This window comes from Bartonella sp. AD24XZML (assembly GCF_042196485.1).
Taxonomy (GTDB): domain Bacteria; phylum Pseudomonadota; class Alphaproteobacteria; order Rhizobiales; family Rhizobiaceae; genus Bartonella.
The window spans coordinates 1-57,671 of record NZ_JBHIQH010000045.1 but is presented as its reverse complement, the minus strand read 5'-3'; the positions used below and the strand labels follow the sequence as shown (position 1 = coordinate 57,671).

The 57,671-nt window shown below is 37.7% G+C and carries 38 protein-coding genes, 1 rRNA gene and 4 pseudogenes (1 of these 43 running past the window's edge); 12 read left to right on the top strand and 31 right to left on the bottom strand.

Translation table 11 applies throughout. The features are described from left to right. The 4 genes from ACFIMX_RS04140 to murJ form a co-directional block, all read right to left on the bottom strand. Positions 1-529, bottom strand: the 5' portion of a protein-coding gene (locus ACFIMX_RS04140) for a NifU family protein (protein ID WP_375618295.1). Its footprint begins 50 nt before the window's first position; the window shows 529 of its 579 coding nt (coding positions 1-529); it begins with the start codon at positions 527-529; its stop codon lies beyond the left edge, outside the window. A 59-nt stretch (positions 530-588) separates the two neighbouring features. Continuing rightward, a complete protein-coding gene (locus tag ACFIMX_RS04135) occupies positions 589-1,080 on the bottom strand; it encodes a universal stress protein (protein ID WP_375618294.1) in 492 nt (163 codons plus the stop codon). A gap of 62 nt (positions 1,081-1,142) precedes the next feature. After that, positions 1,143-2,213, bottom strand: coding sequence for a tryptophan--tRNA ligase (trpS, locus tag ACFIMX_RS04130; RefSeq protein ID WP_375618293.1), 1,071 nt, complete (start codon positions 2,211-2,213; stop codon positions 1,143-1,145). A 60-nt stretch (positions 2,214-2,273) separates the two neighbouring features. Beyond that, complete coding sequence (gene murJ, locus ACFIMX_RS04125) at positions 2,274-3,845, bottom strand: murein biosynthesis integral membrane protein MurJ (RefSeq protein WP_375655290.1); 1,572 nt, start codon at positions 3,843-3,845, stop codon at positions 2,274-2,276. 323 nt (positions 3,846-4,168) lie between these two features. On the opposite strand from murJ, the pseudogene ACFIMX_RS04120 reads away from it, so the two are divergent. Beyond that, a pseudogene (locus ACFIMX_RS04120) lies at positions 4,169-4,413 on the top strand (integrase); the annotation flags it as partial. 221 nt (positions 4,414-4,634) lie between these two features. Here the strand turns inward: ACFIMX_RS04120 and ACFIMX_RS04115 are convergent. The 21 genes and pseudogenes from ACFIMX_RS04115 to ACFIMX_RS04015 all read right to left on the bottom strand — a co-directional run bounded on the left by ACFIMX_RS04115 (position 4,635) and on the right by ACFIMX_RS04015 (position 31,845). Beyond that, positions 4,635-7,871 (bottom strand): BID domain-containing T4SS effector, encoded by a 3,237-nt coding sequence (locus ACFIMX_RS04115; RefSeq protein ID WP_375694063.1) that lies wholly within the window; start codon positions 7,869-7,871, stop codon positions 4,635-4,637. Positions 7,872-8,207: 336 nt separating this feature from the next. Then, on the bottom strand, positions 8,208-10,172 hold the full coding sequence (locus ACFIMX_RS04110; protein ID WP_375694062.1) for a BID domain-containing T4SS effector: 1,965 nt from the start codon (positions 10,170-10,172) through the stop codon (positions 8,208-8,210). Between the two features lie 304 nt (positions 10,173-10,476). Then, the gene (locus ACFIMX_RS04105; protein ID WP_375694061.1) at positions 10,477-11,757 is read right to left on the bottom strand and encodes a BID domain-containing T4SS effector; all 1,281 of its coding nucleotides are present in this window, start codon (positions 11,755-11,757) and stop codon (positions 10,477-10,479) included. 354 nt (positions 11,758-12,111) lie between these two features. After that, positions 12,112-12,945, bottom strand: coding sequence for a BID domain-containing T4SS effector (locus ACFIMX_RS04100; protein ID WP_375639556.1), 834 nt, complete (start codon positions 12,943-12,945; stop codon positions 12,112-12,114). Between the two features lie 343 nt (positions 12,946-13,288). Next, a complete protein-coding gene (locus tag ACFIMX_RS04095) occupies positions 13,289-14,419 on the bottom strand; it encodes a BID domain-containing T4SS effector (protein WP_375639557.1) in 1,131 nt (376 codons plus the stop codon). Positions 14,420-14,728: 309 nt separating this feature from the next. Beyond that, positions 14,729-16,327 carry a BID domain-containing T4SS effector gene (locus tag ACFIMX_RS04090; protein WP_375639559.1) on the bottom strand — a complete coding sequence of 533 codons (1,599 nt, stop codon included), beginning with the start codon at positions 16,325-16,327 and terminating at the stop codon, positions 14,729-14,731. 1,194 nt (positions 16,328-17,521) lie between these two features. Next, positions 17,522-17,704 (bottom strand): annotated as a pseudogene (locus tag ACFIMX_RS04085) (type IV secretory system conjugative DNA transfer family protein); the annotation flags it as partial. Positions 17,705-17,952: 248 nt separating this feature from the next. Further along, complete coding sequence (locus ACFIMX_RS04080; RefSeq protein WP_375639560.1) at positions 17,953-19,581, bottom strand: BID domain-containing T4SS effector; 1,629 nt, start codon at positions 19,579-19,581, stop codon at positions 17,953-17,955. A gap of 516 nt (positions 19,582-20,097) precedes the next feature. Further along, on the bottom strand, positions 20,098-22,017 hold the full coding sequence (gene traG / locus ACFIMX_RS04075) for a Ti-type conjugative transfer system protein TraG (RefSeq protein WP_375639561.1): 1,920 nt from the start codon (positions 22,015-22,017) through the stop codon (positions 20,098-20,100). Between the two features lie 188 nt (positions 22,018-22,205). Further along, positions 22,206-22,835, bottom strand: a pseudogene (locus ACFIMX_RS04070) (Fic/DOC family protein); the annotation flags it as partial. A gap of 10 nt (positions 22,836-22,845) precedes the next feature. Continuing rightward, positions 22,846-23,061, bottom strand: coding sequence for an antitoxin VbhA family protein (locus tag ACFIMX_RS04065; protein ID WP_375610603.1), 216 nt, complete (start codon positions 23,059-23,061; stop codon positions 22,846-22,848). Positions 23,062-23,126: 65 nt separating this feature from the next. Further along, positions 23,127-24,197, bottom strand: a complete 1,071-nt coding sequence (gene virB11 / locus ACFIMX_RS04060; RefSeq protein ID WP_375618281.1) for a P-type DNA transfer ATPase VirB11 — start codon at positions 24,195-24,197, stop codon at positions 23,127-23,129. Beyond that, on the bottom strand, positions 24,194-25,354 hold the full coding sequence (virB10, locus tag ACFIMX_RS04055; protein WP_375612191.1) for a type IV secretion system protein VirB10: 1,161 nt from the start codon (positions 25,352-25,354) through the stop codon (positions 24,194-24,196). The genes virB11 and virB10 overlap by 4 nt, the downstream gene beginning before the upstream one ends. Beyond that, a complete protein-coding gene (gene virB9, locus ACFIMX_RS04050) occupies positions 25,347-26,213 on the bottom strand; it encodes a P-type conjugative transfer protein VirB9 (RefSeq protein ID WP_375618280.1) in 867 nt (288 codons plus the stop codon). The genes virB10 and virB9 overlap by 8 nt, the downstream gene beginning before the upstream one ends. Beyond that, the gene (locus ACFIMX_RS04045) at positions 26,210-26,914 is read right to left on the bottom strand and encodes a virB8 family protein (RefSeq protein WP_375618279.1); all 705 of its coding nucleotides are present in this window, start codon (positions 26,912-26,914) and stop codon (positions 26,210-26,212) included. Before ACFIMX_RS04045 ends, virB9 begins: the two co-directional genes overlap by 4 nt. Continuing rightward, positions 26,868-27,170: a type IV secretion system protein VirB7 gene (locus ACFIMX_RS04040; protein WP_375618278.1), complete on the bottom strand. Its 303-nt coding sequence runs from the start codon at positions 27,168-27,170 to the stop codon at positions 26,868-26,870. Before ACFIMX_RS04040 ends, ACFIMX_RS04045 begins: the two co-directional genes overlap by 47 nt. Positions 27,171-27,380: 210 nt before the next feature. Further along, complete coding sequence (locus ACFIMX_RS04035) at positions 27,381-28,367, bottom strand: type IV secretion system protein (protein WP_375618277.1); 987 nt, start codon at positions 28,365-28,367, stop codon at positions 27,381-27,383. Continuing rightward, positions 28,354-28,839, bottom strand: coding sequence for a type IV secretion system protein VirB5 (locus ACFIMX_RS04030; protein ID WP_375618276.1), 486 nt, complete (start codon positions 28,837-28,839; stop codon positions 28,354-28,356). The genes ACFIMX_RS04035 and ACFIMX_RS04030 overlap by 14 nt, the downstream gene beginning before the upstream one ends. Then, positions 28,836-31,190 carry a VirB4 family type IV secretion/conjugal transfer ATPase gene (locus tag ACFIMX_RS04025; RefSeq protein ID WP_375618275.1) on the bottom strand — a complete coding sequence of 785 codons (2,355 nt, stop codon included), beginning with the start codon at positions 31,188-31,190 and terminating at the stop codon, positions 28,836-28,838. Before ACFIMX_RS04025 ends, ACFIMX_RS04030 begins: the two co-directional genes overlap by 4 nt. 22 nt (positions 31,191-31,212) lie before the next feature. After that, on the bottom strand, positions 31,213-31,521 hold the full coding sequence (locus ACFIMX_RS04020; protein ID WP_273723684.1) for a type IV secretion system protein VirB3: 309 nt from the start codon (positions 31,519-31,521) through the stop codon (positions 31,213-31,215). After that, entirely contained in the window at positions 31,522-31,845 is a 324-nt protein-coding gene (locus tag ACFIMX_RS04015; protein WP_375618274.1) for a TrbC/VirB2 family protein, read from the bottom strand. A 398-nt stretch (positions 31,846-32,243) separates the two neighbouring features. Between ACFIMX_RS04015 and ACFIMX_RS04010 the strand changes: the two genes are divergently transcribed. Next, positions 32,244-32,969, top strand: coding sequence for a hypothetical protein (locus ACFIMX_RS04010; protein ID WP_375618273.1), 726 nt, complete (start codon positions 32,244-32,246; stop codon positions 32,967-32,969). Positions 32,970-34,028: 1,059 nt separating this feature from the next. Next, positions 34,029-34,136 (top strand): EexN family lipoprotein, encoded by a 108-nt coding sequence (locus ACFIMX_RS04005; protein WP_375639563.1) that lies wholly within the window; start codon positions 34,029-34,031, stop codon positions 34,134-34,136. Here ACFIMX_RS04005 and ACFIMX_RS04000 read toward each other — a convergent pair. Further along, a pseudogene (locus tag ACFIMX_RS04000) lies at positions 34,114-34,359 on the bottom strand (helix-turn-helix domain-containing protein); the annotation flags it as partial. The gene ACFIMX_RS04005 and the pseudogene ACFIMX_RS04000 sit on opposite strands and share 23 nt — an antisense overlap. 1,193 nt (positions 34,360-35,552) lie before the next feature. On the opposite strand from ACFIMX_RS04000, the gene ACFIMX_RS03995 reads away from it, so the two are divergent. Together ACFIMX_RS03995 and ACFIMX_RS03990 are read left to right on the top strand one after the other, a co-directional pair. Beyond that, a complete protein-coding gene (locus tag ACFIMX_RS03995; protein WP_375618271.1) occupies positions 35,553-36,398 on the top strand; it encodes a TIGR01459 family HAD-type hydrolase in 846 nt (281 codons plus the stop codon). Continuing rightward, complete coding sequence (locus ACFIMX_RS03990) at positions 36,398-37,399, top strand: bifunctional riboflavin kinase/FAD synthetase (RefSeq protein ID WP_375618270.1); 1,002 nt, start codon at positions 36,398-36,400, stop codon at positions 37,397-37,399. Before ACFIMX_RS03995 ends, ACFIMX_RS03990 begins: the two co-directional genes overlap by 1 nt. 2,125 nt (positions 37,400-39,524) lie before the next feature. Here the strand turns inward: ACFIMX_RS03990 and ACFIMX_RS03985 are convergent. After that, the gene (locus ACFIMX_RS03985; RefSeq protein ID WP_375613563.1) at positions 39,525-39,854 is read right to left on the bottom strand and encodes a TIGR01244 family sulfur transferase; all 330 of its coding nucleotides are present in this window, start codon (positions 39,852-39,854) and stop codon (positions 39,525-39,527) included. A 998-nt stretch (positions 39,855-40,852) separates the two neighbouring features. Here ACFIMX_RS03985 and parA point away from each other — a divergent pair. From parA to ACFIMX_RS03950, 7 genes are all read left to right on the top strand, one after another. Then, positions 40,853-41,482, top strand: coding sequence for a ParA family partition ATPase (gene parA / locus ACFIMX_RS03980; protein WP_375618269.1), 630 nt, complete (start codon positions 40,853-40,855; stop codon positions 41,480-41,482). Beyond that, the gene (locus tag ACFIMX_RS03975) at positions 41,479-41,709 is read left to right on the top strand and encodes a plasmid partition protein ParG (protein WP_375618268.1); all 231 of its coding nucleotides are present in this window, start codon (positions 41,479-41,481) and stop codon (positions 41,707-41,709) included. The genes parA and ACFIMX_RS03975 overlap by 4 nt, the downstream gene beginning before the upstream one ends. 1,088 nt (positions 41,710-42,797) lie before the next feature. After that, positions 42,798-43,085, top strand: a complete 288-nt coding sequence (locus ACFIMX_RS03970) for an EexN family lipoprotein (RefSeq protein ID WP_375639566.1) — start codon at positions 42,798-42,800, stop codon at positions 43,083-43,085. A 188-nt stretch (positions 43,086-43,273) separates the two neighbouring features. Continuing rightward, the gene (locus tag ACFIMX_RS03965) at positions 43,274-43,543 is read left to right on the top strand and encodes an EexN family lipoprotein (protein ID WP_375694060.1); all 270 of its coding nucleotides are present in this window, start codon (positions 43,274-43,276) and stop codon (positions 43,541-43,543) included. Between the two features lie 3 nt (positions 43,544-43,546). Beyond that, entirely contained in the window at positions 43,547-43,765 is a 219-nt protein-coding gene (locus tag ACFIMX_RS03960) for an EexN family lipoprotein (RefSeq protein ID WP_375614687.1), read from the top strand. A 942-nt stretch (positions 43,766-44,707) separates the two neighbouring features. Further along, on the top strand, positions 44,708-44,941 hold the full coding sequence (locus tag ACFIMX_RS03955) for a hypothetical protein (protein WP_375618266.1): 234 nt from the start codon (positions 44,708-44,710) through the stop codon (positions 44,939-44,941). Between the two features lie 2,681 nt (positions 44,942-47,622). Continuing rightward, positions 47,623-48,027 (top strand): flagellar protein FlgN, encoded by a 405-nt coding sequence (locus ACFIMX_RS03950; RefSeq protein ID WP_375618265.1) that lies wholly within the window; start codon positions 47,623-47,625, stop codon positions 48,025-48,027. A 406-nt stretch (positions 48,028-48,433) separates the two neighbouring features. Here the strand turns inward: ACFIMX_RS03950 and rrf are convergent. The 4 genes from rrf to ACFIMX_RS03930 form a co-directional block, all read right to left on the bottom strand. Next, positions 48,434-48,548: ribosomal RNA gene (gene rrf / locus ACFIMX_RS03945) — 5S ribosomal RNA — on the bottom strand. A 1,349-nt stretch (positions 48,549-49,897) separates the two neighbouring features. Next, a complete protein-coding gene (locus ACFIMX_RS03940) occupies positions 49,898-53,032 on the bottom strand; it encodes an autotransporter outer membrane beta-barrel domain-containing protein (protein ID WP_375639568.1) in 3,135 nt (1,044 codons plus the stop codon). A gap of 136 nt (positions 53,033-53,168) precedes the next feature. Next, the gene (locus ACFIMX_RS03935; protein ID WP_375639570.1) at positions 53,169-55,199 is read right to left on the bottom strand and encodes an autotransporter outer membrane beta-barrel domain-containing protein; all 2,031 of its coding nucleotides are present in this window, start codon (positions 55,197-55,199) and stop codon (positions 53,169-53,171) included. Between the two features lie 140 nt (positions 55,200-55,339). Then, positions 55,340-57,671 (bottom strand): autotransporter outer membrane beta-barrel domain-containing protein (locus ACFIMX_RS03930; protein ID WP_375639571.1); only part of this gene is annotated, 2,332 nt, incomplete at its 5' end.

The following is a 57,671-nucleotide window of genomic DNA, read 5'->3' as shown; positions in this document are numbered from 1 at the left end:
AAAGATTTTCAATACCATGTTTGAGAGTTGCCGTTGAAGAGGGACATCCAGCGCAGGAGCCGCGCATATTGAGATAAACAATACCATTTTCAAATCCGCGAAAAGTAATATCTCCACCATCATTGGCAACTGCGGGGCGGATACGCGTTTCAAGGAGCTCTTTAATGGTTAAGACAATATCAGCATCTTTTTCGTCATAAAATTCTTCGTTAAGGGCATGGGTTTGTGCTTGTCTTGTAGCGTTGGTAGTGATCACTGGCTCATTGGATAGAAAATGTTCCATAATTGTGCCTAAAATGACGGGCTTGAGATGTTGCCATTCTCCTTCTTTTTTGCTTACGGTGATAAAATCATAGCCTAAAAAAACACCATTGATATTGGGAATATTAAACAGTTTAGCCGCCAAAGGTGAGTTTTTAGCTGCTTCTTCACGGTCACGAAATTCTAATACGCCCTCAGAAAGAACCACGCGTCCTGGCAAGAATTTAAGAGTTGCAGGGTTTGGGGTGGTTTCAGTTTGAATAAACATAGATTCTCCTTTTATAATGAAGGCTTGGGAAGATCTTACATTGTAGAATATTATATTTTTTAGGCAATAGATCTAATATCTTCATCGGCAAGATTGCTAGGAATAACAATGACAGGGATTGAAAAAGCTGTTCCTTTATTCCCGATTAATTGAACAAGGGGTCCTGGTCCTTCTGTATGTCCACTGGCTGCTAAAACAATTAGTGCAATCCTTTTATCTTCGTCGACCAGTTTGGAAATCTCATCAATTTTTTTTCCTTCACGCACCACTATTTCTGTTTCAAGCGCATGGGTGGTGCGGACTTCACTGGCAATGTCTCCTAATATTTTATGAGCACTTTGCTTTGATTCTGTACGCATAACGTTGTTTACACCCAGAAAATGTTGAAATTCTACACTATCAACGACACAAAGTAATACCAATGTTCTACTGGTATTTTGGGCATGCTGTGCGGCAAACGCAACGGCACGCCGACACTCTGGTGTTTCATCGATAATAACTAAGTTTTTTTTCTTTGGTTCTTTTTTCGGATTTTGGGGTTTGGAAATCATGCACTTTCTCTATTTTGTACAAACGATTTTTTTGCTCTCTACAGTTTTTAGTTTTATTATTTTTATGTATTGTGCAAAAATCCAATAATTTCACGAATTTTTTTCATATTTTCTTCTGCGAGCATACTAGCACGTTTAGCGCCATCATGCAAAACAGAGTCGATATAACCGCTTTCTTGATGAAGGCGACGTAATTCTTCTGTTATAGGGGCAAGCTTATGGACAACAAGGTCGGCTAGAGCTGTTTTAAAATGGGAAAATTGTTGACCAGAAAATTCTAAAAGAATCTTTTCTTTGCTAACTTTGGCAAAGGCGGCATAAATACCAAGCAGGTTATCTACTTCTGGTCGTTCTTTTAAAGCGGCAAGGGTATCGGGAAGTGGGGCCGAATCCGTTTTGGCTTTGCGTATTTTTTTTGCGATAAGATCAGCGTCATCGGTCAAATTAATGCGTGAAAAATCTGAAGGATCTGATTTTGACATTTTTTTTGTCCCATCGCGCAAAGACATAACGCGTGTGGCTGTTGTTCCAATAAGCGCCTCTGGGAGGGGAAAAAAGCCTTGTCTTTTTTCTTCATCTGTTTGCATAGAGATACCAAAATTTAATTCGGCAATACGCTGTGCATAGTCGTTGTTAAATTTTTGTGCAATATCGCGTGTGAGTTCAACATGCTGTTTTTGATCTTCGCCTACTGGAACATGCGTTGCACGATAGACTAAAATATCAGCAGCCATCAAAGTGGGATAGGCAAAAAGCCCGATGGATGCTTTTTCGCGATCTTTTCCCGCTTTATCTTTAAATTGTGTCATGCGTTGAAGCCAGCCGATACGGGCAACACAATTAAAAATCCAGGCGAGTTCAGCATGTTGAAAAACACGTGATTGGTTAAAAATAATGTGTTTTTGAGGATCGATACCGGCGGCTAAAAAAGCTGCTGTCACTGTTCTGGTGGATTCGCGTAAAGTAAGGGGATCTGGGTTGACTGTGAGCGCATGCATATCCACAACACAATAGAGGCAGTGATGAGAGTTTTGCAGTTCAACCCAACGCTGAATGGCTCCAAGATAATTGCCAAGATGTAAATGACCACTCGGTTGTACGCCGGAAAAGACAAGTGGTGTGAAGGTATCCATAGGAGTGCTCTTTCTTCAATTAAGGTTATTCATTTTATTGTTTTTGACAAAGTATAGATATTATGAGCGTTTTTTCAAATTTTTAAGCGTGTGAAAAAAGGAACGGGTGTTGAATAAAAAATAGGCACTAAAATAGATCAAAAATATGCCAATCATGATCCCAGCTAAGGTGATCGCGCGCAAGAAAAATGATGCTTGTGAGGATAAAGGAAAAGACAAAAAAACAAACACATTCAATCCGTAATAGAGGGCTAGTGCACTCAAAAGAGTTGCCATCATGAGACATAATATTCGCTTTATCAGTTGGAAGTCGTATTTCCAATAACCGCGTTTGATAAGGACACTCCACAGCAAAAGGGTGTTGGCCCATCCAGAGGTAATTTCAGCAATAACAATGCCTCGTGCAGATAGAATAGGAAATAATGTTAAGGCGAGACTGATATTGATGAAAACGCAAATACCTGTAAAAATCATCGGTGTTTTGGTATCTTCATGGGCAAAAAAATTAGGAATAAAGACCTTAATAAGAACAAAAGCTGGAAGTCCTAGTCCATAAAGCTCCAATAATTGTGCAACATGGTGTGTTGATTGACTGGTAAATTGTCCTCGTTCAAAGAGCAAACTGACAATGGGAGTGGAGAGCAGCAAAAAAGCGATGGATGCTGGAAGTGTTAACAACAATGTTAATTCAATAGAGCGATTTTGTAAATGGTGGGTTTCTTTATGCTTTTTGCTCCGCAAAGCGCGTGTTAACTCTGGTAAAAGAACGGTTGCAACGGCAATGGCGATTACGCCTAAAGGCAATTGATAAAGACGATCAGCATACATCAAAGAAGAGACAGCACCCGATTGACTAGAAGCAATGTTGGTATTAATAAGCAAATTAATTTGCGTGATGCCACCTGTGATGGCTGCTGGGAATGCTAAAGTTAATAGCTTACGAACATTAGGACTTAAATGGGGCTGGCGGAAGGAAATTTTCATTCCACTTTGACGCAAAGCAAGGGCAATTAAGGTGAGCTGAAGAAGCCCTGCTGCCAATACACCCCAAGAGAGATTTAAGCCAATATGCCAAGCGTCAAGTTTATAGATCCAAGCATAGGCAAGCACACCAATCAAAATAATGTTTAAAAAGAGTGGGGCAATGGCGGCAATAAAATAGCGTCGCAGCGCATTAAGCATGCCCCCCATCATGGCAGCAAGCGACATGCAGGTTAAATAGGGAAACATGATTGCAGTAAAGTGAATTGTAGCGTTAAATTTTGTTGCATCTTCGGTAAAACCTGGGGCAATAATGGTTCGTACCAAAAAAGGCATACTCAGTTCCATCGCAATCGTTAACAGTAAGAGCAGCGAAAAGAGAACGCCAAAGACTTCTTCTGCAAATTTGCATGCCGTTTCGTGACCTTCTTCAGTGATTTTTTTTGCAAAAAGAGGAATGAAAGCAGCGTTAAAGGCACCTTCAGCAAAAAAACGACGAAATGTGTTGGGAAAACGAAAAGCAGCGTTAAAGGCATCAGAAACAGGACCTGTCCCTAGGGCCGCGGCCATAAGCATTTCGCGTACGAAGCCAAAAATACGGCTCATGAGGGTTCCGGAAGCAACTGTTGCAATTTTTTTAATCAATGTCATAAAGATATATCAGCTTTGTTGTAAAAGAGAAGCGATGACAGGAGAAATAAAGCGTTTTAAATCGTAAAAATCTGATCTCTATCCTAATCAAGGATACTTTTTGAAAGCGTTTTACGACGGCGTTTATCTTTCTGTCAACAATGGTGCTTGAAGACTTTTTTATGCTCCTTGTTTACTGTTGCATTAAAATTTTTATTGTTACCATAAAATAATTAAAATTTCTTTTTCAAACTGAAATATGCGAGTGATATTATAACAGTTTGAAGGGATATGTAGGGATATATAATGATAATTTCTCTTTATGGTGTGATGTCGTGAATAGTGCAACCCAATACCGTCCTGTTTTATGTGAGGGGTGTGACCCTATTAAAGAACGCAAATAAAATAAAAGCGTGGAGCAATACGCAATTTCCATTATTTATTCATTATTAAAAAAAACAGCGCTTTAGATGTTTTAAAAAGTCGTAAGGCTGAGCTAAAAGGTGATGGTAAAGCTGGTGATTTATTTTTATCTTTACGGCTTTATATTCTCCCCAAATTTGGCTGCCTTTTCATTTTAGAGATTACATAAACAAGAGGATAGGAAGACATGATCTTTCAACAGCATTTTTCCTGTTCAGGTTTCTTTTCACAGTTGATGAGGATAAAATCTGAGGAAATAAGATCAATTTGTTCTTTCATGGTTTCCATTCTCGTTGAGGTGCAATTGATTTGCCGATGAAGGCAGAGGGGGGGTAAAGGCTATCATTTTTACCAGAGGGGGCAAAAAAGTTAAAGTTTATAAACCTTTTAGATATTCATTGCCATTTCTTTTGTGTGCTCCGTTTTGTGAGGTTGAATATTTTCTTGTCTTTTGGGACTCTGATTGACGATTTCTGTCATTTTTTGCACTTTAATTGCTTCTTTATCAAGGGTGTTGGAACATTTTTTTTCATTATTTTTCTTTATAGATTGATGCTGGATAGATTGATACTGGTTTGGTGCTAAGCGCTCATCGAATTTATGGTTATAAAAATACATGGGTTGTATATGCGGTTCTATCTCTTTTATCTGCTTGACTATTTCCATAATCTCTTTTGCTTTGATGGTTGATGTGCCAAGACTCTTCGCAAGTCTTTCAGGATTATTTTCTTTTATAACTTCATGCTCGTTTGAAGATAAGCGCTCATTGATTTTTTTGATATAAGTCCTTATCTCTCCCCTTAATTCAGGAGAGTTTGATAAAGTTTCTTGCTGTTGTGCTTTTGACAAGGAAAGGAGATTTTTCATCCAAGCCTTAGGCATTTCTACCAACTGTTCACACCGCCTTTGTTTTACATGATGGGTATGGAGAATGTCTCTTTCTGTTTGTTTAGAAATATTGATATAACGATCAATGGCTCTACAGAGGGGCAAAATATTTTCTTCAGCATGGGCGCGCGCGTTGTTTTTTATGCCAAATACATTGCTACCAGAAAGCTTAGAAATTGATTGGGGAGAGGTGGTAATTTGATAGGTGAGTTGTTCTCCTTCAGTATGATTTTCATGGATCATCTCAATTCTTTCCCGCAAAATATGACGATTACCATAAATGATTTGGCACAAAGTTTCTATTTCTTTTCTTCTTGCTTGAATGGATGCGTTGTTTTTTATCCTTGTGGCAATTTCATTGTTGGTAAGGGGGGCTATTGTTTGTGCGGGGATAAGCACTTCTTGCTGGTTTTGAATTTTTGGTGCTGTAAAGGAGAGGGCGTCACCGATTTTTAATGTCTGTATTTGCTCTGGGGTGAGATCTTTTTTATTTCCCAAGATGAAAATTCCGTTAGCATCAAGCATAAAGCCATTGGGTCCACTGCCTCTGTAAAAGCCTTTATAGGTATGACCTTCTTTTGCTGTTATAATAAGATAATGATGAATACTCTCAAGCCCGATATGTTTCATACTGTCCATGAATTCTTTTAAAATAAGTGTTTTTTCTGGATTTGAAATATCTTCAAGCAGATGTTTCATTTCTTCTTTATCGTTATGTTTTAGCGATGCAATACTGGCAAGATTCATACGTTTTTCTGTTACAAGAGAAAAGTCGAGTGTGTGGCCAGCAACTTGCCCAAGTTTTTCAAAAAACATTCGTTGCGTGCGTCCATTGCCTTCTCTGAAAGGATGTGTATAGTTGAGCTGTATCAACATTTCAGTGACATGTTCAACAAATGTTTCGCGGGTTAAGCCTTTTAAACTATTCGTTTCAGCAAGTATTTTATCTAAATTTTCTAGACCCTCCTGTATCTGTTTTGCTGAGGCAAAAGAAATACCAGCTTTTTTCATCATTGGCATATAAGCAACGGTACCATCTTCAAATGTAAATGGTTTTTCGCGTGTTTGTCCGGCCCATTCAAAAGTATTTTTAAATAGGGTGTGATGAATATATTGGAGATATGTGGAGGTTAGTTTTTGTGGTGGCGCTTCTTGGCGCAGATGAATGATTGCTTTTGTTGTATCATGGGCACATTGCACTTTTAATTTTCCATAGTCTTTTATTCCATATTTATTCTTTAAGGTGATACTATTGGGATAAAAGAAATTACGATGTATTGTCTTATTTTCTTCGGTTTCAGGCGGTGATGATAATTTCTCCTGTAAGGTGAGAGGGACGGTGTTCGTTTTTCTTGTACCAGTATCCCAGTATGCCATTGCTTTTTTTGGGGGCTGTTTTGTTCTTTCTTGATGATCAGAGCGTGTTTCCTTTGTCATTTTGACAGATATTGGATTATTTGTCGCTGTATTACTGCTCTGTAAAATGTTTTTTTGAAAATCTTTTTGCATTTGCCTCATAGCGGAAACCGATTGAGCAATTGGTTGTGCCATTTGTTCTTTTTCTTGTTCTTGCAAACTTTGGGGCATAACTTCAACGCTGTCATGTAAAGCATGAGGAACAATCCACGGTGAAAAATGGGCTTGTTCTTTTTTCTTTGTTTGAATGGATGCGTTGTCTTTGCTCTTTTCAGTTATTTCATCGTTTTTAAGAGTGGCTCTTTTTTCTTCTGGAAGCAATGTTTTTTGCTGGGTTTTTTCTGGGTTTTGAACTTTTTGTGCTGTAAAGGAGAGGGCATCACCGATTTTTAATGTCTGTATTTGCTCTGGGGTGAGATCTTTTTTATTTCCCAAGATGAAAATCCCGTTGGCATCAAGCATGAAGCCATTGGGTCCACTGCCTCTATAGGTACCATGATAGGTTTCTCCTTCTTTTGCAACGACAGCGAGATGATAATTTTTTTCATCCAATCCAAGCTCTCTCATAGAGTTGGTGAATTCTCGTAAGAGGAGCAATTTTTCTGGATTTGAGATATCTTCAAGCAGATGCTTCATAGGCTCTGGGTTGCCATGTTCCATGGCAGCGGCGCGGACAAAGTCTTTACGTTTTTTGCTCACAAGAGAAAAATCTAGCTCATGTCCTGCTGCTTGAGAGAGTTTTTCAACAAACAGTCTCTTTGTGCGCCTATTGCCCTCTCTGAAAGGATGCAAGTGGTGCAAATCTATCATTATACTAGCTGCTTGTTCAACAAATTCTTCGCGCGTTAAGCCTTGTAAATTATTCTTTTCAGCAAGCGTTTTATCTAACTTTTCTAGTCCCTCCTGTATTTTTCTGCCAATCGCAAAAGGTTTTGTAAATTCTTTTCTTTTCAAAATGGGCATAGAAGCAACAGTGCCATCTTCAAATGTAAAAGGCTCTTCGCGTGTTTGTCCGGCCCATTCAAATGCACGGGAAAAGAGGCCTTGATGAAGGTATTTTAGATAAGAGGCATTAAACTGCTCTGGTAGAGGTTCTTGGTGCAGTTTTATCATTTCTTTTTTTACATCATTAGAACAGCATTCTTTTAATATTTCTTTATCTTTGATGCGGTATTTATTTTTAAGCACTTTGCTATTGGGGTAGAAAAAATTTTGCGCTTCTTCATTGATTTGCTTTGAAATGGCTGCATTAATTACAGAGTGTTGTTCTTGCAATTCTTCCTGTGTAGAGGAGGCACAATGTTCTGTGTTTTCTTTCATGCATATTTCCTTTCAAATGGTAACATTATTTTTTGAATTTTTTTTTGTTTACATTTTTTGCCTTATGTTATTTTCATAGTGTTTTCTTCAAAGAAGAATGCCTATTTGAATGATTGAAAAAATTGACCTTATTCGCATGGAACCAAGTTAATCATGGAACAAAGTTAAAGTTTGTAATTTTTATAAAGTATTATCGTGAAATTTTATCAATGAATTCTGTAAAATAATGGGGTGTCTTATTCAAAAATTTCTGTATTTCATACACCGTCTTTGGTGCAATCTTGGCAAGATAATTGCACCAAAGTTTTGTATGAAAAGTCAACGATGATTAGACTATCACGACAAAGCCATTGCTTTTGATGTTTCGGTTCTGTGCGGTCGAACATGCGGTTGATGTTCTTGCCTAGATGTTTCTGCAACTTCTTGATGCCGCTTTGCTGTTGAGCATTCAGGTAGCTTCGGGGACTGCGATAAGCTTTGCTGCTGTTGCAATTTTTTATCGAGATCGTTAAGCGGTTGATGACGTTTTTGTTGTTCTGCCTGATGGTTTTGCACAATGGTTTCTCTTAACTGTTTTATCGTATCAGCATAATCCTTAATGGCGGTACAAAGAGTAGGAAGATTTTCTTCAGCAGCTTTTCGTGCTCCGTTTTTTAAGCCAAGGACTTGCTTACCAGCAAGAGGAGCAAAAGATGTACAATCCTTTTCAATTTGAAATACAAGCTCTTCTCCCATCTCTGGAATTTTTTGCATATCTTCTATTCTATATTGCAAAATAAATGGATCCTTATAAACAATTTGGCACCAATATTGGATCTCTCTTTGACCATATTGAACCGATGGATCTTTTTGAACTCTGCGGGCAATTTCCTCATTTGAGAGAGGCTTTATTTTCTTTTCTGAATTGAGCGGATTTTGTAAATGTTGATTTGTTAGCTCTTCCTCTTGTACTTGTCGCTGATGTTGTTGTTCCGTGTGAGGACCTTGAGAAATATTTTCACTTTTTGTATATTTTGAAGTATACACATAACCGTTAATAGCAGCACATAGGGTAGGAAGAGTTTCTTCAGCTTGTTTGCGCGCATGATTTTTTATGCCAAGAACTTTTCTACCAGCAAGCTTAGAAATAGACTTAGGCCGTTCTGTAACATCCCATAAGAGCTGTTCTCCCATATCGGGGTTTTCTTTGATTGCTTCTATTCTTTCACTTAAAATAAGCCGTTCGCCATAAACCTTTTCGCACAAAAATCGTATCTCTTCTTGATATGCTACGAGCAATAGCTCTCTTTCCATTGTATTAATAGATGGTTTTTGTTCGTGAGACGGTTTTGGTTGTTCAATTGCTGTGTGTGGAGAGGCAGGCTTTTGGACGACAGTATCGCTTTGTTTTCTGTTTTCCATACGGTGCGGTTTTCTTGAAGGCGGGACGGCATATGTTCCACTGTCTTGTGATGATGAACTGCTTTGCTGCCTGACTTTCATATGTGATAGTGTTTTGGGTCTAACACTTGGTTCGTGTGTTTCAGGATTTTGGATTTTTGTGCCATTTTGTACTCTTTCTCTCATGCGTGGGGGAAGGGGCGGAGCAGGCGTTGCATAGAGATGTTCTCCCTCTTGAGCTGTTGTTTTGTTTTGTTGCTTATCTTTTGCGCGTGGAGGTCTTTGTGGAGCTGCTTTTGTGTGCGGAGAGGAGTGTTCTTGGATTTTTGAGTTGAGGATTTTTGCGTCGGCTTGTGTTTTTTCTCTCATGCGTGGAGGAGGGGGCGGAGCCACTTTTGTCTGTAGGGGGGCGGACTCTTGAACTGTCGGTTTATGTTGTTGTCTCTCTTTTGCACGTGGAGGTCTTTGTGGAGCTGCTTTTGTGTGCGGAGAGGAGTTTTCTTGGATTTTTGAGTTGTAGATTGTTGTGCCGGTTTGTGTTTTTTCTCTCATGCGTGGAGGAGGGGGTGGAGCCACTTTTGTCTGTAGGAAGGGGGACTCTTGAACTGTTTGTTTATGTTGTTGCCTCTCTTTTGCACGCGGAGGTTTTGGTGGAGCTGCTTTTTTTTGTGGGGGAGGCGTCTCTTGGTTTTTGGCGTTAGGAGACATTGTGTTGGTTTGCACTGAGCTTTTCATACGAGGGGGTGGTGGTGGAGCAACTTTTGGGTGGGGGGATAAATTTTCTGGGCGTTTTTCTACAGTTGCTTTTGGCAAACTTTGAGAAACTTGGGAAGGAGGGGTTCTGGTAGGGGATTGTTCAGCCTGTTGTTGAAATTTTTCCATCATTTCGGTGATAAAAGGGGAGGGATTTCTTTTTTTCATACATGTTCCTTTCAAACTCTTCCAATATTGTTTTTAAATACTATTTAAAAATATACGTTGGTTTTTATTCTGTTTTATGCTTTTTCATTTGCTTTTATGAGAGAGGATATGAAACTGAATGGTCTCGCACAATTTGACTCTTATGGTTCAGATCATAATCATTCTCTAAAGATTATTTTCTCAGTGTTTGGGTTAAGGGACAGAAAAATAAATTTTGTTTCAATTTTTCTCTCTTTCTTGGCGCAAACACCTCTTTCCTGTGTTGCGCCAAGACGTTAGATTCAACGTGAAAACTTATGTCTGTTTAGCTGGCAAAAGCCATCGCTTTTGGGGCGGCAGTTTTGCGAGGACGAACATCTGTTTCTCTTTGTTGTCCAAGGGGTGTTGCTCCTTCATGCGTTACTATTGAAGGCTCAGGGCGTTGAGCAGACTGTGAGACGCTTTGTTGTTGATGCAAATTTTGCGCTCTGTCAGAAGGTGCTTCATTGTGTTCTTGTTTTGCCTGCTGAGTTTTTGAAAGGCTCTCTCTTACTTGTGTTACAGCTGTTGCATAATTGTCAGCGGCGTCAATGAGGTGAGAAAGACCCGCTTCAGCATGTCTGCGTGCTTTATTTTTAAAGCCACAAAAGTTATGACCAGCGTACTTGTGAAAAGATTGAGGATTTCCGACAAGTTGCTGTGCGAGTGCTTCTATTGTTTCAGGGTTTTGGAAAAGCTCTTCTGTTTGTGATTGCAAAATGTTTTCGTTCCCAAAAACAACTTTACACCAATATTGGATTTGGGCGAGGTGTCTTTTGACTTTTGAATGTTGTTGAATTTGGGTAGAAATTTCTGTCTCTGAAAGAGTTTCTTTTTCACGATGATCTGGTTTTTGCAGAAGTTTAGCGACGGCTTCCTTCCCCATGAAGCGTTCATAGTTTTTGAGTTCTTGCTCTGGAGATTGTACGAGGCTCTCTCTTGCCTGTTTTACAGCTTCTGTATAACAATCAACGGTGACACTGAGAGCGGAATAACTCTCTTCCGCGTGTCTACGTACTCGACTTTTAAAGCCCAACGCGCTGGTGCCGGAAAGTTTAACAAAACTTTCAGGATATGCTGCCATGCGCCATGAGAGCTCTTCTCCTGCAGCGGGATTTCTTTGAATTTCCTGCATTTTTTCTTGCAAAATGTTTGGGTTACCATAGGCACTTGCGGATAAACGTTGGATTTCCTCTTGATAGGTTCGAACCAATGAATGGTGTGGAAGCAATAGAATGATTTCTTCCTCTGAGAGAACTCTTGTTGTTCTTTGGGTAACTTGTGAAGTAACTGTTGAGTGTGTCGTTTCAGGTTTTTGCTGCCTTTTGGTAGAGCTGCCTCTTGTTAACGAAGCTGTTGGATTTGTTGATGCATGTACAGTTTCTTCGCTTAAAAGAGATTGTCTTTCCTCATCTTCTTCCGGTATGGATGACAGTCTTTTGCTTTTTGAAGGTGTTTCTTTAGGAAGGGGGGCTGCGCCTGAGACCTCTGCCGCCGCTTGTTCATAGAGCTTTATAAGTTCTTGTATTGAAGAGGATGGAAAAGGATGAGGGTGTTTTTTTTTCATGCATGTTTCCTTTCAAAAATTGTTTTAGAAAACCTCTTTGGTGCATTCTTGCCTTTTATGCTTGGATCGCTTTGAGACAAAAAAAATATCGAGCTGAATGAGCTTCCAAAGATCTGCGCTATTTGCAATCAGCTTAATGGACATTTGTGTCTTTTATACAGTTTTTTTGTGAAATATTATCAATAAGTTATCAATAGTTATCGTGAATTACAGGCGCCATTTTTAGGACTATTTTTTGTAACATTCTAAAACAATTCTTGGTGCAATCGCGATGAAACAATTTGCACCAAGAAACTCACTGAAAAAAAGATTACATGAAAAACAAAAACTATCTGTTTTTATGTTTATGCCCCTTTACATGGCATAAGAAAATCCTTTTTCTCCTTGTCTTTGTCTTTGAGGGCTGTGCTCTGAACTATTTTGTTCTTGTCCTCTTGCGTGATGACGATGATGATGATGGTGTCTCTCAACTTGCTGAGAATTTTCTTGATGGCGTCTTTGTTCCGCTAGAGGGGTTTGCGATAGTCTTGTTGCTGCGTCTTGTACAGCCTTTGTATAACCATCAACGGCATCAACGAGCGATTTAAAACCGTCTTCAGCTTCTTTGCGTGCTTGACTTTTTATGCCAAGTGTGGAGCGGCCAGCGAGCTTATGCATAGATTCAGGATTTTCAGCAAGTTGATTTGAAAGGTCTTTTCCTTTAGTGGGATCTGTAAGTATTCCTTGCAAGTGCTGCTGGAAAATCGTATCATCGCCATAAACAATTTTACTCCAGTGTATGACTTCTTCTGCATGTGCTTGGACGTGTGGATTTTTTAAAAGCATGACACTTATTTGATCAGCTGTGAGGGAAGATGAAGGCTTTCCTCTTTGGTACGGAGCAACCGTTGTATAGTCGGTTTCAGGATCTTCTGTCCTTTGATGTTTACCTCTTGAAGAAGCGGTAACGCTGCTAACTGATGCGTATAGAACATCAGTTTCATGTTTTGCAGAAGCAACCGTTGTATAGTCAGTTTCAGGATCTTCTGTCTTTTGATGTTTACCTCTTGAAGGAGAAACACTGCTAACAGTTGCGTATAGAACTTCCTCTTCTGGGGTTGGACCGCGCTGGTTTCCTCTGGTTGGTTTATTAATTTTTGCATAGAGTGCTTCTGGATTTGCAGAAGGATGTGGATGATGTTTTTTCATACATATTTCCTTTCAATATTTTTAGAAAACCTCTTTGGTGCATTCCCCACTTTTAGTTTTGATAACTTTGATATAAAGGAAGATATCCAACCGAATGACCTCCAAAGATTCTGCGCTATTCAATATTGATATGTAATGAACATTTATGTCTTTTATACAGTTTTTTTATGAAATTTTATCAATAAGTTACAATAAATTACAGGATCCACTTTTAGAACTATTTTTTGTAATATTTTAAAACAACTCTTGGCGCAATCGCTATGAAACGATTTGCGCCAAGAAACTCACTGAAAAAAAGATTACATGAAAAACAAAAACTATCTGTTTTTATGTTTATGTCCACTTACATGGCAAAAGCCATTCCTTTTTCTCCATGTCTTTGTTGTTGTGGGCTGTACTCTGGACTACTTTGTTCTTGTCCTCTTGCGTGATGATGATGGTGGTGTCTGTGTTCTGCTTCTCTTTCTGGATTTTCTTGTTTTTGATCTCTTTCTCTTTCCTGTTCACGTGTAAACTGTTTATGGAGCTTTTGTGTATTATGTATATGCCTCTCAAGAGCTGAGCAAAGGTGGATAAACTCATCTTCAGCTTCTCTGCGGCTTGGAGATTTTACACCAAGTATTTTGTGACCTGCAAGCTTACCAGCGCTTTGAGGGTTTTCTGCAAGGTCCCATAAGATTTGTTCTGCATTTTGAGGATCGTCAAGGATCTTCGCAAGTGGTCCATTCAAAGCATGTTCTTTTCCATAAACAACTTTGCATCGCTCTTGGATTTCTCTTACACCATATTGAAAGGTTGTGTTTTGTAAAAGCCTTGTTGTAACCACATCTTTTGGGGTTCTGGGAGGGGAGATTCTATTTCCGCCAACGCCTAGATAGATGGGATTTTCTAGTTGTTCAGACTCTTGCCCGCCTTCAGCCCCCATGCCAACCGTTGTATAGACAGCTTCGAGTGGTCTTTGGGGAGAGCGTCCACCATTTGCACCAAAATCAAGCTCTGCATAGAGATGTTCTGGTTCTTGGGGATGTCGTCCACCCTGTGCACCTCCACCAACTGTGTCGTAGGGTGTTTGCCAACCTTGCGCCGCCAGATCCGTTATTGAATAGGGGTTTACGAGTCTGTCGGTGCGTCGCTCATCACTTGATCTCCCACCAAGTCTGTCATAGGGATTTCCTAGTGGCTTTTGGGGAGCAAAGACCGTTTCTGGTGGTTGTTGAAGTGTATATTGTTGTGGGTTGCGCTGTTCTTTGGGTGGTTTGTTAACCTTTGCGTAGAGGTCTCCTACATTAGAAGCTCCTAGATTTTGTTGTTCAAGTGGCTTTTGGGGAGCATAGATCGTTTCTGGTGGTTGTTGAAGTGTATATTGTTGTGGGTTGCGCTGTTCTTTGGGTGGTTTATTAACTTTTGCGTAGAGGGGGGCTTGACTCTGGGGTTGTGGGTTCTGGGGGGCTGGTTGTGGGTGATTTTTTTTCATGGCTGTTTCCTTTCAATATTTTTAGAAAACCTCTTTGGCGCATTTCCCACTTTTTGATATTTTTTAAGACAAAAGAAGAATATCAAACTGAATGGTCTCCAAAGACTTCGCGCTATTCATATTGATATGTAATGGACATTTATGTCTTTTATACAGTTTTTTTATGAAATATTATCAATAAGTTATAGTAAATTATAGGATTCATTTTTAGGACTATCTTTTGTAACATTTTAAAACAATTGGTGGGCGCAATGGAGATAAAATGATTGGTATAAAGAGTTCTGTTGGAAGGCAAAAGTTCACGCGTTTTTAGCCGGTAAGAGCCAGCGATGAGGAACGACTAACTTTCAAGCTGCGAGCTTGACATTGTGCTTCTTGGGTGTTCTTTACAGTATTCGCAATTTCTTTTGCTTTGCTTTCCGATGTCCCAAGGAGGCAAGCTAGTCTGGTATAATCTTTTTCTTGTATGGCTTTACGATCTTCTGAGGATAGACGATTGTGTAGTTGTCGTGAAAAGGTATGGAGTTCTTGTCGCAGTGAACGAGAATGCAATAAAGCTTCCCTTTGTTGTTCTTCTGGTAAGGAAAAAAGGTTTTGTAAATTTTTTCCAGGTTTTTCGACAGTGTGGTTCAGGCGATTTTGTTCTCTTTGGTGTTGCTCTAGAATTGCATCTTTTGTTTGTTGTGTTATTGCGCCATAATTTTTAAGGGCTTGGCTGAGTTGTGGAACAGCCTGTTCGGCTTGTCTGCGATTTGAACTTTTCATGCCAAGTATTTTACTCCCAGCAAATTTAGAAATTGATTGAGGGTTTTGTAAAGTTTCATCGGCAAACTGATTTCCTAAGTTTGGAGCTACCGTTATGATATCTAATGTTGTCTTTAAGGTGTGGGTTTTACCATAAACAGTCTTTGATAAATTTTCGATTTCTTTTCGGCTCCCTTCAACATAAGCGTCATTTGAAATCCTTTCAAATAACTCTTCATGGGTAAGAGGGGCTAATGTTTCTTTTGGGATCAGTGTTTCTTTTAAGCTTTGAACGTTGGTTTTTTGAAAGCAGAGGCGGGCACCGTTTTGTAATGTTTTGACGAGTTCTGGGGTGAGATCATCTTTGTGTCCGACGACGAAAGCCCCTTCTATTTCCATGACAAAACCTTCTGCTGAAAAACCTCTAAAGACGCCTTCATAGGTTACATCTTCCTTTTCTGCAACAACAACACGATCGTTAATTTCATCCAGTCCAGCGTTTCTCATTTGGGAGATGAATTCTTTTAAAACAAGGGATTTTTGCGGATGGGTGATATCTTCAAAAAGATCTTTCATCGGTTGGGGATTGCCATATTGCATGGCTTCAATACAAGCTACTGTCATGCGTTCTTTTGTGATGAAAGAAAAGTCAATGGTATGCCCTGCTGCTTGTCCAAGTTTTTCCATAAACATTCGATTGACGCGCCCATTCCCTTTTCTAAAAGGATGTGCGTGCTCTAGCGCCATAAAAACTTCAGCGGCACTTTCAGCAAATTCTTGGCGCGATAAACCTTTTAAATTGTTCTTCTGGTTCAGTATTTTTTCGAGTTGTGTGAGTTTTTTTTTAATCTGTGGACCGATAGCAAAAGGAACTTCATAACCTTTGGGACGCATCGCTGGCATATGGGCAGTGGTGCCATCTTCAAATGTAAAGGATGTATCGCGGGTGTGGCCCGCCCATTCAAAAGTTTCGTGGAAGAGGCTCCAGTGGATTAGTTTTAGATAGGAAGCATCAAATTTTTGTGGGGGTGGTTCATGGCGAAAATTGATGGCTGCTTTAGTGACGTCATGGGTACTGCGTTGATACAGTTTTTTAGGGTCTTTGATGCCATATTTATTTTTGAGTGTTTTGGTTCCTTTATATAGATAATTTTGCTCTAACATGTAATCTCTCCTAAGTAGGTAGGGTGGTGGTTGATGAGCGTCTTAAACACTGCATGTGAAAAATTCCCCTTCGCGTATTCTTTTGAGATTTTGGGTGTTATGAGAGGGAGTGCTTTTCCCTTCAGTGTATGGATGTTGTATCAATCGTTTTGTGATGCTTTTGAAAAGCTTTTCTGATGTTTCCTTTGTTTATTATCTTGTACTGTAAAATGCTGGTATTTAGGGCGCTGATATGAAGCCCATGAGTGGTCAGAAAATGGATTTTCTCTAAATTGACTCTGGGTAAAATCTTCGTTTTTTGAGGTGTAAGGAAGAGGTCAAAAAGAAAAATGTTGCTTAAAATTGTTGTTTTTTCCTTTAACAAAGTTGTTTGCAAGAGCGCTTTGATGAGGGGCGTGGATATAGCGGGTGTAATCGCTCTTGGTTAGTGGATGGTGCTGGTACTTTTCATACACAGCTCTCAGATTGCTGAATCTATGGGCAAAAGCTGTCATCAAAAATTTTTCTCCATTATGTTTTTTTTATTGCTCCATATGAATATCTTGCCATACGAACATCTTTTTTGTGTATTTTTGCAACAAAATGTTTTTTATTTTGTATTGTTGCTCTTATTATATTGCGCTGCTTTAAGATCCATAAGAGAGGAAACCCTTTCTTTGGTTGGGGAGAAAAACCTTTTTCAGCGCTTTATCATAAAAATAGAACACTTTATGATATCGTAAAGGGGGAAAAGCTTGTATAAGAATGATTTATTCATTTTGATGTATATCTTAAATATTTTTTGGGAAAAATCGATGTTCTTGAGTGTAGGTGTTTTGAGAGTTGTTGTCTCAAAGATCAACCGTTTTTTTCTTAAGTCTTGATATTGGTGATTAGCGTTGTGAAATGTTTTTGCTTGTTTGTAGGGGATAAATTATAAACAAAAAGCTTTGTAGGAATGTATTTGCAGGACGTTCTCAAGTGGAAATGTTGGTTTGGTTATAGGTGATTTGAGGGGGGCTTTCTTGTAAAGACGATGGGTACTGGTAAAACGATACACAAAATACAAAAAGGAAAAAACACGGATTTTTTATCATGTTTTCCTTATGTGTGAAGAAGCGGTCAAAAACTTTTTGTTAACGGGTTTTTAAAAAATAGAAATGTATGTTGTTTTTGTGGTTGGTCTTTTCATAGTCAAGATCTCATAATAGGAAGTTAGTTTTTCTTTTGTGGAGCAAAGCGGTTTTTTGCAGCTGCGGCTAATATTTCTTTCCTTCTGAAATAGATGGCGCAACCACATTGCGAAGGGGAGCCTTGCATCAGAATAATTTGTTCATCTTGACGCATTTCTCGAATAACTTCGTGGGGTAAAATGAGTGCTCTTTTTAAAATATTCATATAACCACGAAAATCGACTCCATCTAAGACAAATAAAATAGGCTTTTGTAGCTTTCGTCAGTAGTAATCATGACGTTTAAAAGGAATTAACAATTATCCTGTCCAATTGCTTTGGATATGGTGTATATGCTATGTGCAAAATTGGTGGTAGGGCGCTTAAGTAGTCTGTTTTTTGCATGTATGATAAGAATATTAAAATATCTCTTCCACATAGGTGTTTAAATCAAAAAAACAAAGTTTCATATTTTTTAGTTGGCCATAGCAAGTGTATTTGAACGATTTTGTGTGCGTGTGTAGAATTGGCTATGAGCGTTCCTTGCTTTTTGAACAATGTCGGTAATTTCTCGTGCTTTCTGTTCTGATATACCAATACTTTGTGCAAGTGTTTCATAATCTTTGTTTGTGATCGCACTACATTCGTTTGATGAGAGACGATGTTCTAAACTGTTTATAAAAGTACGGAGCTCTTGGTGTAATTGAGGAGATTGAGACAAGATTTCTCTTTGTTTTTCCGGTGATAAAGCAAAAATATTTTTCAAGTTTTGACTGGGATTCTCTACCGCTTTTCCAAGGCGTTCTTGTTTAATTTTATGGTCTCGAGTGACTATATTATAGGTAGCTTCTACAGTATACACATAATTCTCAATTGCAAGAGAGAGCACATCAAGATAATTTCGAGCGTGTACACGTGCCGGATTTTGTAGACCGCATATACTAAAACCTGCAAGAGGAGAAACAGAGTGCGGTGCCTGTTTAATCTGATTAGCAAACTGTCTGCCTAATTCTGGATTTTTAATAATTTCTTCTATCTGTTCGTTTAATACGTTTGCGTCACCATAAACAGTTTTTGTGTAAGCTCGGACTTGCTTTTGAGCTTTGAGAACGTAACTATCTAGCGCAACTGTTTTGGCACATTCACTTTTTGTGAGAGGCGCTAATGTTTCTTTTGGAATAAGCGTGTTTTCAAGCTCTTTGCTGTTGGGGGCGGTAAAGGTAATGATATCACCAGGTTTTAGTGTTTTTAATCGTTCTGGTGTGAGATCATCTTTGCTACCAATGATGTAAGTTCCTTGCACATCGAGTATAAAACCTTCTGAATAACAACCTTTATAAGTTCCTATATAGGTTTCTCCTGCCTTTGTTGCTATAACAAGGCGATCATCCACGTTGCGTCCCGTATTGTTTATATGGTCCATAAATTCTTTTAAAAGACGTATTTTGGGGGGATTGGAGATATCCTCAAAAAGATCTTTCAACAGTTGTGTATTGCTATATTGCATTGCTTCGCTACAGGCAGCCATCATACGTTTTTGTGTGACAAGCGAAAAGTCAAGCTGATGTCCTGCAGCTTTGGCAAGATTTTCAAAAAAGACTTGTTCTGTGTGCTCATTGCCATCTATGAATGGGTGGATTTTGTGAAGAGAGTAAAATAGACTCGTTGCTTCCTTGACAAATTCTTCGCGTGTTAAGCCTTGCAAATTGTCTTTTTCGGCAAGCGTTTGATCTAATTTTTGTAAGAGTTCAGGGATTTCTTCACCGGTTGCAAAATTATTGCCCCATTCCATTCTTTTCATTTCTGGCATGGCGGCAATGCTATCGTCTGTAAATGCGAAGGGGATATGGCGCAGATGTCCAGCCCATACAAAGGTATTTTTAAACAATTGTTGGTGGATATGGCATAGATAAGTTGAATTAAAATATTCTGGCAGGGGTTCTGCACGCAGATTGATCATGGCTTTTTGCCTATCATGTGAGCATTTTTCCAGAAAGCGTTTTAAATCTGTTTCTCCATATCTATTTTTGAGAATTTGGGTACCAAGATAGATATAATTATGGGGTGAGGGAATTCCTTTTGTTTTTTCTTTTGCTTTTGGCATTGTTACATTCCTTATAATGTTACATTGTCCATGAGAGTGTGTTAAACTTTTTGTTTGAAAATCCCCCACGCATATTGTTTTGAGATGTTGAGACTTGGGTGAGGAAAAAATCCCTCAAATTCGTAGGTGTTTTTGAGTGTATCAATCTTTATCTTGGCACTTTTTTCTTTTACTGAGAGAGAATGGTTCATTTGGGTTGTTTTCATGCATATTGTCTTTTAATTTTTTTGTAGAAAAATTTCCCTATAAAAGCGGTGCCTTCAAAAGTTTCTTGATAGGATTCTCAAGGCATAGATATGATTGGTATTTATTATTTGGAGATGAGGAGAGTGCTTTATAAAGAAAATTGGCATTGGTAAGCACAGGCATAATACCATCATTCAAAGACTTTTCTCCATACTTTTCTTGTTGTATCAAGCGGGAATTCCTTCTTTATAGGCTTTTATGAGATAGAATCTCTGCTTTTATCCTTTGATGTTTTTGTTTTGATGCATGGCCTCCATTAGAGGGTGTTTTTTAGTTTTTCTGTGCTTTTGGGGCAAAACGGTTTTTTGCAGCTGCGGCTAACATTTCTTTTCTTCTAAAATAGATCGCTCGACCACAACGTAAAGGGGGTTGTCCTTGCATCAGAATAATTTGTTCATCTTGACGCATTTCTTGAATAACTTCGTGGGGTAAAATGAGAGCTCTTTGTTGGTAATTGATATTGTAAGAGCTCTTTCCTAAAGATAAACCTCTTGATTTGCTCGTTCCGGTGACTTCAACAGTCATTTGACCACAGCGTTCTGAAATATCTTTAGCCGTTTGGAGGTCTTTAATGGCAGCATAGCTGACAAAGGAGCAGCTTTCAAACCATGAACGTGCTCCTGATTCTCCAAAGTGATTGACCAACTGACCAGAAGATTGATAAAAGAGCATTAGGGATGTTCCGTATTTACGTCCACGATCACGCGCTTCTTCTAAAATATTCATATAGCCTAGAAGGTCAACTTCATCTAAGACAAATAAAACTCGCTTTTTATAGTTACCATCCGCTATAACCATGGCATTGAGAAAGGCCCCAATAATTACACGTCCTATTGCTGGATAACTGTTTAAAATGCTGGCAGGGAGATTGAGAAAAACATCTGTATTGCCATTGGCAATATCTGAAGAGGAAAAATCATCGCCGCAGACAAGATCTGCGTAATTCGACAAAGAAAGCCATTGGGTGTCTTTTGAGGCGGTTGTATAGACGCCTGAAAAGGTTTGTTCTGCCATTTCTGTAAAAATACCAACCATTTCGCGAATAAAAGGAGAAGGGGTTGTTTCTTGAATCATGCGTAATTGATTGACAATAGCTGTTTCTGATTGAGAAAGAATTGAGCGCAATGTTTTTAAATTGCGCTCATGGTCTTCATATTCATCAGAAAATATGACATGAGCAAGAAGAGCCGTTAAAAGATTATGGGCTTGTGTTGAGAAATATTCTGCTGAAGAATTGTCTGATTTTTTATCTGTGAGAAGCAGTTTGGAAAAGCTTACAATATTTGCTTCACGTTGTGTGCGTGGTACGCTGTCATCTAAAAGCCAATCGATGACATTAAAACTTTTTGTTAAAAGTGAATTGGGATCGAGAACAATAACATTTCTATTCCCCATCTTTTGACGGGCAAATTTGACTATTGGGGCAACTTCTGTTGAAGGATCAAGACAAATAATAGACCCTGGATAGGTTAAACACGTAGGAACTACTGTACTTGTTGTTTTATAGCCACCAGAACCAGCAAAAAAGATCATATGAGTTGAACCAAAATCAAGATTAAAGGTTAGCAAAGGGGCTGTTCCACCCTTTCCCCATGTTGTTTTATTGCCAGGTGCAAAGGGAATGTTGCACACATTATCTTGATCGACACGGTATCTTTCACCCACAACAATTTGCCCATTGGCAGGAAAGATTTTTGCTGCCTCTCTTAAATTCATCCAAGCGGCCTCACCAAAAATACCTTTTTTTGCGCGCTTGACCTTACTTTTAGGGGGAAGGGTTGTTACGAATTGAATGATGGAAAAAAAAACACCAATGATGATGCCAAAAACAACCATGGGGTCCATGAATTGAAGAGCATAGCCCCATGTTATTCCTTGTTGGCCAACATAGGGACTTAAGCGTTTTATTTCACTACCAATATAGTAAAGAGCGGTTGTTCCAAAAAAGACAACGGAGACAAAAGTGATCATTTTACGCAGGTGTAGTTTTTGCGAGAGACTATACAACAATGAAACAGCAGCCGTTAGTGCTAAGACTAATAAAGGCTCAGAACGAAGTGTCCAATAAATTTGATCGCTTTTTAGTCCATTTGTTATAAACAATAAAAAATGAGGGACAAGGAATATCGTTAAAGCACCTAAAGCGATCGGTGTTAAAATGAGTACCATTTGTGTTTTGGTATATTTCATTGTATTTTACTTTCAATTCTGTCAGAATATGTTGCGAAATGCTCTTTTCCAGGTGTGTGATATGAACTCTCATCTCTTTTTGCAAAGGTGCAGATAACGCCAAACAGTTTTCGCTTATGAGCCTTTCTCATTAAGGGGGAAGGTTTTGTCTATTCTTAGCAGGCCATAGCGAATGCTTTGGAACGGTGCATTGGTTCTAGATCACCATTTTCTGCTACAGCAACACTGGCGAGCATCATGCGTTCTTTTGTAACAAGTGAAAAGTTAAGCTGATGCCCTGCTGCTTGAGCAAGCTTTTCAAAAAAGACCCGTTGTGTACGTCCATTGCCTTCTCTAAAAGGATGAAGTTGGTTAAGGGTGTTAAATAAGCTTATTGCTTCAGCGTTAAATTTCTCGCGCGTTAAGCCTTGCAAATTATCTTTTTCGGCAAGCGTTTGATCTAATTTTTGTAAACCGTCTTGGATTTCATCGCCGAGTGCAAAAGGATTTTCCCATCCTGTTCTTTTCATTTCGGGCATGGCGGCTATGGTGCCATCTTCAAATGTAAAGGGGAGATGGCGCATATATCCAGCCCATTCAAAGGTATTTTTAAATAAGTGGTGATGAATAGAGCATAGATAGGAGCTATCACACTTTTCTGGTAAGGGGGCTTCACGCAGATTAACCATTGCTTCTGCTGTATCATGTGAGCATTTCTCCAGAAAGGATTTTAAGTCTTTTATTCCATATTTATTTTTGAGTGTTGTGGTGTTTGGGTAGACATAATGATGGGGAGAAACTATCTGTATATTTTTTGTCTTTGCTTTTGCTTTTGGCATCGTAGCTTCCTTATAATTTTACGTTGTCCATCAGAGTGTTAAATTCCTCGAGTGAAATATTTCCCTTTGCGTATTCTTCTAAAATTTTGAGTGTTGTAGGATGAAGCGCTATTCCCTCTATCGCATGGGTGCTGATGGCTGCTTCAACGGCTTCACGGCGTTTTTTTAATTCTTCTTCTGTCATCGATAAAAGATTTTCTCTATTTTCTGTTTCGTTGGTTTTCATGCATTTTTTCTCTTATTTGCAATCATTGCTTTAAAAGAGCCTTTGGCAGCCGGTGTGATCTTCTTTTAGTCACCTCCAAAGATGTTTCGTTGTTTGAAGGGATCGTAATAAATTTCTGTGACCTTAAATTTTCCTTCAATCCGTTTGCATTGGATGATGATATCAATCATTGAAATCAACAGTCCTCGAATATCATCACGCTCTAAATCACCACCGCCTTCACTTTCTTTGACCAAAAGGGTCATCTGCTCAAAGGCTGCAAGTGCTGTTGATGCGTGAACCGTCGTAATGGAACCTGGATGGCCTGAATTGACATTGCGAATATAATAAAAGGCTGTACCATCTCGAAGCTCTTGCAAAAGAATACGATCAGGACGCATCCGTAAAGATGATTCAAGCAACTCTTTGGGGCCAACGGAGGCTAAGCCTTGTCCATCTTTTGAATAGAACATTGAGACATGGTTAGGGTGTGGGATCACCAATTCTTGCGTGTCTTCAATGGTGATAATACGCTCTTCTTGAGGAATTTTGGCGATTAATGCTTTTGATAATGTTGTTTTACCCGAACCGGTTTTTCCCGCAATTAAAATATTTTTCTGGCATTCTACAGCTTGATTTAAAAAAGAGACAAAGTCTTTATTACAGTAGGCATTGGCTAAATTATGCTCGATGATTTTGAGTTCGTTAAAACGCGTATGATAATCATTCAGTGGCGTGAAAGATACCTGCTCACATAGCGAGAAGAGACCTTTATTGGCAAGCTCTTCGAGAGAAAAACTCTGCGATGACGGTTTGCGAATTGTCATACTAATCGTGTCTTTTTCGACAGCGGGTGGAATGACAATTTGAATACGCTCATTGCCTGGTAGCGTTGCAGATAATATTGGGTTTTTATCCGATATGTTTTGCTTGGAATAGGATGCTACAACTTTCGCAATCCCCATAAGCTCATTAAAAGAGAGCCCCGGTGCTTCTATTGTTTTCCATCCATCAAATCCTTCCGTCATCACTTGATAGGGACGATTGATAACAATTTCAAAAAGGCTCTCATCTTTCAAAAAAGCACTGATGGGTTCAAGTTTTGTGAGAACAATCGCGACCGTTTCATCGCTCATGGTGTGTAAGTTTGAGTTCATTCTAAAGTTACCGCCGAATTTTTGTAAAAGTTTCTTGAAACAGCTCGATTGATAATCTGTTTTTTGTTTTCGATGACTTTCAATTTATAAACGCTGGAAAAATCTAAATCGCGGGCGACAAAGATATTCACCATTTCCCCTTGGTTTTTGGATAATGTTGGAGGAATATTGGCGTAATTTTCTACGAGAATGTTTGCGATGTTTTGTCCTGAAGAAATTGTTTCAGTTTCTTCTTTTTCCTGTTTTTTTGATAAACGTTTATTGGCATAGTGTGTTGCATCTTTTATTAGTGAGACAAGAAGCGCAGACCCAATCCTCTCGAGCCAATGGTTATCAATATCTCCATCCATACCAGAACGTCCTAAAGCATCCGTTGCCGGTGAAGCTAAGGATATAATGATACCATTGGGGGTTTTTGCTCTATTCCATAGTACAAAGAGACGTGTTTGGCCTTTTTTCAATCCGGCGCGATATTCACCAACAATTTGGGTGCCTTTATCAAGAAGCACAACACGACCATTGTCTGATAAGATATCTCTGGAGATGATACAACTGGCAAAACCTTGTTGATCACTGTTGATGGCTGTTTCTAAAATACAAGGAATAGAAGTTCCCATCGCGATGATGTAGTTTCGATTGCCAAGGGTTGAAGCACGAATACCTTCAAGCACTGTGGGTTTGAGAAGATGATTAAAACGTTGTGTCGTTTCATCAGGTTTACTTTCAAGTTGGTGAGGCAAAGCACCATTATTTGTTTGTGAATCTATTTTGCCTTGTTGTGTACTTGCATAAGCTAATACAGGAGCACGTTGTGCTGCCTCCAGCAGTGAGTCATCAGAATTTAATTGATTGATGTTTGGTGTTGGTAGCTCGACTTTTGGTAATAGAGCGTTATTTCGTTGAGGCTGTTCAAAGGGGGGAGGGGTAGGCTTTGCAGGATGAAAAAGCTCTGTTTGTTTTATAACTTTTCCTTCTTTTGAAGATTCAATTGGTTGCTTTTTGTCTGTAACAAGTGTTGAATAGGCTAAATAAAGACAGACACTGAAAAGAATAATAAGAGCAATAGCTTTCCCCACATTGTTCTGTTGACTTTTCCCTTGAGCATTTTTTATTGTATCGCGATCATTAATGCTTTTTTCATCCACGGTGTTATTCATGGCTGCTTCCTAGGTTCACTTTACGTTGTACAGATGGTGATGTCGTACCTGTTTCAGGATTAATTCCTTTTGGTACGAACCTTTTGTTAAAGATGCACAATACTTCATTCCCACGTCGTAGCGTGAATTGTGCAGCTGTTGCATGAACAATAACCTTGTTGCCTTTAATCGATTTGGGAATAAGCGCTTCTTGCCCATCAGGCGATACAATGTAAATGGCAGGGATTTCAATGTTGCCTAAAAAGGTAAAGGTTGTTGTTTTCCCATTATCATAGACAGAAGCGGGTTCAATAAGGGATGAGCCTTGAGCTTCATAAGCCCAATTGCGTGGTCCAAAATCTTCATGGATATTTAAAATATCATTGACAAAGTTTTCTTCACGTTGTTTTTCTCTTTCTGCTTCGGCTAATTTCTTACGTAAGGCTTCATCTTCTGGATAACGAAACTTTACTAAGAAATACGTCTCATTGCCGGCTGAAACATCGCCTTCACGGACTTGTAGCTCGAATTGATAAGAGCGTTGTGTTCCATCTTGGCGGCTTGTGACAATTTGTAAATTTGTCACAGGCTGGACTTCACGTGGTTTGAGAAAAACAAAGTGTCCAGCCGGTGCAACTTGCCAAGCAACCGAATTTCCAATTCCTACATAGGTTACTTCTTCATCAACGGCAAATTCTAGTTGAACCGAAGAGCGAATGGAGCCAATGATTTGTACGACGTTGTAGGGGTCATAATTGACAAATCTGATGCGGTTATCTTTACGTGCACTGACAGGCGCTGTTTCTGCAAGTGAGAGAACTGTGTGAAAGCTGACAGTGATCGTAAAAATTAAAGAGATTGTTTGTAAAAGTCTGATCATTTTATCACCTCTGGATCAGATCTATATTCCGATACTTGAAAACCAAGAGGGTTGATAAGACGATCAGACGTTGAAATGTGTGCGTTCACGTAGGAAAAATTTAAGATTGAAATCCAATGGGAAATATTTTCTTTTTCATTCAAGTCTCTGATCGTTTTATAGTAACGAACTTGGATAAGATCTTTGCTTATAAAAGAAATTGATTTGATTGTGACCGTAGCAATCATGTTATGATAAATATTTTGCGGACTTTCTGGATTATTACCCGCGTACCATTTTGCAAAACGGTTTTGTTCTTTTGGAGAAGATAAAAGAGAGATTAAGCGAAAATTGTTTTCTGCTTCTGATGCTTGAAAACCTTCACGAGCGCGAACGTATTGGCTGGCAAAATAACGCGTTATCGCTTCATCATAGTCGTTAGGGGATTCTTTTAGGGCGCTTACAGTATCAATAATGCCTGTTGAGTTATCAACGCGGATAACAAAAGGTTCTACCGTTTTCAAAGGCGTCAAAGCTGCGACAGCTAAAGCCAGCGCAATTGTCATCAATCCAAAAAGCACTGTTAAAGCCATGGAGATTTTCATCCGCACGCGCATGCTATGCATGCGATCAATGTCAAATGAGCGCGCTTCTTTTATATATTCTTCAAGGGCATCACTTTTCACGCATAACCTCCACAGTTTTATCAGATCGTGCTTCATGAATAACCGGCTTTAATAAAGCTGAATTGGCTATTACTTTTTCACTTTCCAAAGTATTGAGAATGATGGGAGTGGTAACAGGCTTTACGCTCTTTTCTGGGTAGACAATGTTTTTATTGTCCCAATTCCACTTATCTTTATTTAAAGCACGTGTATGTTTACCATTACAGCGTGGTGGTTTTTTAGGGCCACTCAAAGAGGCACAACCAGTAAGAGCGATTGTTAGGACCATAACAAAAGTTATTTTTCGTTTCATTTTTTGAACTCACAAATATCTTGGAATACAATGCATGAGAGCCTTTGTTCTGAACATTTTTACAAGTTTATGTGATGCAAGATTTTGATTGGTTTTGTTGTTAGACCCAAGATGTTAGATCTTATCTGGAACAGGATCATGGCGTGTACGCCAAAGGGCGCACACAAGGCAAAAACAAAAATGCTTATTCTTTTAAAGAGGTGCTTTATCTTAAAATCGACCACGACCGCCTCCAGATTTACCTGCTTTTGCTGCCGCCCCTGCCGCACTTCTAACAGCGTTACCGGCAGCTCCTGAGATTTGTGAAGTGGCATTTTTTACTGCATTGCCACTCGCTCTTGCACCATTGGAAAGCATTGTAAAAATCTGTCCTCCTGAAGAGACACCAGCGTTAAAGTATGGTCCGCCAGAGGCCAGCGCTGTTGCAATACCAGGAAGCGCACGGAAGATAATAACTCCTATGATCGAAATGACGATGACAGGGGGAAAAAGAACGTAAATTGATTCATATGAAACTTTGAGAACCTGTAGGATAACTTGACATATAATGGTTCCAAGCATGATTACGAGAACTTGTAAAATGGTAAAATTGATCAAAGTTGTAATCCATGCATCAGAGTATTTTCGCGTTGCATTGAACAAATACAAACTAATAAATAGAGGACCAAGACCTATAATCATGACCAGTGCAACTTGTGCAAACATTTGCACAATAAAACCACCTATACAAAAAAGAATAACCGCGAGAAGCATGATAGAACCAAGAAGACCCACAATGATCTTTTCAAAAAACCAAGCATTGTATAAGACTTCTTGATAACGCGAACTTGCCTTTAACAAAATATAATCAAAAACATTGGAGCTTGCAGGATTACTGTTAAGCGCATTCCCAATAGCATTGGATAAATCATTGAAGAAAATATCCTTGACATAAGTATTAAATGTATCCGCATTCGTTGCCATTGTTGTAACAACAACGATTTTAACAACATTATTGAGAAGACTATGCATGGAAAGCGCAACGCGACCTGTCATAACATTATAGCCATAAAGAAAGATAAAAATGATTGCGGCGAGATTTAAGGGCGCTGAAATAGCAGAAGACAGCCCACTCACCGTTGTGTCCATCACATTATCGAGGGGTTTTAAAATATACCCAGAAACGCTTTCAAAGGGAGAAAAACTAAAGTCTGACATTTGTACTCGTACTTTCAAGTTTTTCTTTTAATTTCTTTTCTTTTTCTTTTAATTGTGCCTCAAGATATTTATGCTTTTGTTGTTCCTTTTCTTCACGTAGCTCATCTTTTGTTTTCGTATCTCTTGCTTGAATCATATCAAGAGACTGAAGTTTTAAAGAATTCACTTGAAGACCTGCTTGAAGAAGAGAAAGCTTTACTTGAAGATCTTGTCGAAGGGCTTGCAATTCTTCTGGTTTTGTGTCTGGTTTTGATTTAATATTTTCAAGTTGTTGACTTATGTCTTTGATTTTTTTTGCAGTTTCAGTTGCTGTTTTATAAATGCTTTCAGCTGTTTCAGATTTTGCAGTATTTAATTTTTGTGTGTTCTCGAGTGCTTGTTTATAATATTCATCTACATCGGGTGTTGTTTGCGCTATTGCATGAGAAATAAAAGAAAAAGATAACAGTGTAACTAAGCCATATTTTTTCATTGATTTTTTCTCCTTTGATAAAATATGGGCAGCCATTTTTCAGGGGCAGCTCCATATTCGTTGATAATTTCATTCATGAGTTCAATGTTTTTTGTTGTGCCGCTTAAAACGGCGATCTCATTATTCATTCCACGTAAGTTAAGTTCTGCAACGACGGAACTTTGTCCTTGTTTGATGAGAAAACGACGGGATTCTCTGCTTAACTCTGACTGTATCAGTTCAAATTCACGCTCAGTAAGTTTGAAAGCTTCGACATAATCATTGTAATTTGCTTTTTGATTTGGAAAAAATATTTGGGTGGGGCATTGCTCAATGATTGTGTGCGCGATTGTTGAGTTCAAAGCATCTTTAGGGCTTTGTGTTGCAAAGAGCATCATGCCATTTTGTTTACGAATTGTTTTTAGCCGATCTTGCGCAAAAGCTTTAAATGAATCATCTTCTAAAGCTTTCCAGAATTCATCAACGACGATAATGATGCGCCGCCCATCAATCAAATCAAGAATGCGGTGAAAGAGATACATCATTAAGGGGCGCCGAATTTCTTCATTATCTAAGAAATCGGTCATGTCATAGCCAATGAACTGCGCATTTAAATTGAGATCATCTTGATCATTATCAAAAACCCATCCTAAATCATTGCCTCTAATCCAGCGTTGCAGCCGTATGGCAATCCCTTCTTTGGATGTGTTGTCAAAAAACAGTTGAAGGGCACCAAGAGAGCGCTGGGTTGGGGGTAAGTTTTCTAAGGAATCGATGGCTTTGGCGATATCTTGTCGCTCTTCTTCCGTTACGATTTGCCCTTCAGCGGCCACCAGCTTTAAGATCCAATTACGAAGAAAGATTTTATTTTTTTCGGTGTATTTCATGCCCTTTAAGGGAGCAATACCCGTAGGCTGCCCATTTTTTAAAGGTTTGTATTTTCCTCCTCCAGCCCGTACAAAAATCTCTGCTCCTTGATCTTTATCAAAAAAAACCATAGTTGGATTGTGTTTTTGTAATTGTGCAAGAAGAAAATTAACAATCACTGTTTTACCAGATCCTGATGGACCACAAACAAATGTGTTTCCAAGATCGCCATAATGAAAATTAAAATAGTAAGGTGAACCAGCCTGTGTTTTTAGCAATGCGACAGCAGCTCCCCAAACATTATCGTTCAGTTTGCCAACGGGGAAAGAATGGAAGGGCGATAAAGCGGCAAAGTTTCTGCTGGTAATGGCGCCTGAACGCGCACGATAGCTAAAGTTTCCAGGAAGCTGTGCCCACCATGCTGCTTCCAATCCTAAATCTTCTCTGGCAATCACTGCTCCCCCATTGGTTAAATGAGAACGTGCTTTCGATAAGTTTTCAGACAATATTTTGGGATGATCAGCAAAAACAGCTAAAGAAATGTGGTGTTCTCCCAAAACAAAACGGTTTGATTCTAAATCATCTAGCGCTTCATCCAGTGCATCGATTTGTGAGCTAGCACGGTCAGCTGCATTGATCATTTGATTTTGTTTGCGGCTCATAATCGCACTGGCGGCTGCTTTACTTTTAAAGACAAAGGATTGTGTTAAGATGAATTCAAATGGCACCGTAAGCAGACCATCAGTCATACCTGGGCGTGTTTTAGAAGGATACTCTTTCCATCCAAACATGCCCACAAAGCGTTCATTGCTTTCATGGCGAATTTCGATAATTTCTTTCCCAAAAATAACACGATCCGAGTAAATTGTTGAAGCAATAGTTCCAAATGTGAGAGGAATACGCTCACGTCTTCCCCCCACTAGCTGGTGGAGAAATTCACTTTGTTCGGCAAATAAAAGTCCTTCATGTTCATAGATTGATAGTAGACGGACTTCATACTCTTCCAAACCTTGCATAAGATCTTGACTTAACTCTTCGAGTTTACGAATAGCTTCCTCATCGGGTTCAGATTGTGTTTTCTTGGCTTTGCTCAAGCGCTGAAAAAATGAAACCAGCTTTTCTGTTTTATCCGCGACCGGATTCCAAACCAGTGAAATAAATAAATCATTTCTATACAGTTCTTGCGAAACCATTTTCTTTTTATATTTTTCATCTAATGTTGTTGCAAAAGATGAAAGAAAATGACCTTCTGGGTATATCGTTTCACGGCGGCGGATGATGTGAGAATATAAAGCAAGCCGTTCGTCTGCGATATTTTTTAAAAGGGTGTTTAATTGGTTGTGTAAAGAATTTAATTGATCAATATCCGCGGTGTCGAAATTTATACCCTCAACAGCCATCACAACCATTAAACAGCGTGAATTTAAAGCAATGACATGTTGGTTGATGTAGCGTATATAGGGAATATATTCTTCAGGCAAAGTTTCCCGTTTCATTATTGACATCTGTTTCACCAATTTCGTTCCTTCAGCTTAGTTCCTTATAAGTGCGGATAAGGCGTAAAGGGGAGGTTGAACCTCCTCCCCATCGGTTGAGGTTTTTTTGTTTTCCTCGGGTATTGAGCCATGCAAATAATACGCGAAATTGGTTGTGATCGTACTTTGTCACTTCTCGCAAAATAAAGTGTATCCCAATCCCAAGACCAAACATGGTAAAATCACTGGTCAAAATGAAAAGAATGGATGTCGCCATGACATTGAGCGCCATCGCTTCCATTGTAACACCAGCAAACATGGCCGGGCGCGTACAGGCAAGGAAAAGAGTATCTTCGTTCATTTATGCTGTGCCCGCTAATTTACCGACAAGAGCAGGGGCACCAAAAACAATAGCAATCCCCAGAACACAGTAAGCTGCTTTGCGTAAATCAATAAAGCCGTACATCCAGCCAATCCCCACAGCAGCAACACATATAATAGCAATAAGCTTTGCCGTTGGACCCGTCATCATTGTGACAATGTTGCCTAAAACACCATCAAGATTTCCCAGACCACCTCCACCACCAGTAGTAGTAGCAGCATAAGAAAAATCAGATACAAAAACTGCCGTAAAAAGCAGCATGGTCACGATAAAAATGATGTTTTGGAATCTATTATCTGTCATTTTACCTCTCTTTAACAAATAATATTTGTTTATATGTCGACATTCCATTGCCTCTAACAAACTGAAGAGTGCTGTCATTTGATGACAGTTTAATTCTTCTTGTTTGTTTGTTTTAAAAGCCTTGATCGTGGATCTGTTCACTCTCAAGCTCTTCTTCGTAAAGAGACAGAAGTCTTTTCAGGTTGAGATTGTGTTACATGAAAATGGCAATTTTAAGTTGTGTATATTGGTAAAAATAACAATATTAAAATAATGAAAGAAAGAATATCATTCTTTACAAAATGTAGTTAATCTGCAACATTTATATTTGGATTTTTTCTTTAAAAACAAGGGGATTGCTGATCAATAATCTGATATGATAGGAAAAAAACGAATTTTTTGAGCGAGCGTGTTAAGAGATGCTATTTAAATTGATTGTTATTATTTATATTATAGGGGCCACAGTGTGGGGATTAAGCCAATATAAAGATAAAATGGATTTCAGCATTCTTAAAACATTTGAGACGCAAGATATCCAAGATATTGTCGATCTTTATCGAGAAGAAAAAAAGTTGGGTAGATCTATCACCAAACAGCAATTAGAAAAAAATGAACCAGCTCTCGATTTGCAGAAGAGTGTTTCATTAAATGATGTTGCAAATAATGCTGTTGTTTTTCATGGTAAGGCTTCTGTTACAAGTGGGGTTACATTTAAATTACTGACGCCTGCTGCACAATCTTGGCGCTCACATATCTCCCGTGATATTCATCTTTATGGTGTGGACACATGTGCACCCCGTCAAAAAGCAAGATTAAATGATCAAGAATGGCCCTGTGGTGCGGTTACAACGGCTTGGCTTGTCACCAAAACACTTGGACAGGATTTATCCTGTAAACAGGCTTTGATGCACAATGGTGTTTATTATGCGCAATGTTTTGTTCAAGGGGTTGATTTAGCTGAGGCAGGTCTTAAAGAAGGTATGTTGGTACTCTCAAAAGAGGGGAAAAATCCTATTCCAGCCCAGTATCATCATGCGGAAGAAAAAGCACGTGGTAACAAGATTGGTCTTTGGTCGAGTGATTTCACTGAACCTTTAAAATGGCGGCGAGATAATGGATCCTATAACCCCTTTGCTAGTCCATGATTGGTTTTAACGAACATATTTACTTAAATTTTTATAGAGAAAACTTTATCAATAAAATTGTACCAAATCGTAGAGCAAATTTGAATAAACGGTGAGATTATTTTCGTTTAGGAAGTAAATGGATGGTACTTCCCTTTTCAAGGTAGGGTTGCTTTCAAAATCGCTTCTCTATTTTTACTTATGTGTTTTATAAAAGCAGGAAAATGTCATTGTTGGTGGCAAAGCATTTTTGAGTATTTGTGTTTGAAGGAGAAAGTGAGGCGATAAAAAACGCTCAAGAAACGGATTTCTAGAGCGGTGTTGATAAAAGTAAAAAATGAACAGACCCAAAAATGGTGTAACGTTTGATATAACGGATAGAATCTTTCACAATGCCTTAAAAGAATTCATAGCAAAAGTTTTTTCATCAGAATTTTGTCTTCAGGATTGGATCACGTTTTTTACTTCTTTAAAAGTGATCAATCTGTTGCGTTCCTTGAAAAGCTTTCATAATTATCTGCTTTTAAATTCAGACTTCCAAATGATGGATGGATTTCAAATAGACTCTACACGAAGAAATCTTCGTAAAAATGATTTGCATTGCTGATTGTTTTCTATATATCACAAAACGCTTCTATTTAAGCATTCGATGGGGAACAATAATCAACATATAAATAGGTAAAAAGAGCTCATACTTTTTTGTTATAGCTTTGTGGTTTAATGATCGTGAGATTAAGTATTATAATGCTCATAGGTTTTCTATAGGGCTAGGGGCGATGCCTATTGCAATGTAACTATTTGAAATCAGTTGGACAAAAGCATTAATGCGTCTTCTGATTTCATCATTTGTATTCAGTTTGGGCTCTTTCCCTTCTCATTGTATTTTATGACAAACTCATACGATGGCTATTGTGAGCTCTTCTTGCGTTATTTTACTCAGAGTATTCACTTTGAAAGCAAGCAAGTGATAGTGAGGCTGTATTCTCATACAGTGTGAAAATTCAACCCTCATTTGGGGGGATGATATTAACAGATAAGGTATTTAAAGAGGAGTAAAATGAAAAAAATTATTTATTATGCATGATTCTATTATTCGTCTTGGGGTGTGAAAAAACCTATAGCGTAGAAGATTTTAAAAAAGATGCAAAATTAAGAGAAGAATGGGGAACGAAGTGTTGTCTTTTTTGATGATATCAGTGTAAAAAAAGGCAAGTAGAACATTCAAAATATCGGAAATTTCCTTTAAACGTCCTGCGCTCACGCGATTTAAGCCTTTTTCATACTTTTGGATTTGTTGAAAAGTGACACCTAAATGATGCCCTAATGTTTTTTGAGACATTTTTAGCACTTTTCGCCTAAAGCGAATTTTTTTGCCTACAAAAAGATCAATATTAAGATTTTGAGCTTGCATTTTCCCCCTCCAGGTGCGAGCGCCCTCGCATTGGTATTCCGGGAGCTTGAAAACACTGAACCCTAGTCAGCATTTTGCTTTTAGTGCTTGGAGCACCTGGACATAGCAAAATCTCCCGGAATTCCGGGATACCCACATAGTGGGTTTATTTTTACGCTAGGGTTTCGGGTTTTCAAGACCCCTTTTGATCGTTGCGTATGCGATCAAAACATTTTTCGATTCATAAAGTAATTTTAGGAGATTGGCAATAAAAATAGTTTTTCTTGAGACGGATAGATTTTTTTAAATAGGAGGTTGTTTGCCTTTCAAAGTTTTAAGGTTTGCTTACTCAACTCATGACATCAGATATGCATTTTACGAAGGTAAAACTTGGTTTTTAAGCTCAAGTCACCGCTTACGGTGCTGTCCTTAACCAATAACCAAAATGACTTGTTTTGATGCGTCTGAGATATCATGATGATAGGGGAAAGCTTTTATGAGTAAAGAGCCCTCATGCAAAATAAACTCAAAACATTATAGATCTTATTGTTGTATATTCACATGTTTGTTTTAGAAGATATTTCTCAATGTTAGCGCCTATTTTACAATGGTGCTTCGTAAAGTATGTAGCGTAAAAGCCTCTATGAATGGGATAAAAGCTATATTGCTATCTTTACTGAAAAAAAGATGCTCGGACGGCACATACTCTCTGCCAGTTCAAAATATTACGACAGTTTTTGCTTTGAAAGGGAGCATAAGAGCTATTTTTTCTTTCTTCACGTGTTTTTATCTGTACGCTCTCTGCTTATAATGTGTAAGCGAATAGGTTTTTATTGATTCAATATAAACAAATTTGAAATGAGAAAATATATTGGTCTTTCTCATGATGCATGTTTTTAAGAGGGGGATACGTTTATTTTTTCAGTGAAGAATTTGAGTATTTTAGATAAAAAACTCTATCAACGTCGTTGTTGTTAGAATTAAAATTTTTATGAGAAAAATGAACATTGGGGAATGATAAGCTTTTGCTATCAAGCATTTTAGAATTTTGCACAACTTAATGATAACTTAGTTATTTTATCATTTCTTATGATCTCTATAGACGATAAAAAATTGGGATATGGTTTGAGAAAGCAGATGACACAAGTATTATCTTTCGGTAAGTAGTTTTGAAGTAAAAGACAGCTTTAAATGACAAAAGAGATAGGTGCTCCATGAATGAACTTACCCATATTGAGACTATTATAGCGCATTATGATGCTGTTTTTTGTGATGTGTGGGGTGTTGTGCATAACGGTGTACATGCATTTGAACCAGCGTTGAAGGCGTTGTATAAAATCCGACAAATGGGAAAAACTGTCATTTTATTAACCAATTCTCCTCGGCTACGGGAAGATGTTGCTGCTCAATTACAAAGCATGAATGTTCATAGCAACTATTATGATGCCATTATCACTTCAGGGGATGTAACACGCGATCTCATTCAGACTGCTCCACGTAAAGTTTTTTTCATTGGTTCACAACGTGATTTGGTGCTGTTTGAAGGGTTAGAGTGTGAATTTGTTGAAGAATGGGAGGCTTCTGTTGTCGTCTGTAGCGGTTTTCTTGAAGATTTTGACGAAGAACCCTCTGCTTATGAGGAGATGTTTTGTCGCATGCGGTCGCGGAATTTACCTTTTATTTGTGCGAACCCAGATGTGATTGTCCATTATGGAAATAAAGAATTTTGGTGCGCTGGTGCATTGGCTCGTCTTTATCAACAATTAGGGGGGGAAGTGCGCATTGCTGGAAAACCTCACGCGCCTATTTATGAATGTGCCTTTGAAGAACTTCAAAAAATACGGGGAACAGTAGAAAAAAGTCAAGTTTTAGCTATTGGTGATGGTCTTTTAACGGATATTAAGGGGGCGGCTCACTTTGGTCTTGATGCCCTTTATATTATGGGGGGGATTCATCATTATGATTATACGCAAAAGGGTGTGGTTGATAAGCAAGCTTTGCATTCTTTTCTTGAACATCATGGTTATAAACCACAAGCAATCATGTGGGCACTTCAGTAATGACTAATTTTTTGCGTCTTCAGGGAATTCATATGTTTCCCTCGGCTTGGCGGGGAGCAGTGTTGGCACTTGGAAATTTTGATGGTGTTCATTGTGGGCATCAGGTGGTGTTGCAAAAAGCACTTGATTTCGCGCGTATAAAAAAGAAACCAGCTGTTGTTTTAACTTTTGAACCCCATCCAAGAAGTTTTTTTCAACATTCAGCTCCTGTCTATCGTTTGACAGAGGCAGCTGAAAAAGCTGAAATTTTTAAAACCCTTGGTTTTGACGGCGTGATTGAACAGCCCTTTGATGCACAGTTTGCCGCTCTTTCAGCGGACGAATTTATTAAGTCGTTTTTAAAGGAAGTTTTTGATGTTTCAGTTGTGGTGACAGGCGAAAATTTTCAATTTGGTCATCAGAAAAGTGGAAATGTACATCTTCTTTGCCAAAGGGGAGAGAAATATGGGTTTGAGGTTGTGCAAGTTCCTTGTGTTGCTCGTCCTCAAGAGTCACAATCTTTGATCATTTCCTCGAGTTTTATTCGGCAACTTCTCTCACAAGGGGAAGTGGACAAAGCAGCCCATTTGTTAGGGTATCACTATCGGATACGCTCCAATATTATTCAAGGTGAAAAACTTGGACGTCTTTTGGGATTTCCTACCGCTAATCAAATGTTGCCTCCCCAAGTTCGTTTGGCTCATGGTGTTTATGCGGTACGTTTGCGTCGTGCGAACGGTGTTTTGTATGATGGTGTTGCAAGCTTTGGTTGTCGTCCAACGGTTGTTAAGGATGGGGCGCCCCTTTTGGAAACCTATTTGTTTGACTTTAACGACGACCTTTATGGGGAAAGCTGTACCGTTTCTTTTTTCCAGTTTTTGCGAGGACAAGAAAAATTTGATGGACTTGAACCTTTGATTGCGCAAATGCATCGTGATGAAAAGAAAGCAAAAGAAATTTTAAAGACAGTACAACCATTATCAAAGTTGGATAGGCTGCTTACTTTTAAAAATATGTCCTAAACTGATCTGAAAAAGAGAGAAGAGCCGTAAAAATAGCACTTAAAGTGATTATAATCACAAAGATATATTCCAAAACATCGTGGAATATATGTTTTTTCCGTTGTTGAGAGGGAGAATCGAATATCTGAAGATCTGATTTTGGCATCATTTTTTTCAAAGTTAACTTTATGGTTTTTGTTGTCATTCAAAACTTTACTGCTTGTTTCTTTCTGATCCGTTAAAACTCATCATAAAAGATGCAGTAAAGAATAAGCACCCAGCCTATTTAGCAATAATAGACGTGAAGAGGGAGAAAGGCTGTTTTTAAAATTTCTTGCGATTTTAAGCTTATAGTTTGATAAAATTTAATTGATGACTTTTTTTATTTTAAAAGTTTATTGTTTCTTCTTTCTAATTTGTTTTATTATATCATTTATGCCTTATCATCGTTTATGATGAGAGTTGGTTTGTGTAACCTTACGCATGTGATATTTTGTATTATGTGATGAATATTTTTAAAAAAGGTTTGTTTGTCAAGTCTCGTGAAGAAGATCAGTGGTTAGCAGCAGTTTTCGTGCTAACCAATCACGTAAAAGAGAATGAAGCTGCTGGAAGATGCTTTAAGTCTCCTTTTTCTTGTATATTGTGATGGGGAATGCATATTAAGGAGACTGCGATTGATTGCAGATAAAAAGAAATCATTGCGAGAAAGCAGGTGTATTTGTTTCAAAATTTCTAATGCTTTTGATGGATAAAGGCACAATTTTTTTGTCGTAACACTTCAATCTTTTAGATTCTCAAGCTAAGAACTATCCATATATCTCCTTTGTCCTTCACAAATGTAACGCCTATAATGCAAAGGAAATATAGTCTTGTAAGGATATAAAAACACAAAGCCAATAATGTTTTGTTGTTTTTTGATAGAAGTATTGGATAAAAGTTAGAACATCTTTCCAATCTATGTTCGACCTATTCATGACTTTATGGTGTTGTTTTTCTCATAAAACTTTTTCTTTAGTGTTCCTCAATGTGAGCAGTATGTTTGAGATAAAGATTAAGGCGCTTTAATGCTCTCTCTACTGTTACAGCTTTTGTATGCTAGATGAGGAGAGCCCTATTGCATTATCCATTTGCGTATTCTCTGAAATCAATCTGCAGCCTTATTGGGGAAAATATGAAGTTATCAAGGGAAAAATCAGTCCAGATGACTGTCTTTTTTAAATTCGGCTTTGCTACTTTCAAAAGCGTCCAGAGCAATATCTCTTAAATCATGAAAATAACAGTTTCAGGCTTTTGTTGTTCTTTGAATAGGATATCAGATCCCACAGGTAAAATAAAATGCTGGAATATCCTTGTTTTGCTAATTTATGCACTTCTTTTAAAGAAATATCTCTCAACGCTTCTCATATTTATTTTCATGATGGCTCTCATGAATGGTATCATGCAAGTTTCGTTGAGCGCTATCATCTTTATGCCTAATAAAAGAGCAATCCGACACCACCAGTTATGACACCACCAGTTATATTGACAAGCCTTCAGTGTTGTACAGTCTTGGCTATTTGAGAGCGTTTATGAGAGTTTGTTCTTAACTCGTTTTATTTCACACGAATACTTCCTGCTTGTGACATGCAAGAAACACGCTTTTGATTGCTTCACTATAAATAGACTTGAGAGAATCTTACGGTATTAGGATTTCTCACTCAACGTGCAAAACAATTAATTGTTATAAATCAATATGTTGTAGTTAACCATAGATTATGGCTTACGGCTTTTTTTATAAAATACTCTGCATACCTTTTATTCGGAATATGGGGTTTTCTTAGTGGTTTTACTGTCGTTTTAGGTGTCTGTGGCGTACGAATTAGCTCGTATTGGTAAAGGAAGAGAAAAAGAAAGTGGAGCAGTGATAAAAGGTGGGGTAAAAATAAATTTTTTGATCATCATATGAATTTTCACGCATTTTTATGGCTTCGGGTGTGTATGCTCGTTGTATATTGAGGAGCAAAGCTTGCTTGTAGAGTTTTATGAAGTGGCAAGCCAAGGGAGGCGCAAGACAAAGATTATTGACAGATTGTTTTTTACAAATCGATGTGTATTTAAGAATTTTCGTCTTTTAAGGTGCGGAGGAAGTGTGCGAGCCCTCTGTTTAAAGACGCGCTAAACGATAAAGATGCAGCGAGCGTGATCCGTGATGACAATAGGCAAGAAGAGGCAGAGAGGCTGTTTTTAAAATTGTTTGCATGGCTTCAACAGCTGACTTTTCTATAGTTGGAGGAGAAATGGGAATGTGATAGGCTTTTATGCCATATTCATTTGCGACCGTTTTAATGCTAGAAAAGTCAGGTTGATGGAGCTCTTCGTGATCGGGGCGGTTACAGATAATTGTTTTAAAACCAGCTTGTGCCAATGTTTTGATATTTTCTATGCTAATTTGGGCGCTGATAAAAATATCAGGTTCAATTTGTTGTAAATTCATTTTTGTTTATTCCCAATTGCACGATCTTCACGATACCCTCTGGTCTAGTATATAGAAAGAACATAATGAAGGTAAGTTTTTCAGTGGCATCTTAACAAAAATATTCTTTTTGTCGAGAAGATCTATTTGGGAAAAATGAGCTGTAAGATGCAAAATATCTCATTCCGCAACATGTTCGTTATGCGATCTTATAAAAGACGGATGTTTGGTCTTTATGGATAATCTATAGTGTTTACTCAGCATAGATATTTCATTGTGTTGTTTGTTTACACGCTTGCTAGAGGTATCCTTACTTTTCTTAAGCCCATTTTACTCTGTCGAGCGTTAAAGAGTATAAAATTCATGGACCACCACCCTTTTTACACTTATGAAGAAGGAAGTCGGCACCATTATTATATTTGCCAACCCCCAATATTGTAATAGTTCTTGGTACTTGAGATTCTGCATAAGAAGCATTTTAAATCCTTTCTTGTACAGTTTTTACCCACAAGCCAGCCCTGCTTGTACGTACAAGAGATATGATTTTGATTAATTTAATATAAGAGGCATGAAATGAGAGAATCTTCCTGATTTCGGCTCTCTCATTCAACGTGCAAAACAATGAATGCTTCTTATAGTTTGTTGTATATTCAGAGTGGAGCTTATTTGTAGAGTTGCATTAAGTGGATTGCATGAAGGGAGAAGCCCAAATGGCAGGCGCGAGATAAGAAACTGGATCATTTACATAGCATTGTTCACAGATCGACATGGATTTAAGAATCTTCGTTTTAGGGCGGGAGAAGAAGAGCGTGTCTTTTGTTTAGATTTATTTTTGTTATTTTCAAGAATATCATCTTCATAATGTTTTGCTCATGTTAAAAGAATATTATAATAAATTGCGGGCTATTGTTATTTATCCTGAAAATGGGAGAAATGGTTATTTTGCACGTATTGGATGCTTGTTTCTTTTATTACTTTCTGTATAATCGTAAAAACGATAATGCTGAAAGGCGTAATAAATGATCATTGGATTTTTGAATCAAAAGGGAGGTGTCGGAAAAACGACATTGAGTGTTAATCTTGCGGCCAGTTTTGCTCGGACCGGTGCACGGGTATTGCTTATTGATGTTGATCCACAGGGAAGCGCATTGGATTGGGCTGCTGTGCGTGAAGATGCACCTTTGTTTTCGGTTATTGGTTTACCGCGCGCAACGGTTCACAAAGAGATTACACAGATTGGTCATGGTTATGATCATATTATTATCGATGGCCCTCCGCGTGTAACTGATCTTGCTCGTAGTGCTCTTATGGCTTCGGATTTGGTGCTTATACCTGTTTTGCCTAGTCCCTATGATATTTGGGCAGCGGATGGAATTGTAAAGCTGATTGACGAAGCACGTGTTTATAAAGAAAATCTTAAATCTGCTTTTGTCATTAATCGTAAAATCGTCAATACAGCGATAGGGCGTGATGTGAACGAAGCTCTTGGCATATACCCCGTGCATGTTCTTTCTTCTAGCGTTGCGCAGCGTGTGATTTTTGCAGAAGCAGCAGCACAGGGGAAGGCGGTTTATGAAGTTGATAAGCAAGGACCAGCAGCAGCAGAGATTGAAGCGGTTGCAGCGGAAATCAAGGAGTTAGCGCGATGAATAAAAAAATTAAAATCGGCACAAAACCAACGAATAAATCAATTCCTTTAACAGCGGATGCATGGGTAGGAAGCCACAAAGGGAGCATGAGTGGAGGTATGAAGCGCCTCACGATTGATGTACCAGAAAGTTTGCATCGGTTGATTAAGGTCAGTTGTGCAAGTCGTGGAACTAAAATAGCTGATGAGGTCCGCGAATTGCTTTCACAAAAATACGGAAAAGTGTAAAAAATGATACGATAATTTCGTTGGTTTGAGTGCTTTTTCTAGAGATGATATCGATTGTTTTTATACGAAGTTAATAATAAAAGCGCTCTTCTTTTTTCACGATAGTTGTTTCATTTAAGTTGTTTTTCATAAGGTTCTGTATCATCTCATGAAAGAGCTATGAGTTTGCGAAAAATTCTCCATTTCAAACTTTTCCCTATAAATGTGATAATCATCATACTATTTGTCATTTTATATCTCTAGATGAATAGATAAGTTTATTCTTCCATAAAAATTATCTTGATAATGATTTTAAACATCAGGTTATTTTTGTTTATTTTACTTAATACATAGGTAAATAATGTAATTAAGAGTAGCGTTGATTATTTTTTTCTGTTATGCAGCAATCCATTTTATTAAATTATATTCATGTTTATAAAGGGGGGATAAAAATAAGTAAAATTTACTGATATTGACGCGCTATAATTTTTCCTAATAAACAAAAGAAGTAATTGAGTATACTATAGACAATATTTCTTACATTTATATGATTTTATAGTCTTAAATAGTTAATGTCAGTCGTAATGATATGCAAGACAATAGGTTTTTTTCTTCAATTGGAATGTATAAGATTGCTTGTTTAGCATTTCTATTGGCTTTTAAAAAGTGCAGGGAGACTTAAAGCTTTCTTTCTTTTCCGGTGGTTTAGAAATGATAAGAGTGCAATTAGTTGACTAAAAGCTGTATTCTTTCGTTTGCAGAGAATTTGCAATGGGTATAGGCATAACGAATTTTGGGTAAGATATTCGTACTGTTTCTCGTTACTAAGAGGTTCTTGAAGGAAAAGAAATGATTAAAAAGCTTTTTGAGAATGTCAAGATATCAGAATTTTTACTGAAGTTTTAACACTTCAAATACAAAGAGCTGCCGTGCAGATAATGTTACAAATGCAAGTCTGATAAATGAAAGAGGCTCTTATGATTTAACATGTTTGCGTTGGAAGTGTACGTATTTGCAAAGGAAAATTAGACGCAAGGTCACAATATAGGAGGGGATGTGAACCCAAAGATATTGTTAATAAAATATAAAACAAAGAGAGGGGTTAAATCATGAACAAGATCATTATAACAGCGCTACTGCTTTGCGTGGGACTTGTCGTTTCTGGTTGTGAAAAAACTTATAGCGTAGCAGAGTTTAAGAAAGATAAAAAATTGATGCAAGAATGGGGAAAGAAATGCGATAAAATAGGTCCCTCTGCTTTTGCAACCAAGAATTGTCAAAATGTCATGCAAGCCGATATGGAACTTTTTCAAGAGCATTATAGAAATCTTGCAAAGGAACTTCGTGAAAGTAGCAAAAAGGGGAATGAAACTGAAAAACAGCAGGACAATAATTAAATCATAAAAATATATTGATAGCAGTATTTTTCTTTGTACGCGATTTATCATCATAGATTGGGAAAAATCGCGTACAGAAGTGGATTTTAAAATTTTTGAAAATGCACAATGAACCGAATGTACAATTTTAATCGGGTGCTAAATTGTGTCCTAAACTTTGTAAATTTGAAAAAAGGGGAATTTTATTGATGAATAAAGCCATTATTACAGCATTGCTGGTTTGTACTGGACTTGTCGTTTCTGGTTGTGAAAAAACTTATAGCGTAGCGGAATTTAAGAAGGATCCCAAATTACTCGAGCAATGGGCAATGAAATGCATGATATCAGAGGATTTAGATTCTCAAAATTGTAAAAACGCAGATAAAGCGTATCGTGAAGTTCATGCCCGAGATTGGCCTGGTTCAAGCTTTGTACATGATGACGAGAAAAAAACTGAAGAGAAAAAGGAAGGGAATTAAATCATGAATAAAGTCATTATTACAGCATTACTGGTTTGTACTGGACTTGTTGTTGCTGGTTGCGAAAAAAACTACAGCGTAGCGGAATTTAAGAAAGATAAAACATTACTCGAAGAGTGGGCAAAAAAATGTGAAAAGCTGGATCAATCTTCTATGGAGAAATCTAAAAATTGCCAACATGCCAGACAAGCATATATGGAACTGATGTTTGGCATTAATTAAAAACATACAATTCAATAAATAAGGAATTGTTTAGTTATTGATTATATTACGTTTTTAGGCTCTCTCTAACTTTTAGAGAGTCCTTTTATGGCTTCAAGAATTAGTCGTTTACGATCAGTACTCTTTGTGTAAACGGATGCTATACTGTCATTGTTAAGCCCAAAAGTGCTTTCAATTGTAGATAGTATTGCCTCCCAATGAGTTGTTATGTGTTACTACTAATTTTTTAATGTTTTGGTTACATGTGTTTAAAATATTGAGATTAAATCTATCTTTGGGGTGTTTTTTTTGCGTTTATCACAAAAAAATGTTTCATTACACTAAGATCGTCTTTAAGTGTTGCGGCTAATTTCGGAAAAATTAGGAGGAAACATTTGTTTGGAAATTACTTTCTCTGTTTTAATAAAGAGAAAAACATTCTGAATAGAATTATTATCGTTTCATACTCAAATGTTTTTCTCAAACTATTTTTAAAAAATTTCTTTTGATTTGAGAATATTATAACATTAGTTAAGTTGTGAGACAGTTTTGCTAGGACGGTTTTGCCGGATGTGTGAGGAATTGAGCGCTCTCCACATCTTTTCATTTTTCTCCTCTCTCTTTTCTGAGTTTACAAGGGTTTTCCTTGTTATTTTTTTATCTTAATTGTGTCGTGATATTATCATGTTGAGCGGTGGAGCTCATATAAAACTTTACGTATGAGATGTTTTTTGTTCTCGAGTGTGTGATGAATATTTTTCTAAATAACACTTTGATTTATAAAAATGATTTAATTATTTTATGCTGAATAAGGATCTCGAATATAGTAAGCTTCTCTTATTCCAAATCTGTTTTCGGTTGAATTAATTAAAACCATCTTCTTGCATGGTACAAGCGGGGAGCGCCGTGTAGATAAAAACTGTTGGAGAAAGAAGTAAAAATGCCTCTTATAAACGATCTCAAGTGCTAAAGGTTATTGCAACATTTGGGGCTGGAAAAGTGTGTGATGCTGCTGGTTTATTCTCTCATAAGGGTAAAGATGGTGTTCAATGGATTTATCATAAGCTTCATGAAATATTATCCTTTAGGATTGTGAGATGCCCTGAAGGGGGAAGCAAAAGGAACTTACTCAATAAGGAGACAAATTATTTACAGATTGGATCTGGTAGAAAATTTCGTTTTTTAAGCTGGGAATGAAGTTGAGATTCAAGATAGCGTGAAAAGATGGACAATGATGGTTAAAAATGCATACAAAAAGCAGAGTTTACACCTCAAATAGTTGCAAGCGATGTTTGAAATTGAGTGTGTGGTTTATCTGTAGAATTAAAATTTTTCTTTGATCTTATGTGAAATTAAGATGCTTATTTGCGCAGATTACAATAAGCCAAGAGAGTATGCTTAGTATATTTCTATTACGAGAACTAAAATAACAACAAAAGCATTGATGGTGATAATCAAGGTTGAATAAAGCATAGCGGCTTTTACGAGATCAGCCATAAAAACCTCTTTCTGTTCTTTTTGAGGTGATTTTATGAATAACAATATGTTACAATCTGTAATATATTGCTGATACAATATATTCGGCAAGCTTAAAATCGTTCCTTTTTTTATAAAAGCTTAAGGAGTTGGAGTATTGTGAATCCTAAAAAAGAAAGCTTTAAAAGGACTATTGATTGATTTTGTAAGTTTTGTGTTGCTGGAAACTTTTTTATCCTGTTATGCTATAAAGCACTGTCATTTATAACGGTAATATAAGACATATAAGTTTTCTTGGAACGTTTAAGTATTTTTTAGTGTACGATGAATATTCGTAGGTTTATTTGTTGAGCCTTTCGTTTAAGTGAATCAGATGAGGGGAAAGTCAGGAGAAGATCGTTTGACAAAAATTCGGACTGCGTACAGAGCTGATTGAGTTAAGATCTTAGTCCTTTAAGGTGAGCGGCGGAAGACAAAAATGTTTTCTGATCGTTTATCTCATAGCAAGATTGGTTAATGCTGCTCTAATGGGGTATGTTTTGCACAAAAGTAAAGAACGCTCCAAACGAAATATACTTATGTTGTATATTAGTATATTTGTATTGCATATTTATGTACTTGTTTTAGAGAAATATCTCTCAACGCACACGAAAGACATTTTACGATGACACTCGTAAATGGTATAACGGTAAATGTGAATAGTATAACAGTAAAGCTCTCGTGAAATAATATAAACTTTGAATAATATAAAAATCTATAAAATGCTATCATCTTTATACTTATGAAAGAGCAAGTCACGATCATCGTACGCTTGCTTCCAATGTTTATTATAGTTCTTGGCATTTGCTAAGGTTCATAAGAGGACTTTTTCTTTCAGCGTATTTTATCAACACATCAGGGCGTTGTTTGTGATGTGCAAGCAAGTGATTTTAATTTATTCAACATGGAATAGATTTGAAATGTGATGATTATGAAAGAGAAGAGCCGCATTTAAAAGGTTGAAAACGAGAGAAAGATCGTAAACAAAAATTGTACCTTGATTATAAAATGATTGTTTCTCTGTTTTTATACTAGTAGCGCAGGTAAAGTCGCGATATTAAGAGCAAACTGTGTTATGGAATGAAATAATCTGTAAGAAGATGCTGTGAAAATTCTGAAAATATCAATGGGGGGAGCGTTAAGCATTATGCATTGGATAATATTTTGATTTATAATGATAATCTATTGTTATTCAACTTGAATTAGAGCCCTGAATATTGGAATTTTTTTCATTCCAAATCTGTTTCGCGGTGAATTAACTAAAACAATGTCTTTTGCAGTTACAAGAAGGGAGCTCCTATGTGCAGAGAAATTGTACAAGAAAGGCATGCTTTTATGAACCGTCTCAAGTGTCAAGAGTATCAGAACATAAGGGGGTAGCAAAATATATGATGGTGCTGGCTTGTTTCTTTTATTAAGCGTAAAGATGGAAAATGCTCAATGGATTTTATACATGTCATGGGAGATTTATCATTATATCATTCATGCATTTATGGGCCGCGGCGCGAAATAGGCTTGGGTGCACTTAAGAGATATTTCTTTAAAACAAGCGCGTGAATATGCGATTGAAGACGTATCGAACTGATTGGCTAAGAAACTCTTGAAAAGGTTCAAAAAATCTTATATAGTCGTTCATTGCAAAGAAAAGCGAATGATAATTTAAAAAAGGAAGATTGATGGCTGTTTAGCTATTTTAAGATGTCTTTTTATATTGCTGTGTGGCTGATCTGTTCAAAAGAGCATTCTTTTTGTGTTTTATGCGAAATACTGCATGTGTGCAGAAAGAGCATGGGAGAGGGGGTATCCTTTTGAATGGGTGCGAACTGGTCTTGTCTGGTGCCATCTTATGGGGCGCCAGAAGGTATACAGGTTTTAGTGCAGAGAGAGCCATAAGGTTATGGAGGGTAAAATGCTGCTATCGGTAAAATGCTGAAATTTTTCATGGGCTTAAGTCTTTAATATGCTGCAAGATAGGCTGCGTTTTTTTGTCGGCAGGTAGTTTTTGTGGCTGAAGTTCTCGTGAGAGCATTGTTATTTTCTGTTGAAGATGAGCTCGTGATAAAATCGGTAAGGCGAAATAGACAGAGCAAATATGGAAGTTTTGATATTGCTGTAAGGTTTAAGTTTATAGCGTTTTTATGGATTAGTATAGCCGCAATGATGGTTTTGGAGCAAAGCAAGAAAAATATTTGAGAGAACGCGTTGAAAGTTGAAGTGGTATACGCTTTGAAGGATTGTCGTGCTGTTGTTTGAGCAATGTTTGCACCACGAGCTTGGTTGAGTGTATCAGCATTGAAGAGAACCTGTTTAATCTCCCTCATTTGAAAGTAAGATTGAACAATAGTGTTGAAGGGGAAGTAAAAATGTCTGTAGTGCAATATGGTGATGATAGTTTTGCGGCAAAAGCAAAAGTTCTTGATAACAACCTTATTGATCGTGATTGGGCGATGACAAAATTTGTTGCTGCTGTTAAAGGATTAGCTCAAGTTGTTGATTATGAAAGCAATATGCTAGAGAGTAGTGGTGTTCCAGATTACGAAGAAATAAATTTGCGTAAAATACGTGGTTTGCGTGATCTTAATAAATCCATGAGTGATGTGAAGCGCTATATGAATCAAGATATTGAGCATGAGGTTGAAAGTTTGTTGTCTGATTTACAAGAAAAATTACAGCGTAATAGTGAATTACTTCAAACACATTTAAATGCAGTTAATGATCTTTTTAGAGCTATACAGCTATCTGGACGTGCAAAAGAAATAGAGGAATAAATTCAAATCTGATTAATACGGGCTGTTCTAAGTAATGACAATGATTAGGTAGGGCAGTTGATTTGGATAAATAGTGCGTTTAGTGAGTAGACTTGTTTTAAGCGCATTTTGGTATTTAAATTATTATCCTGATGTACTGTAAAACGCTGTTCTTAAAACAATGTCTTTTAAGGTGTCGTGATGTGAACCGCATGCGGTGAGAAGCTGGCTGGAAGAGAACTCAGAGAAGGCGGATTATTTACAGAGCATTGTTTGCAGACTGAGTTAATAGGGAGCTTCATTTTTTAGTTTAGGGGGAGGCGATCAAGAGAATATTTAGACCAGCCTGTGATGCCTTAAAAACAGCTTCCTTGGGGGTGTGGTAATGTAAGGTTTATACATTGAGTCTTTTGCATGCATTTAGCAGACCTAGCGGCGACTTATTCTTCCGTTTCTTAAGGCAAAGTACTATCAGCGCTGGAGTGTTTCACGGCCGAGTTCGGGATGGGATCGGGTGCGTTCACTCTGCCATAACCACCAAGTCAGCAAAAAGCATGAAAGATGAAGAGTATGTGATGAATATTGCCTATCAGCCTCATGGAATACTGTCCTTTGAAGTGTGGTGATATGACGCGGTTAGTTGTTTAAATCTATATGCTTGAGACAAAAATTAAAGCGGTTTATTATTTCATTCTGTTGTTTTAGTTTTTGTATGCCAGATTGAGAGAGCATCCAGATTTGAGCGAGTATATTGCGTATACCTTTATTGGCGTAATATTTGAAATGGGGAGGCAATCTCATTGGGAAAGAATAAAGGGGTAGAAATCAGCGTCTCTCTGTACCGTCGTCCTTTAATTTAGCTTTATGTCTTTCAAAAGTATCTAAAGCACTATCTGTTAAATAATGAAGATTACGCATTGTTTTACGCTTTTTTTATTGTGTGTTTTACTGGGTGCATGTCCTTCATGCACGACAAAATACTCAAAATAGAATGGATTTGTTATTCCTAATTCACGCCCTTGTTTTAAAGAGATATCTAAGCTCTCAAGTCTATTTCGTGATGGTGTTTGTGGGGTGGCGCAACGACATCTTTGATGCAACGGCGCTTGTGAATGGTATAATAAGAAAGTTCTCATGGAAATAATATAAAATCTATAGGGTACGACCATCTTTATACTTAATAAAAGAGCAAGTTGATATTGTTATATTTTTCAACACTGTCATATTCTTTGTTTGCTCCCAATGTTGTTCCAGCCCTTGGCACTTGAGATAGTTCATTAGAGGCATTTTCAATCCTTTCTTAATAGTTTTTTATCCCTATGGCTCTTCCCCCTTGTCACTTGTAAGAGATATGGTTTTTGTTGATTCAACATGGAACAGGTCTGAAATGAAAGAATCTGACGATATTCTGGATTCTCATTTAACATGGAAAACAATGAATTATCTTTATAAATCAATATCTTGTCTTATAATTGAGCTGCTGTAGCATTGAGATTTTAGAGGAAAAACATGCCTTTAAGAATTTATACCAGATACTAGTCTTTATAGCAGGTATATTAAATGTACATCATCTAAAATAAATGGAGCGTCCACAGCGAAGAAGGGGCTGACTTTTTAAAATCCGCATGAATGCTTATTCTGTTGTGCTGTAAAAATATCATCGCTTGAGGTGTGGTGATAATATAAGACATAAAATTTTATGCATGGGGTATTTTGATGAGAGAATGTTATGGTATTCAGTTTTTTATTCAATATGCAAAAGAAATATTATAAGTCAAAATCTTCTTTGATGTGATAATGATTGTTGAGAATTTAAAAAAATATATAAATTTAAATAAAAAAGCAGCACTTTGTGCTGCCTTTTTTATTTAAGTTAAAATTAACTTCTGCTTTAGAAACGATAACGTATTCCGCCAGACAAATTGGTGCCAGATACACCGGCTTTTTGCAGTTTTTGCCGATAGCTGATATCGGCGTTTAGTACGATATTTTGAGAAAGATATGCATTCACCCCCACGCCTCCCTCAACTGAAGAGCCGGTAGGATCAACATGAAAGGTATCAGCAATTTTTATTGTTTTACCATCGCCAAAAGTTCTGATAACATTCATTTTACCATAGAAGGAAACAGCTTTGTTTTCTTCAACAGCCATTATCGTTTTTGTTAAACGTCCACCAAAACGGATCAACCATTGATGTGGATTGCCCATGTCTACTTTTAAGCCATTGGTATCTGAGAAAATATCAAACATGAGATTTTGATAAATGAATTGAGCTTGTGGTTCAAAGACAAGCCCTTTTGTATCGGTTGCTAATTTCTGACCAATGGTTGCAGATATATTAAGCATCTCGGTACCATCCAATTTTGCGGCATTCCCAACAAGAGCTGTGGTAATATTTCCTTTTAAGGTTCCGTAAGAAAGAAGAGCGTTGACATATATACCATTGCTATGCTGGATGCCGCTATAAGCGGTAAGTGACCATTTATCAAGCGTTGTCTTTTCAGAATCTTGCATCTCTTTTGGCGTAAAGGCAATCTTTCCGTACGTTCCTAAAAGACCAAAATGTGCGCTTATGTCTTTGCTTTCTAAGGCGGCTAATATGCCCCCTAATTGTAAGGCAGTATAGTTTACATCAGCACCATAACCATAGTGCAGTGGATCGCGGTTGGAAGATAGGGTGACCTTCTCGCCGTAGGAAGAGAAAAAGATACCATTCTTTTTATTGTCTTTTGCCCCAAATACTGTTGTTCGCATATTGTCTAACAACGTGTTTTGATTGTTTACATCAGTAAATCCAGCAGAAAATAAAGTATTAGATATGGTTAAATAGTTTGCTACCTGTGGTAAAAGGGCTCGAACTTTTTTATCCTTATCAATGTAGGCATTTTGTAAGCGGAAATCCCAGAAATCACTATTCTTCTTGCCAAAAAGATTTTGGCTCTCATGAGATGTTCCAGGCTTATAGCCTGTGAGTACATATTTATAAGGTTGTTTCCCTATTGTCATATAGTTTCCTGCTAACGTGAAGGAATTTTCATTCGCTTGTCCGGAAACTTGAATGATTGAAATCCCATGTGTCTCTAAAGGAAGTGAAGCCATCTTCTCTTCCCAAACAGCAGAGCTATCGGTTTGGAGATTGATGTGAACAACAGTACTTCCTGAGACATCACCATTAATCACAATGCGATCAGTTTGTTGTTCCGTGATAGGAGAATGTTTATTCCATTGAGTGTTTACATAAATCTCTGCAAGACCGGCTGTACTATAAACCGCTGCTGTGTGAGTTGTTTCGTCTTCTTGCGAAAGATTAGGTCCTATAAACAGAGTTTGATAATGTCCCTCAATTGGCTTGTCAAACATAATGGCACTGTTTGTAAGGTGCAATTCAGAAAGATTAGAGTATGATTTTTCATCAACACCAAACTGTCTATAGTCATTTAAAATATTATCATTATTTGTGGCATTTTTATTAGCCTTTACAAGCCATTTCGTCCTCTCTTTTAGATCAAAAACTGTTCTATTATCTTTAGAAGTTCTTACCCGACCTTCTAAAGAAGAGTGGTCTGCAACTAATGTAATGGTATTTGTGGAGGCACTTTCGTTCTTGATATTTTTTAATAAAATATCGGCATGAGCTTCTGAATTTTTAAGGTTGACTTCCCCGTTTACGCCTGTTCCATAAAGGTTGATACCGTTACCATGTTCAACGAAAAGCTTTGTATTCTCTAAGGTTACTTTATCAGCAATATTGGCTACATCTTGTTCTTGAACGGCATTGGTGTTCCTTTCAGCATTGTGTGTATATCGTTTTCTAGGGGCATTATACGGATTGTTGCGGAAAATAATACCGTCTGCTTCATAATTTCCCGTGACATGGACGCTTGAATCCTTAAGTTTGATTGTGCCCTCCATGTTTACCAAACCAGCTGTTTCTGCTGTTACAGTAATGCCTGTAGCATCAATTTCTCCACCATCTGATACGCTTAGTGCAACAAAACGCGCATCAACTGTTCCCCCTATCATATTGACTTTTGAATTATTTCCCTCTGCATGTACAGCAAAACTATTGTCTTGAATTTTTTTATTATGTAGCGTTATGATCTCACCGTTTTTAGCTTCAACTCCAGCGCTTATATCCTCAATTTGTGTAGACTTTTCAGGTTGTTTTATTGGTGATATTGTTTTTTCAATCTCTGATTTTTCAGATATTTTTTGTGCATATGAAGATTGCACTGGCGCTGGTTTTGCAGATTTTGGTGGTACCAGTAATGCTGGTTTTTCAGTTTCTACTCTTAAAGATATTGGTTGTGCGAGTTCTGGTTCATTAGATGTTGGTATTTGCTCTGTTGTTGGTTTTGTAGGTTCCGTGCTTGTAGGTTCAGACTTTGTAAGTGTTGGTTGTAAATTCGGTGAAGGTTGTGTAGGTTCTGGCTGTGAAGACACAGCAGAATTCGATAGTGTTTTTTCGCTGGAAGAGTCTGCAGAAGAGGAGGGCGCCCCTGAACGTCTTCTAGATTTTGCTTTCATTCCTGTTGTTGAAGCTATTTCTGTCGTTAGAGATTGTGTAAGAGTGTTTTGTGTTGTAGGGTTAGATTGTACACCTTCTGTAACTTTAGTCTTTGGTGTTTGTGTACTTCCTTGACCAAGATCAGAGTTTTGTTTTGAAGAAGAAATTATATTTCCAGCTGAATTTCCTTCAAGTTGTGTTTTGGGAGGTAGAGTGCTTGTAGAAGTAGGCGTTGTAGTTTCATTCCCTGTAGGAGGAAGGGTTATGATTGTTCTTGTAGAGCTAGATGTTGAAGGTGGATATGAATATGATGGCATAATTTGCCCGATTCCATCATATGGATCTTTATACGGATCAAAAACTCCGGATAGATTTATTTGTGACTTGACACGAGCAGGTTGTAGAGAAGAAGAATCTATCGTTGTTGATGGATTTGTACTATGAATAGCATAAGACATACTGGTGGAAGAACAAAACAGAACTCCAGAAACTGTGTATAGTAAGAAGCTTTTTTTCATATGGATGTATTCCTAAAATATTTCTCCCCTCTCTCATAAAAAATAAAACTTTGGCCTCATTATGTCTCTTTTGTAAGAGACAAAACGAAACATAATGAGATCTCTTTGTATTTCAAGATAAGGGATACAAGTATTTTTAAAAGTGATAGCGCATTCCAGCGGCAATATTTATTGCAGAGATGCCAGCTTTTTTGAATTTATGTTGATAGCTGATATCACTATGAAGCTCTATATTTTGCGATAAGTGCGCCTGAATACCAAAACCACCTTCGATTAAAGATCCCATAGCAGCAAGCGAAAAGTTTTCACTAAAAGTTTTGATCATGTTCAGTTTTCCGTAGAAGGAAAGGGCATGTCCTTTGTTTTGTGTCAAACGTCCACCAATACGGAGCAACCATTGATGAGGTTTGCTTATGTCTATTTTAGAGTTATCGTCATCTGAGAAAGAGCTCCTATCTGATAAAGAACCAAGCATGAGACGTTGATAAACAAGTTGTGCTTGTGGTTCTAGGATTACACCTTCCAAACTGGTTGACAGTTTTTGACCAACAGTTGCAGCGGCTCCTAATGTTTTACTATTCTTCACTTTTGAGGTATGTTTAATGAGAGCTGTAGCGTGATTTTCTTTGAAAATTCCATAAGAGAGAAATGCACTTGCATAGATGCCACTGTCATGCTGAATATTTCCATATGCGGTGAGTGACCATTTATCAAACATATTTTTTTGAAAGCTCTCCTTGTTTTTAGGAGTAAAAGATAATTTCCCATATGTTCCGAAAAGACCAAAGTTGCTGCTGATATTTTGATCTTTTAGCGCTATTAATGTTGCTCCTGCTTGCAATGCAGCATAGCGAATATCTGCTTGAACACCATCTTGTTCTGCTTGAACCTTGGAAGAAAACGTGCTTTTATTGCCATAAGAGGATAAGAAAACGCCTCTTTCTGGATGATCTTTGGGCTCAAACATTGTTATTTGCATATTGTCTAACAAGATATTTTGATTGTTGACATCACTAAACCCAACAGCAAACATCGCGATAGGCATGACTAAAGAGCTTTCTTCTTGTGGTGTAAGAATTGTTCTTTTTGCTGTCCCATTAAGAGAAGTAGAAGTTTCAGTTGCTTTATCATCATCTGTAAGTTTAGAGGTGCTCTCTGTAGCCGCGGTAGCAGTATTTCCAACCTTTGGGAGCAAATTCATATGCGCTTTTGCTGATGTATTAAGAGTTGTTTTTGATGCTGAGGAAGTGGTGTTTGTTTGGGGATCAATATCAGATTGCGAATTTTCATTTATTTTAGGCTGTCTCATTCCATGATCTGTTCTTGTGAATGAACTGTCCTTGTGTTGGGCAGGAACATGAGCGGGTGGTAATTTATCACTAGCGCGTCTTTGTCTTGTGCTGGAGTCAATAAGAGGTTGTTTATTCTTTTCAGATGCAGGAGAGGTTGTCTCTCCTTTTTTCTTCACGTTGGTTATTCCATCGTTGTTCAAAGTCTCTAATACTGCTACTGCTTTGCGTAAAGTATTGGAAAGTTCCTTGTTTTGTCCTTGTAAAGCACTATCCACTTGTGCTGCTTTATGTAATATTTCTGCTTTATTTTGCAGTTCAAACCAATTATGATTGTCTTGGCTCACCGATTGTTGGCGTGCGGTATTAACACGCTGTTGATTATCAGCATCAAGGATTTTTGCTGCTTGCACGGCATCGGAAACTGCTTTGTCGTAGCCACGTAATAAATTTTCTCTTGTTTTTAATCGGTTCTGACGTAATTGTTCAAGGTATGCTCTGGCTTTCATCATATGTTGCATATCCAGATGGTGTTTGTTTGCCATGGCTTGGGTGCGTATATTATCCATTTCGCGGTTCACCACGTTTATATGTGTACCAGAACTATAACGACCTGCACCTGCAAAAGAGCTGTTAATCGTATTTCTTACACGATCCATATGATTTTCAAGTGCTTGGTTGAAGTGCGAATTATCTTCCATCATGGCGCCAGAGGCTATCTTTTCAAGATTTTTTTCTGCTTGTGTTGGTGTGTTTATTAAATCAATGGCATGGCGTTCCTGGGGGCTTAGAGCAGAGGCGGTGCTGGTAGATGTGAAGTTAAAAGAAGAAAAAAATAAAGCACAAGCGGCTGTACATAACAAAAGATTCTTATGCATAGAGATGTTCCTTAAGATATTTTCTTTGTTTTGCTAAAAATGAACCACTTTTTGACACATTACGGTTTTTTGTAATGTAGTTAAGCAGCACTGTTTTCATCTCAGCGCTGCTTATGCGTCAAAATAGAGAGCTAAGATTTCTAAAAGCGATAACGCATTCCTCCGGAAAAATTAATTCCAGAGAACCCAGCTTTTTGAAGTTTATGTTGGTAATTAACGTCAGCATGAAGTGCAATATTTTTAGAAAGCTGCGCGTTAATGCCAAGTCCACCTTCAAGGGAAGAGCCCATAGAATCGAGATGGAAAGATTCCATAACATCGATAGTGCGCTCCTCACCAAAAGCTTTGATGACATTCAATTTACCATAAAAAGAAAGAAAACGATCTTTTTCAATAGGAAGTATTGTTTTTGTTAAACGCCCTCCAATACGGACCAACCATTGATGAGGGGGCTTTATATTAACTTGGAAGCCATCAATATCTGAAAGAGTGCCAAAGGCAATATGTTGATAAATAAGTTGTGCTTGTGGTTCAAAAGACACCCCTTCAACACCAGTTGCTAGTTTTTGTCCAACGGTAGCTGATATATTTAATGTATCCGTATTGTTTAATTCTGTGGTGTTGCCGATAAGGGCTGTTGTAATATGTCCGTTTAAAATGCCGTAGGAGAAAAGTGCATTAATATAGAGACCATTGTCATGGTGGAGATTCCCATATGCCGTAAAGGACCATTTATCTAGTATGCTTTTGTCAGAACCTTCCATGTCCTTTGGCGTAAAAGCGAGCTTTCCATATGTGCCTAAAAGACCAAGATTCGCGGTTATATTTTGATTTTCTAACGTTGTTAATGTCATGCCTGCTTGTATAGCAGCATAGTGAACATTAGCACCATAACCATATTCCAATGGACTACGGCTGGAAGATAACGTCATCTTGTTGCCATAAGTCGATAAAAATATCCCTTTTTGTTTATGACCTTCTAATCCAAAAACTGTTGAGTGCATATTATCTAACAGTGTATTTTGATTGTTTATATCAGCCAAGCCAGAGGAGAATATTGCATTATGCATAACCAAATAGCTTGCCATTTGAGGAACAAGAGCTTTGATTTTTCCTTCATCATCAAGAGTTGCATTTTGTAGACGGAAATCCCAAAACTCTTCACTTTCTTGCAAGAGACTTTGCTGTTTGTCAGCTCTCCCACGGCTGGATGTTGGTCCATAGCCATTTAATACATATTTATAGGGCAATTCATCCATTGTAGTGTAGCCATTTGCCAGCGTGAAGGCGGCTTCCTCTGCTTTTCCAGACACCTGAACAAGTGAGAGACCACGCGCATTCAAAGGAATTGAAACTTCATCATTATCGAATGGTTTTGCACGCTTTGAAAGATTGTTGAAATAGATCGTTGTGGTGCCTGAGACATTACCATGAACGAGAACACGGTCAGTTTTTTGTTGTTCTTTTACAAGACCATTACTCCATTCGGTATTAAAGTAAATCCTTGCGTTGCCCAATGCATTGTAAACCGTTGTTGCATCAGAGCTTCTGTTTTGCTCTGTTTTCGCAGCTTCAGCTGTTGGCTGTTTTCCCACATGCAAGGTTTGATACTGATTGTCTGCTAGTTTATGCGGCGCATTAAATATAATAGAACTATTATTAAGGTTCAATACTGAGACAATAGACTGTGCACGTTGTTTAATATCAGTGAGCAAGTATCCTTTAGAGCTGTCAAATTCTTTGTCTACTTCAAATTGACTAATCTTTAGGGACCACTTGCTGTTATTGTTGAGAGTAAAAATCGTTGTATTTTGAGGTAAAGTCTTTGCTCGTCCTTCTATAATCGAATTGTCAGCGCTTAATATAAAAGTGCGAGGATCGATATCTTTTGAGTTTTCTGGGATTTTATTTTTTAATAATATATCAGAACGAATTTCTGAACTTTTAAGTTCTACCTCAGCAACAGATTTTGCATAATCTGGTCCTAGAATACCAATACCATTTTCAACAAGAAGTTTTGTGTTGGTAAGAATTGCTTTATTGATAACTTTTTCGCCCTCTTTTACTTGGGAACTTGGGATGTAATCAAAAAGGATACCACGACTTTTGTGATGTCCGGAAACATTTATGATTGAATCTTCAATATGGATGATGCCGTTTGAAATTTCTAAACCACGGGAATTTGATTTTCCTACAGTTTTTTTAGCATGAATACGCCCACCTGTTGTTGCGGTAAATAAATTTGAGTCTGAACGCATTGTTGAATTTGTAATGGTGATAAAGGCTTTGTCATCAGCAACCACTGTTGTATATGCGCTGCGGATAAAAACGTTATTAAAGGTTTTTTCTTCTCCTGCTTTATCCGCACGAGCCATAACCATTGTAGGAGCTGATGTATTTGCATAAGTTGAACCGAAATGAGAAAAAATCAAAGTTCCAGCAATTGTACATAACAAAAAATTTTTCTTATAA

What these genes read in the sequence shown, in the direction of transcription:
- ACFIMX_RS04135 (WP_375618294.1), bottom strand. Translation starts at nt 1,080, where the DNA reads ATGATTTCCAAACCCCAAAATCCGAAAAAAGAACCAAAGAAAAAAAAC.
- ACFIMX_RS04010 (WP_375618273.1), top strand. Translation starts at nt 32,244, where the DNA reads ATGCTATTTAAATTGATTGTTATTATTTATATTATAGGGGCCACAGTG.
- ACFIMX_RS04090 (WP_375639559.1), bottom strand. Translation starts at nt 16,327, where the DNA reads ATGTTAGAGCAAAATTATCTATATAAAGGAACCAAAACACTCAAAAAT.
- ACFIMX_RS04020 (WP_273723684.1), bottom strand. Translation starts at nt 31,521, where the DNA reads ATGAACGAAGATACTCTTTTCCTTGCCTGTACGCGCCCGGCCATGTTT.
- ACFIMX_RS04030 (WP_375618276.1), bottom strand. Translation starts at nt 28,839, where the DNA reads ATGAAAAAATATGGCTTAGTTACACTGTTATCTTTTTCTTTTATTTCT.
- ACFIMX_RS03940 (WP_375639568.1), bottom strand. Translation starts at nt 53,032, where the DNA reads ATGAAAAAAAGCTTCTTACTATACACAGTTTCTGGAGTTCTGTTTTGT.
- ACFIMX_RS04005 (WP_375639563.1), top strand. Translation starts at nt 34,029, where the DNA reads ATGATTCTATTATTCGTCTTGGGGTGTGAAAAAACCTATAGCGTAGAA.
- ACFIMX_RS04110 (WP_375694062.1), bottom strand. Translation starts at nt 10,172, where the DNA reads ATGAAAAAAAGAAATCCCTCCCCTTTTATCACCGAAATGATGGAAAAA.
- ACFIMX_RS04100 (WP_375639556.1), bottom strand. Translation starts at nt 12,945, where the DNA reads ATGAAAAAACATCATCCACATCCTTCTGCAAATCCAGAAGCACTCTAT.
- ACFIMX_RS03935 (WP_375639570.1), bottom strand. Translation starts at nt 55,199, where the DNA reads ATGCATAAGAATCTTTTGTTATGTACAGCCGCTTGTGCTTTATTTTTT.
- ACFIMX_RS04065 (WP_375610603.1), bottom strand. Translation starts at nt 23,061, where the DNA reads ATGAAAACCAACGAAACAGAAAATAGAGAAAATCTTTTATCGATGACA.
- ACFIMX_RS03975 (WP_375618268.1), top strand. Translation starts at nt 41,479, where the DNA reads ATGAATAAAAAAATTAAAATCGGCACAAAACCAACGAATAAATCAATT.
- trpS (WP_375618293.1), bottom strand. Translation starts at nt 2,213, where the DNA reads ATGGATACCTTCACACCACTTGTCTTTTCCGGCGTACAACCGAGTGGT.
- ACFIMX_RS03965 (WP_375694060.1), top strand. Translation starts at nt 43,274, where the DNA reads ATGAATAAAGCCATTATTACAGCATTGCTGGTTTGTACTGGACTTGTC.
- murJ (WP_375655290.1), bottom strand. Translation starts at nt 3,845, where the DNA reads ATGACATTGATTAAAAAAATTGCAACAGTTGCTTCCGGAACCCTCATG.
- ACFIMX_RS03950 (WP_375618265.1), top strand. Translation starts at nt 47,623, where the DNA reads ATGTCTGTAGTGCAATATGGTGATGATAGTTTTGCGGCAAAAGCAAAA.
- parA (WP_375618269.1), top strand. Translation starts at nt 40,853, where the DNA reads ATGATCATTGGATTTTTGAATCAAAAGGGAGGTGTCGGAAAAACGACA.
- ACFIMX_RS03970 (WP_375639566.1), top strand. Translation starts at nt 42,798, where the DNA reads ATGAACAAGATCATTATAACAGCGCTACTGCTTTGCGTGGGACTTGTC.
- virB9 (WP_375618280.1), bottom strand. Translation starts at nt 26,213, where the DNA reads ATGATCAGACTTTTACAAACAATCTCTTTAATTTTTACGATCACTGTC.
- traG (WP_375639561.1), bottom strand. Translation starts at nt 22,017, where the DNA reads ATGAAATATACCAAAACACAAATGGTACTCATTTTAACACCGATCGCT.
- ACFIMX_RS04080 (WP_375639560.1), bottom strand. Translation starts at nt 19,581, where the DNA reads ATGCCAAAAGCAAAAGAAAAAACAAAAGGAATTCCCTCACCCCATAAT.
- virB11 (WP_375618281.1), bottom strand. Translation starts at nt 24,197, where the DNA reads ATGAACTCAAACTTACACACCATGAGCGATGAAACGGTCGCGATTGTT.
- ACFIMX_RS04105 (WP_375694061.1), bottom strand. Translation starts at nt 11,757, where the DNA reads ATGAAAAAAAAACACCCTCATCCTTTTCCATCCTCTTCAATACAAGAA.
- ACFIMX_RS04015 (WP_375618274.1), bottom strand. Translation starts at nt 31,845, where the DNA reads ATGACAGATAATAGATTCCAAAACATCATTTTTATCGTGACCATGCTG.
- ACFIMX_RS03995 (WP_375618271.1), top strand. Translation starts at nt 35,553, where the DNA reads ATGAATGAACTTACCCATATTGAGACTATTATAGCGCATTATGATGCT.
- ACFIMX_RS04045 (WP_375618279.1), bottom strand. Translation starts at nt 26,914, where the DNA reads ATGAAGCACGATCTGATAAAACTGTGGAGGTTATGCGTGAAAAGTGAT.
- ACFIMX_RS03990 (WP_375618270.1), top strand. Translation starts at nt 36,398, where the DNA reads ATGACTAATTTTTTGCGTCTTCAGGGAATTCATATGTTTCCCTCGGCT.
- ACFIMX_RS04035 (WP_375618277.1), bottom strand. Translation starts at nt 28,367, where the DNA reads ATGTCAGACTTTAGTTTTTCTCCCTTTGAAAGCGTTTCTGGGTATATT.
- ACFIMX_RS04025 (WP_375618275.1), bottom strand. Translation starts at nt 31,190, where the DNA reads ATGTCAATAATGAAACGGGAAACTTTGCCTGAAGAATATATTCCCTAT.
- ACFIMX_RS04095 (WP_375639557.1), bottom strand. Translation starts at nt 14,419, where the DNA reads ATGAAAAAAAATCACCCACAACCAGCCCCCCAGAACCCACAACCCCAG.
- ACFIMX_RS04115 (WP_375694063.1), bottom strand. Translation starts at nt 7,871, where the DNA reads ATGAAAGAAAACACAGAACATTGTGCCTCCTCTACACAGGAAGAATTG.
- virB10 (WP_375612191.1), bottom strand. Translation starts at nt 25,354, where the DNA reads ATGAATAACACCGTGGATGAAAAAAGCATTAATGATCGCGATACAATA.
- ACFIMX_RS04040 (WP_375618278.1), bottom strand. Translation starts at nt 27,170, where the DNA reads ATGAAACGAAAAATAACTTTTGTTATGGTCCTAACAATCGCTCTTACT.
- ACFIMX_RS03985 (WP_375613563.1), bottom strand. Translation starts at nt 39,854, where the DNA reads ATGAATTTACAACAAATTGAACCTGATATTTTTATCAGCGCCCAAATT.
- ACFIMX_RS03960 (WP_375614687.1), top strand. Translation starts at nt 43,547, where the DNA reads ATGAATAAAGTCATTATTACAGCATTACTGGTTTGTACTGGACTTGTT.